This window comes from Enterobacter sp. CM29 (genome assembly GCF_013179605.1).
GTDB classification, from domain to species: Bacteria; Pseudomonadota; Gammaproteobacteria; order Enterobacterales; family Enterobacteriaceae; genus Enterobacter; species Enterobacter intestinihominis.
The window spans coordinates 1-48,043 of sequence record NZ_JABMCU010000008.1 but is presented as its reverse complement, the minus strand read 5'-3'; the positions used below and the strand labels follow the sequence as shown (position 1 = coordinate 48,043).

Here is a 48,043-nt window from a genome sequence, read left to right as displayed (position 1 = left end):
GGCCTGCGGCCCTCTCGGGTGGACAAAAGCAGCGCGTGGCCCTGGCACGCGCGCTGATTCATCGTCCCGGCCTGCTGCTGCTTGATGAACCGCTCGGCGCGCTTGATGCCCTGACGCGGATCGAGATGCAGGATCTGATTGAAACCCTCTGGCAGACGCACGGCTTTACGGTGCTGCTGGTGACGCATGACGTAAGCGAAGCTGTGGCAATGGCAGACAGGGTGCTGTTAATAGAAGAGGGTAAAATTGGTCTGGATCTGACGGTGGATATTCCACGTCCTCGCCGGGTGGGATCGGCCAGACTGGCGGAGCTGGAGGCGGAAGTGCTGGATAGAGTGATGAAACGTGGAGAAGCGGAGATTCAGCGGATAAAGGCTAATGCCTGATGCCCTCACCCCGGCCCTCTTCAACAGGGAGCACGGCGCAAGGGCAAATCGTAGGCCCGGAAAGCGAAGCGCCACCGGGCTTTTTTACATCAGGCCAGCGCCTTTGTAATCTTCTCGTACAGATCGCCAGACAAATTTTCCAGCCCTTTCAGCTGCTCAAGTGCGGCACGCATTTTCGCCTGACGCTGCGCATCGTAGCGTTTCAGGCGGATCAGCGGCTCAATCAGACGAGACGCCACCTGCGGGTTACGGCTGTTCAGCTCGCTCAGCATTTCAACCATGAACTGATAACCGCTGCCGTCTTCAGCATGGAACGCGGCCGGGTTGCTGCTGGCAAACGCGCCAATCAGGGAGCGGACGCGGTTCGGGTTGCTCATGGTGAACGAACGGTGCTTCAGCAGGCTGCGTACGTTGCTGAGCGCATCGGCTGCCGGGCTGGTGGCCTGAAGGATGAACCACTTGTCCATCACCAGACCATCCTGATGCCACTTGTCGTCGTACTCCTGCATCAGCGCATCGCGGCACGGCAGCTCGGCGGCAACGCTTGCAGCCAGTGCGGCCAGCGCATCCGTCATGTTATCGGCCTCATGGTACTGCTTGCTGACCAGCGTGTTCGCCAGCTCTGCCTCACCAAATGCCAGATAGCGCAGGCAGGTATTGCGCAGGGAACGTTTACCGATATCCGCATGTTCCACCCGATACGCGTCCAGCTTGTTGGCGTTGTAAATTGCGAGGAATTCATCTGCCAGTTCGGTCGCCAGCGTGCGGGTCAGCGCTTCACGCACGGCGACGATCGCAATGGGGTCAATGATGTCAAACAGCTCGGCGATTTCAGTCGCAGACGGCAGCGTTAAAATTTCAGCCGCCAGCGCCGGGTCAATATTCTCATCCAGCAGGATGGCACGGAAGGCGTCTGCCACATGAACCGGCAGCGTCAGCGGCTGGCCCTGCTGGTAACGGTTCACGTTCAGCTTGATGTAGGTCGCCAGCAGGCTTTGTGCCGCATCCCAGCGCGAGAAATCGTTGCGCGCGTGACGCATCAGGAACGTCAGTTGCTGATCGCTCCACTTGTATTCGAGTTTCACCGGCGCGGAGAACTCGCACAGCAGGGCAGGAACAGGCTGGAAATAGACGTTATCAAAGATAAAGGTCTGCTCTGCCTGGGTCACGTTCAGCACGTTATGTACCGGGTGACCGCCCTTCTGTAGCGGGATCACGTTGCCTTCGTTGTCGTACAGCTCAACGCTGAACGGAATGTGCAGCGGATGTTTCTCTTCCTGCTCCGCCGTTGGCGGTGTGCGCTGGCTGATGGTCAGCGTGTACTGCTCAGTTTCCGGGTTGTAGTCGTCTTTGACCGTCACAATCGGCGTACCGGCCTGGCTGTACCAGCGGCGGAAATGAGACAGATCCACGTTAGAGGCGTCTTCCATCGCCTGGACGAAATCGTCGCAGGTGGCCGCACTGCCGTCATGACGCTCGAAGTAAAGCTGCATCCCTTTCTGGAAATTCGCTTCGCCCAGCAGGGTGTGGATCATGCGGATAATTTCAGCGCCTTTTTCGTACACCGTCAGGGTGTAGAAGTTATTCATCTCAATGACTTTATCCGGGCGGATCGGATGGGCCATTGGGCTGGCATCTTCTGCAAATTGCAGACCACGCATGGTGCGCACGTTGTTGATGCGGTTTACCGCCCGCGATCCCAGATCGGAGCTGAACTCCTGATCGCGGAAGACGGTTAAGCCCTCTTTCAGGCTCAGCTGGAACCAGTCGCGGCAGGTGACGCGGTTCCCGGTCCAGTTATGGAAATATTCGTGGCCGATAACGCGTTCGATATCGAGGTAATCTTTATCCGTTGCGGTATCGGTACGCGCCAGCACGTATTTGGAGTTGAAGATGTTAAGACCTTTATTCTCCATCGCGCCCATATTGAAGAAATCGACAGCAACGATCATATAGATGTCGAGGTCATATTCGAGGCCAAAGCGCGTTTCATCCCACTTCATGGAGTTGATGAGGGAGGTCATTGCCCACGGGGCGCGGTCAAGGTTGCCACGGTCCACGAACAGCTCCAGCGCGACTTCACGGCCAGAGCGCGTTTTAAAGGTGTCGCGCAGAACATCGAAATCGCCCGCCACCAGCGCAAACAGGTAGCAGGGTTTAGGGAACGGATCCTGCCACTGTACCCAGTGACGGCCATTCTCCAGTTCCCCTTCACCAATCCGGTTGCCGTTGGAAAGCAGGTACGGGTACAGCGTTTTGTCGGCAATAATTTTGGTGGTAAAGCGCGCCAGGACGTCCGGGCGATCCAGATACCAGGTAATGTGGCGGAACCCTTCGGCTTCACATTGGGTGCACAGGGCTACGCCTGACTGGTAAAGCCCTTCCAGCGCGGTATTGGCGGCAGGGCTGATTTCATTCACGATGCGCAGGGTAAAGCGTTCCGGCAGGTTGTCGATGACCAGCTGGTTGCCTTCTTCTTTATAGTCTGACCAGGCTTCATCATTAATATGCAGGGAAACCAGCGTCAGGTCTTCACCATCCAGACGCAGCGGCACGGCTGTCGCGCTCTGGCGCGTCACCTGGCTTACCGCCGTCACGACGGTTTTTGTGGCATCCAGGTCGAAGGTCAGATCGATATCGCTTATCAGGTAATCCGGCGCACGGTAGTCGTGGCGGTATTTAGCTTGTGGCTGTTGTGTCATAGAAAACCTTATGCATCGTTTGTCGAGTAACGATTCAATATATTCCGGTTGTGTAAAACGCGCTATGCAGAATGTTCATCTTTTCAGGCACAACGCCGTTTTTGCTACATTTTTATAACACGGGGCACGAAATGCGCTCGACCATAAAGTGTGCTTATGTTGTGATCGGGGTTCAATAAATCACTAAACAGGGTATACTCCGGAGTTGTTTATTGTACTAAACGCTCCCGTGAGAGGATGCTACAGCGCACCTATGACTCAATTCGCTTCTCCGGTTCTGCATACGTTGCTGGATACCGATGCGTACAAGCTGCATATGCAGCAAGCCGTGTTTCACCACTATCATGATGTTCATGTTGCGGCGGAATTTCGCTGCCGGGGTGACGACTTGCTGGGTATCTACGCAGATTCCATTCGTGAACAGGTCGATGCCATGCAGCATCTGGCGCTCACCGATGACGAATATCAGTGGCTTTCAGGCCTGCCTTTCTTTAAAGCGGACTATCTGAACTGGCTGCGTGAGTTCCGCTATAAGCCGGAACAGGTCACCGTCACCAATGATAACGGCAAGCTGGACATTCGTCTGACCGGCCCGTGGCGCGAAGTGATCATGTGGGAAGTGCCGCTTCTGGCCGTGATCAGCGAGCTGGCCCACCGCTATCGCTCCCCTGAAACCGGTGTAACGCAGGCGGTTGCTGCTCTGGAGAATAAACTCGTTGAGTTTTCCAGACTGACAGAAGGGCTGGATATGTCCCGCTTCCGTCTGATGGACTTTGGCACGCGCCGCCGCTTCTCTCGCGAGGTTCAGGAAGCCATTGTCAGACGTCTGCAACAGGAGCCGTGGTTCGTTGGCACCAGTAACTACGATCTGGCGCGTCGCCTTGATTTAACGCCGATGGGTACCCAGGCGCACGAATGGTTCCAGGCGCACCAGCAGATCAGCCCTGACCTTGCCAACAGCCAGCGCGCCGCCCTCGCCGCGTGGCTTGAGGAATACCCGGATCGGCTGGGTATTGCCCTTACCGACTGCATTACCATGGACGCGTTCCTGCGCGACTTTGGCCCTGAGTTTGCCGAACGCTACCAGGGTTTGCGCCATGATTCCGGGGACCCGGTTGAATGGGGTGAGAAAGCCATCGCCCATTACGAAAAACTGGGTATCGATCCCATGAGTAAGGTGCTGGTCTTCTCCGATAACCTTGACCTGGCGAAAGCCGTCGACCTTTATCGCCACTTCTCATCGCGGGTGAACCTGAGTTTCGGAATTGGTACGCGCTTAACCTGTGATATCCCCCAGGTGAAACCGCTGAACATCGTCATAAAGCTAGTGGAATGTAACGGTAAGCCGGTCGCGAAGCTCTCCGACAGCCCGGGCAAAACCATCTGCCATGACAAAGCGTTTGTCCGCGCATTACGTAAAGCCTTCGATCTGCCTCAGGTTAAAAAAGCCAGTTAACGGCTTCGGGGGAGCCTTCATGGCTCCCCTTCTCTTATTAATTTCTTATTTCTTCTCTTAAGACGGTGAAATTTACTTGTCTGATAGCGGATGGCAGGTAACATAGATATCCCCCCTATAAGGGCGGACAAGTGTTTATTTTTTCCGACTATTAACAGAGAGAATATTATGAGCGTTGTGCCTGTAGCCGACGTACTCCAGGGCCGTGTCGCCGTTGACCAGGAGGTCACCGTGCGCGGATGGGTGCGTACTCGCCGAGATTCTAAAGCTGGCATCTCCTTCCTCGCCGTCTATGACGGTTCCTGCTTTGATCCTGTACAGGCCGTCATTAATAATTCTCTGCCCAATTACAATGATGACGTTCTGCACCTGACAACCGGCTGTTCCGTGATCGTCACCGGTGTTGTGGTGGCCTCTCCGGGCCAGGGTCAGAGCTACGAAATTCAGGCGACCTCGGTGGAAGTGACCGGCTGGGTTGAAGATCCGGACACCTATCCGATGGCTGCAAAGCGTCACAGCATCGAATATCTGCGTGAAGTTGCGCACCTGCGTCCGCGCACCAACCTGATTGGTGCAGTGGCGCGCGTGCGTCATACGCTGGCGCAGGCGCTGCATCGCTTCTTTGACGAGCAGGGTTACTTCTGGGTGTCTACTCCGCTGATCACGGCATCCGATACCGAAGGCGCTGGTGAAATGTTCCGCGTTTCAACGCTGGATATGGAAAACCTGCCACGTACGCCGGAAGGAAAAGTCGATTACGACAAAGACTTCTTTGGTAAAGAAGCCTTCCTGACGGTTTCCGGCCAGCTCAACGGCGAAACCTACGCCTGTGCGCTGTCTAAGATCTACACCTTCGGCCCAACCTTCCGTGCGGAAAACTCTAACACCAGCCGTCACCTGGCGGAATTCTGGATGCTGGAGCCGGAAGTCGCCTTTGCCGATCTGAATGACGTGGCTGGCCTGGCAGAAGCGATGCTGAAATACGTGTTCAAAGCCGTTCTCGAAGAACGCGCAGACGACATGAAATTCTTCGCTGAGCGTGTCGATAACGACGCCATCGCCCGTCTTGAACGCTTCGTCTCCGCAGACTTCGCGCAGGTGGATTACACCGACGCGGTCGCTATCCTGGAAAAATGCGGTGAGAAATTCGAAAACCCGGTTTACTGGGGCGTGGATCTCTCCTCCGAGCATGAACGTTATCTGGCAGAGAAGCACTTCAAAGCACCGGTTGTGGTGAAAAACTATCCGAAAGACATTAAGGCGTTCTATATGCGCCTTAACGAAGATGGTAAAACCGTTGCCGCGATGGATGTTCTGGCGCCGGGCATCGGTGAGATCATCGGTGGCTCCCAGCGTGAAGAGCGCCTGGATGTGCTGGACGCGCGTATGCAGGAGATGGGCCTGAACCCGGCGGACTACAGCTGGTATCGCGATCTCCGTCGCTACGGCACCGTTCCGCACTCTGGCTTTGGCCTGGGCTTCGAACGTCTGATTGCTTACGTAACAGGTGTTCAGAACGTACGTGATGTGATTCCGTTCCCACGTACACCGCGTAACGCAAGTTTCTAACCGACCAAATCATTAATGGCCAGCAAATGCTGGCCATTATTTTATCCTGCAATGTCAGTTTTCGTCAGTCAAAAGTAAGCGTCTATAAACCACAACCCCGCCATTCCCTCTACCTGTTACGTTTTGTTTCCACGAAATATCCTTAGACAAAAAAATAACCTTATTCTTATTGTGCTTAATACAATCCTTACGCAATAGCACAAAAAACAACCACTTTCACAGCCATCTGGATGGCTTTTGTCGAATATAAGAAAAAATGAGCCGTTTAACTTCTGTTTATACGAAAGGCCTTTAGCTAAATTAAACATAAGGAAATCATATATATAAGAATAAAGTGGAGGTTTAATTCACCAGAACGCGCTGAAGTTTGAGGTGCTTCACAAAGTTCCCAAAAATACATATTTAGTTACACATATTTTCTTTTGGTAACTGAATCTTGAAGATTGTAGCACTTTCAGTGTAGCGAAACGGTTCTATGAATGGAAAGATGCCTGTCAGACACATAAAGACACCTAACTCTCATCAATAGTTCCGGAAATATTTATTGACAGAATTTATTGACGGCAGTGGCGAGTGTCATAAAAAAACCAATGAGGGTAATAAATAATGATGAAGCGCAATATCCTGGCAGTGGTAGTCCCTGCCCTGCTGGTAGCCGGTGCAGCAAACGCTGCTGAAATCTATAACAAAGACGGCAACAAATTAGATCTTTACGGGAAAGCAGTTGGCCTGCATTACTTCTCTGATTACGCGGGCAACGATGGCGACAACACTTACGCGCGTCTGGGCTTCAAAGGTGAAACTCAGATCAACGATCAGCTGACTGGCTACGGTCAGTGGGAATACAATTTCCAGGGTAACAATTCTGAAGGCGGCGATGCGCAGAACGGCAACAAAACCCGTCTGGCATTCGCAGGTCTGAAATTTGGTGACGCAGGTTCCTTCGACTACGGTCGTAACTACGGTCTGGTCTATGACGCAATCGGCATCACCGATATGCTGCCTGAGTTCGGCGGCGACACCGGCGCGAGCGATAACTTCTTCGCAGGCCGTACGGGTGGTCTGGCGACTTACCGTAACAGCAACTTCTTCGGCCTGGTTGACGGTCTGAACTTTGGTGTTCAGTACCTGGGCAAAAATGAACGTGATGACGCGGTACGTTCCAACGGCGACGGCTGGGCGACCTCTCTGAGCTATGACTACGAAGGCTTCGGCATTGTCGGTGCTTATGGCGCCGCTGACCGTACCAACAACCAGCAGACTCTGGAATGGGGTGAAGGCGACAAAGCTGAACAGTGGGCAACCGGCCTGAAATACGACGCGAACAACATCTACCTGGCAGCCATTTATGGCGAAATGCGTAACGCAGCGCGCCTGGGCAGCCGTGGTTTCGCTAACAAGTCTCAGGACTTCTCTGTTGTCGCTCAGTACCAGTTCGATTTCGGCCTGCGTCCATCCATCGCTTACTACAAATCTAAAGCGAAAGACGTAGAAGGTATCGGTGACGAAGACTACATCAACTACGTTGATATCGGTGCGACCTACTACTTCAACAAAAACATGTCTACCTATGTTGACTATCAGATCAACCAGCTGAAAGACGACAACAAGCTGGGCATCAACAACGACGACATCGTAGCTCTGGGTCTGGTTTACCAGTTCTAATCAGCACACCTCGTTGCTATATGCTTAATGAACAGGGCTTCGGCCCTGTTTTTTTATTCCCGAGAGAAAATAATAGCGACTTTTGAAAAGCCGCACGCTTTTCGTCGCAAACGGTTGGCATTTTGTAAATCTACCGTTAACCTGATAGCGGATTTCACTTCTGTAATCACAATGGAACTTCGTCATGTTTGAGAACATTACTGCCGCTCCTGCCGACCCAATTCTGGGCCTGGCCGATCTGTTTCGTGCCGACGACCGCCCTGGCAAAATCAACCTGGGTATTGGTGTATATAAAGATGAAACCGGCAAAACTCCGGTACTGACCAGCGTCAAAAAAGCTGAGCAGTATCTGCTGGAAAACGAAACCACCAAAAACTACCTCGGTATTGATGGTATCCCTGAATTTGGTCGCTGCACCCAGGAGCTGCTGTTCGGCAAAGGCAGCACCATTGTGAGCGAAAAACGCGCCCGCACGGCGCAGACCCCAGGCGGTACCGGCGCACTGCGCGTGGCGGCAGATTTCCTGGCGAAAAACACCTCTGTGAAGCGTGTCTGGGTAAGCAATCCAAGCTGGCCGAACCACAAGAGCGTGTTTAATTCTGCGGGTCTGGAAGTCCGTGAATACGCCTACTATGACGCGGCAAACCACGCGCTGGACTTCGATGGTTTGCTGGCCAGCCTGAGCGAAGCCCAGGCGGGCGATGTGGTGCTGTTCCATGGCTGCTGCCATAACCCAACTGGTATCGATCCTACGCTTGAACAGTGGGAACAGCTGGCTAAGCTGTCCGTTGAAAAAGGCTGGCTGCCGCTGTTCGACTTCGCTTACCAGGGCTTTGCCCGTGGTCTGGAAGAAGATGCTGAAGGTCTGCGCGCATTCGCCGCCGTCCATCAGGAGCTGATTGTCGCAAGCTCCTATTCCAAGAACTTTGGTCTGTATAACGAGCGTGTCGGCGCCTGTACGCTGGTGGCCGCTGACGATCAAACTGTCGATCGCGCATTCAGCCAGATGAAGTCCGTGATCCGCGCTAACTACTCCAACCCACCGGCACACGGTGCGTCTGTAGTTGCGACGATCCTGAGCAACGATGCGCTGCGCGCAATCTGGGAACAAGAGCTGAACGATATGCGTCAGCGCATTCAACGCATGCGTCTGCTGTTTGTGAACACGCTGGCTGAGAAAGGCGCCGACCGTGACTTCAGCTTCATCATCAAGCAGAACGGCATGTTCTCCTTCAGCGGCCTGACCAAAGAGCAGGTGCTGCGCCTGCGTGAAGAGTTTGGCGTCTATGCCGTTGCCTCTGGCCGCGTGAACGTTGCAGGTATGACGCCTGACAACATGGCGCCACTGTGCGAAGCCATTGTCGCGGTGCTGTAACCTGCACCCATAAAAAAAGCCTGCATCGCGCAGGCTTTTTTATTGAAAGGGTTTACCAGACAGGCATTTCATCCTGAAGGAACGGGTTATGCAACCGCTCATCGCCCAGCGTTGACATTGGTCCGTGTCCAGGGATAAACGTCACATCATCACCTAACGGTAATAACTTCTGCTTAATCGACTGAATCAGCTGACCGTGATCGCCGCGTGGGAAATCGCTGCGTCCTACGCCCCCTTTGAAAATCACGTCACCGGAAATCAGCAGACGCGACGCGTCATCAAAGAAGACAATATGGCCAGGCGTATGCCCGGGGCAATGCAACACCTGTAAAGTTACATTCCCTACGTTAACGCGATCGCCTTCGTTCAGCCAGCGGTCCGGTGTCAGTGGCTGACAGTCATCCAGACCAAACATGCGGCTTTGGGCAGGCAGCCCCTGAAGCCAGAACTCATCTTCTTTTTCCGGGCCGATAATCGGCACACCGTAGTGTTCAGCCAGTTCAGCCGCTGCACCCACATGGTCAAGATGGCCATGGGTCAGTAAAATCTGCATCAGCGTTACACCGCTGGCAGCGACTTCCTGCTTGATTGTCTCAGCGTCGCCACCGGGATCAACAAGCGCGGCCAGTTTAGTTTGTTCACACCAGATCAATGAACAGTTCTGTGAGAACGCGGTAACCGGAATAATACGATAGTTCATACTGCTCCTGTGTTTCGTTATTACCAGTGCCGAACCGGCCCGGTATCAATATGCACAAAGTTGCTACGTGGGTAGTATCCTACACCACCTGCGCGCATAGATAACGCCGCTTTGCGAATATTGGCTAACGAAACGCCTTCAATATGGAAATCCATCGCCTGCCCTTTGGTGTGATAGCTTTTTTTCGCTACCCCACGGCTGTGGGCGCGCAGTTCATTGTTGGTATCCAGAGAGCGATAGCCAGAAATGAGTTGCACCGGCCTTTTGGTCCCCAGCAGTCCCTGCAAGCGGTAAAGCTGATCGAATAATCCAGGGTCGATGGCTTTGATTTTGTTCGCGCGGAAATCACGGAAAAAATGGTTGAGTCGTGCTAATTCATCCTGAATATAGCCTCTGCCATCGAAAAATTCCGCTTTAAGCGTCTCACCAGTATGCAGATTGTTGAGCGTTAAAATACGCGGACGAGGTGTCGAGAGGGTGGCAAATGCTGGCGTCGGAAGGATGGCTGCTGCGCCCAGCGCAACGCCACCTAACGCCAGCAATTTGCGGCGATTAGCGTCAAATTTGTCCATGATAATCAGGTCTACAGGTAAAAGAAATTGTCAATATGCTTAGCGCACGAAGGGCACCATAACTGGCAAAGCCTGCTACGTCAAGGCGCCCAATCCCAGTGAATACGCGGCTTGCAGCCAGATCGCCTCATATTCACCATAACTTACGACAATCATTTTTACCGAACTACTTCATTTACCTGATTAATTGTTCCGCTTTTGGCAAGATTTGTGCGCCGGATCGCGCTGTCAGATCATAATTGTAAATATCTGTACGATACTGGGTACGTCCGTCCGCGCCCACAAACGCCGTCAGATAGTAAAGATTGACCGGAATATTGTGGCGGATATTGACGTAACGCGTATCCCCCTGCTTCAGGGCATCTGATATCCGCGTATCGTTCCAGCCTGCATCCTGCAACAGCATATTCGCCAGTTCGGAGGCCTTATTCACGCGAACGCAGCCAGAACTGAGCGCGCGTGCGTCTTTCTGGAACAGATTATGGTTCGGGGTATCATGCAGATAGATTGCGTCCGAACTTGGCATATTGAATTTGTAACGTCCGAGCGAGTTATGCGCACCCGGTGCCTGCTGGAAACGGAACGGCAGGTTCGAAGGCGTAATCGTTGACCAGTCGACCATCCAGGGGTCAATCGCTTCTTTGCTGTTCCAGCCACGCATCACCGTATAGTTATGTCGCTCCAGATAGCCCGGGTCATTCCAGACCTTAGGCAGGATATCTTTGCGCGCCAGCGTCGGCGGCACGTTCCACGGCGGGTTAACCACCACGTTATTCAGCGCGCTGCTCATCATCGGCGTTTTGCGGTCAGGTCGACCCACAATCACGCGGGACGCCAGCACTTCGCTACCGTCCTGATAGTAGACCAGAGAGTACGCCGGAATGTTGACCATAATGCCGGTGGATAACGTGCCCGGCAGCAAGCGCAAGCGCTGGATATTCAACGCCAGCACCCCTGCCCGCTGGGCCGGAGAGACGTTCAGCCAGTCGCGAGTCGATGGACCAATCACGCCGTCGGCGCCCAGCCCCTGCGCGGCCTGGAACTGCTTCACTGCCGCGACCAGCTCGCGATCGTAAGCGGCGGGCTTATTGCTCAGCGCAACGGCGGTTTTCTCTTTTACCGGCGCCGACGGGCTGACGACTGCGTTTTGCGTCTCGTCGCCGGGCAGAGCAATTTTAGGGCCGCTGTCAAGCATGCCAGACCGTTTCATAATTTCGCGAATCGCAGGCACATCGCTGCTCCATTGTCCCGGACGCAGCGTTGCTGTTCCACGCAACTGAGGCCACGGGCGGGAATCCGCGACCAGCTCAAGAAGCGACTGATGCATCGTGGCATACTGCGGGTGGGCGGGCGCAAGGCTTGCGATAAAGCGCGGCAGTTCACCGTTGTCCAGCGACAGCTGCCACTGATTAATGACGGACAGCGCGGGCGTCGCCAGCTTGTACGGTTTACTGCTGTATAACCAGCGGTTGCCGTTCACCGAAATCCCCGCCACAAACTGCAAGTAGCCCATCATGGCATCAGACAGCACCACATCACGCGCCTGTCCGGTAACGGCAGGGTCGGTCAGGAGTTCAACCCAGGTCGTGAACTGTGGCTGAAAACCTGCAATCGCCACTTCAGCCAGCTGCTGCTGGAAGGCACGTACCGCCTCGCGATTTTCCCACATCGGTTTCATATCGCGCGCAGCGTAAAGCAGCGTGAGCTGGTTAATATAAGCGGGGGTATAGCCCGAGGGCAGCCCGGTCATAAGCTGCTGGCGTAATGATTCAGTATCGATGCCTTCCGGCAGCGGTTTAATGCCGGCCATGATGGCCGTCGCCGGAGACTGATCCAGCGGTTGTGACAGCGACGTCGGCTGCGCGCCCATCGTCGCGGAGCTGTCAGTCGGTACAATTTCAGGCTCATCGGCCTGAGCGGTAAACAGTGGAGCAAACATCACTGTCAGGCACAAACTCAGCGCAGACAGCTGACGACCACGATCTTTCTTAAGCAACATCCCTTGCCCCCTGTTTTTCACGACATGCCCAGTATTCTGGAGCTTTCCTTCAGTATAGAAAGGCATACACGCTGCTGCCTTACCTTATGTAAAGAAGTTTAAAGATAACGCAGCCCTGAACACAAGTTAAGTGAATAAAAAAAGCGACGCCTGAGCGCCGCCTTTTATCATACCCCGGGTTAAGAGGCGTCAGCCGTGCCCGGTAATGACTCCGGTGGCTGCGGGGCGAAGCCACGCAAACCTACGACGTGTACATGTTCACTGTTCTGGAACACTTTACGCACCAGCTTATAGGTTGTCCCTTTTTCCGGACTGATGTTTTCCGGCGCCGCGATGATGAGCTGCATATCGAGTCGCTCGCAAAGCTCAAACAGCGTGGCGATGGAGCGGGCGTCGAGACGCGCGGCTTCATCGAGGAACAGCAGACGGCATGGAGAGATGTCCTTGCCACGCAGACGACGCGCTTCATCTTCCCAGCTCTGCACCACCATCACCAGAATCGACATACCGGTACCGATGGCTTCACCGGTAGAGAGCGCACCGGATTCCGCGCGCAGCCAGCCGTCTGAGCCACGGTTAACCTCAACTTCCATTTCCAGATAGTTGCGGTAGTCCAGCAACTCCTCGCCGATGGTTTGCGGCGTACGCTGGCCCATGTCAATCTGCGGATTCAGACGCTGATACAGCTTCGCCAGCGCTTCGGAGAAGGTCAGGCGGTTACTGTTGAACAGATCCTGATGCTGCTCATGCTGTTCAGACAACACGTCCAGCAGCGTGGAGTGCGCCTCACGCACGTTCACGTTCAGCCGCACGCTGTTTACCTGGCCAAACGACACGCTTTGCAGGCCCTGGTTCAGCTGACGGATACGGTTCTGCTCGCGCTGAATGGTTTTACGAATAATATTCGCCACGCTGCGGGAGCTGATTGCCAGCTTCTGCTCGCGGGAGGTCAGCTCCTCCGTCAGACGGCCCAGCTCGATCTCCATCTGTTCGATCGCTTCAACCGGATCGTCGGTACGGATGATGTCCTGACGAATACGCTCGCGTAAGTGCTGATAAACCGCCACGAAGAACTGAATTTTGCGCTCAGGACGCTTCGGATCTTCGGACATGCGCAGCACGTCGCGCAGGTGTTCATTGTCCGCCACGGCCAGACGCAGCGCACCCAGCGCCTTATCCGACATAGAGCGCAGTTCATCGGCTGACAGGTACGCCAGCTCGCGACGGTGCAGACGACGCTCCACGTTGTTGTCCTTCACCATGCGCATCACCGCGCACCAGCCCGCCTTCGCGGTCACAACCTGTTCACGCATCTCAAAATAGTCGCGCTCCAGCTTGCGCAGACGACGCGTCAGGTTGTCCATCTCCGCTTCACAGAAGGTCAGCGCTTTTTCGAGCTGATTACGACGCGCACGGTTGTTGCTGAGCTGAGCATGCAGCTCATCACGGCGAATACGCGCCCGCTCTTCTGCGCCGCTGTCGGCGCGCACGCCAATGTCCTGCAACTCTTTATGCAGGTCATTTAACAGCTCTTTCTTGGTGTCGAAGGAGCTTTTCAGCGATGCCATGACCTGGCTGTACTGGCTCAGCTGTGCAGCGTGAGTACGCATCGCTTCACGGGCGCGCGTTCGTTCCGCTTCGGCCTGCTCAAGACGCTGGCGCAGCTTTTCATTCAGATCGCTGTTCCCGCTCAGCATTTCTGCTGAATCGGAGTAGCCGAAGTGTGCGCGACGTTGCACCACTTCCGTGAGGGCAAACGCCTGCTGACGCGCTTCGCGCTGCACCTGCTGTGACCAGGCGTAATCTTCTTTTAACTGCTCAAACTGTTCCGGGTCGCTCTGGAGAACGGAAACCATCGGCTCCAGTTTTGCCAGCTGATTGCCGTGTTGCTGCACAAAGCGCGCCGCTTCCTGCGCTTCGTCCAGACGTTCCTGAATCTCATCCACGCGGTCGGCGAGCGTATCGTCCGCCAGCAGGTTCAGGCGCGGCAGGATGCGGTTAAGGGCCGCAACGCCTTCTTTCGCCTGCTCAAACTGCACGCGGCTTTGCTGGTTGTCATTTTCATGGCTGGCAAGCGCACGCTCCAGCTCACCGCGGCGGGTGTTGAGCTTACGAATTTCGGCTTCCGGATCGGGCTGGAAGGCAACGCCCAGATGGCTGCCGATAAAGCGGCTGAACGCCTGATGCAGACGCTGGGTTTTCTGCACGTCAAACGACAGGGTCGCAAAACGCTCTGAAAGCGTTTCACGCTCGGCGTGCAGGCTTTCAATACGGTTTTCACGCGCGGCGCGGCCAAACAGCGGCAGTTCCGGGAAGCGCGAATAGCGCCACTGGCGATCGGCGATTTTCACCACCACCGCTTTTTCCAGCTCGTCGACGCTGAATACGCTGTCATCAAACGACTGCGGATCCCCTTCGATGAGGTAGAGATCTTCCGGGCAGTCTTCCAGCCCTGCAAGCTGGTCAGAAATCAGCGACAGATCCGGCACTACAATCGCGTTACGGGACGGACCGTACAGCGCGGAAAAGTACGGCGCATCGTCCAGGCCGACGTCGTCGTAAATTTCAGACAGCAGCACGCCGCCGAAACGCTCGGCTAACGCATTCAGGCGCGGATCTTCTGAGCCGCCAGGCTGGCTTAAACGCTCGATTTCTTCATCGACGTCACGCTTGCGCGCGCCCACTTCGTCACGCTCAACAATCGCTTCGCGTTCGCGCTCCAGCAGCTGTTGCATGTATTCGGTGACGTCCTGGCTGGAGGCAAACTCCTGACCACACTGCTCGCTGAGCTGGTTCAGGCTGCTTTGTGCGGCCAGCCAGATCGGCGCACGCTGTAAGAGCGTCTTCGAACGGGACTGAAGCTGTTCCAGCTCCTGACGCAGCGTCATGCGCTGTTCGCTGGCGTTCGATACGGTATCGGACAGGGCCGCAATACGCGCTTCCAGCTCCTGATGCAGAGCCTCAAGCTCGTCGAAATCGTAATTTTTACCCTGACGTTTGCAGAATTCCGCCAGCAGACGCTCAGCTTCCTGCTGTTCACGCAGACGCTGTTCCAGCTCGTTCAGGCGCATGCGCAGCGGCTGCACCTGCTCGGCCAGATGGCGCTGATTGACGCCGTCGCGCAGCAACTCACGGGCAACGTCCCACGCTTCGTTACGCGCCAGCGGACCGTTGATCGCCACCACCAGCTGGTACGCCTGCTCAAACTGGCTGTGTGCCGTTTGCGCCACGCTCATTTTCTGATCGAGAGAAAGCAGTTTCTCAGTGGCTTCCTGCTCTTTGGCCTGGAAGGTATCCAGCCATTCGTCAGCGCTTTCAGGGGTCAGGTCCGGCAGGTGGCACAGCTCTTTGGCACGCTGCAACGCCTGCAGCGCCTGGTTGTATTGGATCGCGCGGGTCTGCTGCACGTCCAGCGCCTGCTGGTAGTCTGCGAGCTGGCTTTTCAGCTCATCCACTTCCAGCTCGGCGGCTTCCGCGCGGGCTTCGTTCTCTTCCTGCAAATCGGCGGCTTCTGCCACCACTTCATTTTGCTCTTCAAGACGAATTTGCAGCTCATCGAGATCGGCTTCATAACGCTCGATTTTTTCCTGCTGACGCAGCGCGGTTTGCACCAGGTTCAGATGATCGCTGGCCGCCTGGTAATCGGCTTCCAGATCCCCTTCGGCACCGTTGTGCTCGCCCAGTTCGCGCGCCATTTCGACATGCTTATACTGCTCGGCCACCAGCTGTTTGCGGGAGGTAAACAGCTCGCGGCGGTATTCCAGCGCCTGATCGAGATGAATACGGCGCTCGTTGGCGTGACGCATATAGTCTGCCGCCACGTAGTTGGTGGCTTCGCTGATCAGGTGCTTAAACAGATCGCGGTCAGATTGCGTAACGCGAATCGCTTCCAGCGTCATGCGGTTTTCACGCAGCGCGGCTTCCATATCCTGGAAGGCCTTACGCACGCCGCTGTTTTCCGGCAGCAGGTAGTCGCGCAGGGAGCGGGTAATGGCGCTTGAGATACCGCCGTACAGGGAGGCTTCAATCAGACGGTAGTATTTACTACGATCTGACGCGCTGCGCAGACGACGGGCCACCACGCCGAGATCGAACATCAGAGAGTGGTAGTCGGTAATGGAGTTAAACTGCTTAAACTGCACGCCTTCGATGGCTTCCAGCTTGTCCTTCAGCTCCTGGAGCGTCAGAACGCGCGCCTGACGTTCATTCAGGGTTTCCGTCAGCAGCGCGGTCGGCTGCACGGAGGTTGGCAGCCCCTGGATCGCAAACGGTTTGATATCTACTTTACGGTCGCGGCCGGCAACCTGCTGCAGGCGCACGCCTACAACCACGCGCTGATGACGGGAGTTGATCACGTCCAGCACCGAATAACAGACGCCCGCTTTCAGCTTACCGTGCAGCCCTTTATCTCGGGAGCCGCTCGTTGCACCCGCTTCAGTGGTGTTACGGAAGTGCAGCAGGGTCAGGTCAGGGATCAGCGCCGTCACGAAGGCCGCCATGGTGGTGGATTTACCTGCCCCGTTACCGCCGGAGAGCGTTGTCACCAGCTCATCCAGATCGAAGGTTCGGGCAAAGAAGCCGTTCCAGTTAATCAGCGTTAGTGAGCGAAATTTACCGCGTTCAATCATTACTCTTCCTCCCCGCTATCCGGCTGATTCTCTTCGTGCTCGTCATTGAGCTGCAAATGGTTTTCCACCGGCATCGCTTCACCGTCACGGATCATGCGCAGCTGTGCTTCACGCGCATCGTCACCCGCACGCACGTCGGCACCAAAGCGGAAGACCGATTCGGTAATGCGGAACTTGCTGCTGTCGTGACCCATGAACCAGACCATTCCCAGACGGCGCAGACGGTTCAGGGAAGAGCGAACTTTTTCCTGTAATTTCTGACGGTCCAGATCGGACCCCGTCGAGCGGTTATTTACCAGCTTGAGCAGCTTGCTTTCATCCGCCAGCGACAGCAGCTCATCGTAAAGCTCCTGCTGGGTGAAGATCCCTTCATTCGCCAGACGTTCCGGGCTGAGGTAGAGGTAGCAGAGAATTTTGCCGACCATCATATCCAGTTCGGAAAGCACCGAGCGCGGAATAAGCGTAGTAGAGCGCGGACGCAGGTAGAAAAACCCTTCCGGCGCGCGGATCAGCTCAACGTTATAGCGAGCGTAAAACTCTTCCAGATACTCCTGAAAGTCCATCAAAAAGGCGTGATTATCCAGCTCGTCAAGGCCAATGTGACGACCGGCACGCAGCTGGCTGTCCAGCGCCGGAAACAACGGATTCGCCAGCGCCTGTGCCAGCTTAACTGGCATCACTTGTTCAATATTTGTCAATGACATGCGCCTGTACCTTGGCTCCGTAATCGTTAATCGGCTGCCACTTCGGCGGCAGTCCGGTGAAATCGGCTTGTGCGATGCCCAGGCGCACCGCCTGGTCTACAACAATGCGGGCAACATCGAAGTGGCGCGCGCGCGGATACTGCGCCAGATAGTCGCGTACCACGAGGCCAAGATCCAGCGGTGCTTGTCTGGCTTTATAGACAGCGAGCTGTTCTTCGATCATCGCCGCAAGCTGCTCGCGAATTTCGTTAAATTCTTCGTATTCCAGATCCGGCGGCAGTTCCCCGGTAACCTCTTCATCACGCAGCGCCATCTCTTCGTCGCGCATATCCAGAAGACGATCGGCGTTGGCGTATGTCAGCGCCCACGGCGCATCAAAGTAGGTCTGTACCGACTGGCGCAGACGCTGAGCAAAGACGCGGTTCTTATCCATATCGATGGCGGTACGGATAAATTTATGCACGTGGCGGTCGTAACCGATCCACAGGTCGATCGACTGCTGGCCCCAGCTGATAATGCGGTCAAGCTTACTCTGCAAATCAAACACCAGACGGTCGATAAAATGCAGATCGTCGTGTGCCATCGTCGCGTCCTGGATGCGCAGCAGGTTGGCCTGTAGCTTATCCCCAGCCGCCTCCAGCGTATCCTGCAACTCACGTAGCGTACCGGACGTTTCTGACAGCAAAAGTTCACAGCTGGAGATGGCCGCACGCCAGTCTTTATTCAGCAGTTGAGCGATATCGTCTTTGACCTGCTGCTGCTGTTCGTCCATCAGACGTTGAGTCAGATCGATACTGTCGAAAATCTCGGCGACCGAGTATTTTAGCGGCGCGTAAACGTTGCGATGCCAGTGGAATTCGTCACCGTTTTCATCAGCCGCGTCGGCGGCACGCTTCAGCTCGCCTGCAACAATGGAGAGCTGCATGGAGAGACGCAGCGTGGAAAATTCGCGCTGGCGGATGTAATAGTCGGTAATGCCAATGCCCAGTGGCGTAAGACGATAGATGGCGTTTCCTTCCGCCTGCTCGCTGGTAAAGCGGTTCAGCAGACGTTGACGCACCATATCATTGATTGCGTTGTTGGCACGCACGCTAATGGTTTCGCTGGTTTGCTCAAACGCATCACTGACGTGGCGGAACGCATCCACCAGTTCGCCTTCACTCATTTCGCCATCCAGGCGTTCGCCGTTTAGCGTCGCAACCGCCAGCAGGAATGAGAGTCTGTCTACCGGCAGCGAGATGGAGAAATCGTTTTTCCTGGCCCAGGCAACCAGTTCGGGGACTGTCTGGGAAAATTCACTCATAGATTATCCTTGCATCTGCGGCTTGCGCGCGGTGACGTGGATATAGCGGCCAAGGCTCAGATAAGGCTCCTGGCGGCAGTACCGCGTCTCTATTTCTGTTAAGGCGTCTAAACAGTCATCCTGTTTTTGTTTATCACGCAGATAATCATGAAACACCCTCACGCCGGTTTTGCCGGTAATTTCCCAACCGATCTCCTCCAGCCAGCCATAGACCTGCTGCGGTTCACGGGGGAAATCCGGTGAAAGCGTGCGTCGTTTCTTTTTATACATGCCCTGCTGTACATAGCCAAAATTGCCGACCAGCACGTTTCGCATTAGCAGGCCGTTGGCATTGTAAAACATCAGCGATAACGCACCGCCCGGGCGCAGCATCGACCACAGCGTTTTTAACATCGCTTGTGGTTCGGCGACCCATTCGAGCACAGCATGAAACAATATCAGATCAACCTGCGTTTCCAAATGCTGCGGAATGTCCTGAGCGGCGCAATGTATAAAATGCATGTTGTCGCTCACACCTTTCTCTTCTGCCGCTCGCCCGGCGCGCGCAACCATCTCGGCAGAAAGATCGCAAAGCGTGACGTGATGTCCCCGCTGCGCCATCAGAATTGCAGTCTGCCCTTCCCCACCGCCGGCATCCAGTACGCGCAACGGTCGGTCACCAAATTCAGCCAGCAGCTTATCCAGATCCTGCCAGAGGATCGTCTGACGTAGCTGACCTTTGGTGGTGCCATAAATGTTGCGCGAAAACTTTTCCGCGATGTCATCAAAATTGCGATCCCGCATTGGGAGGGTTCCACTCACTGCAAAACCGCTATTTTGTCACACCCGCGCGGAGAATGAACCACTCTGGTGTAATATCACGGTCAATCGCCTGCTGTATGGTTAAAAAAGGAACCAAAAAGGATGCTTTTTACCCTAAAAAAATATATCGGAGGCATGATGCTTCCCCTTCCCCTGCTGTTGCTTCTCATCGCGCTGGGGCTGGCATTGATATGGTTTAGCCGCTTTCAGAAAAGCGGTAAATCCCTCGTCACCGTGGGCTGGCTGGCGCTGCTGTTACTCAGCCTGCAACCGGTCGCTGACGGTTTGTTACGCCCGATTGAAAACACCTACCCTACGTGGCAGGGAAACCAGAAGGTGGACTACATCGTGGTGCTGGGCGGCGGGTATACCTGGGATCCGAACTGGGCGCCCAGCTCGAACCTGATCAACAACAGTCTGCCGCGTCTGAACGAGGGGATCCGCCTGTGGCTGGCCAATCCAGGATCGAAGATGATCTTCACGGGCGCTGCGGCAAAAACCAACCCGGTAAGTACCGCTGAAGCAGGGGCAAGAGTGGCTGAATCGCTTGGCGTACCACGTTCCGCCATCATCACGCTGGATAGCCCAAAAGATACCGAAGAAGAAGCTGCTGCGGTGAAACAAGCCATCGGTGATGTGCCGTTCCTGCTGGTGACCTCTGCTTCACACCTGCCGCGCGCAATGATTTTCTTTGAGAATCAGGGCCTGCATCCGCTTCCTGCTCCGGCAAACCAGCTGGCCATTGACGCCCCGCTCAACCCGTGGGAACGGATAATCCCGTCCCCGGTATGGCTGATGCACAGCGACCGCGTCGGTTACGAGACGCTTGGCCGCCTGTGGCAGTGGCTTAAGGGTTCGTCAGGCAAGCCAGGGCAGGAGTGATTTTGCGGCCAGATCGAAACTGGCGCGATTAAAGCGCCCGGTGTTGACCAGTTGCGCCACCTCATCCCAGAGAAGATAGAGCCAGCGTCGCCAGAGAAAGGCCTCCGCAACGGGGGCGCGCTGAAGATAGTGCCAGAGCAAATCTTCCGCCGCCCCGCCCTCGCTCAGCCTGAACAGTTCGTACTCGCGCGGCGCCCAGAGCATGATCCCCGGCCCGACCATTGCCAGAAGCTGATCGCTGCGCGAGTCTTTAAGCATACTGCGCAGCGTGAAGTTGCCGTGAACCAGCACGCAGTTGTCGTTAAAGCCCTCAAACAGCGTCGGAAGACATTCCCGGGTGCGGAACAGAATACGTTTGTCCTGCATCGTTAAACCGGTGTTGTTGAACTGGTTCAGCGTGCCCCACAGCACTTCAACACGCTGGCGATACCACAGCGGCCACAGGTTTTCCTGGGTGCTGTCTACCGCGCCAACAAGACCCCGGCTGTCCTGCCGATGCCAGGCTAGCAGGGCCTCGACAATCTGATCTTTCAGCTGTTCCCAGCGCTCCGGTGTACGCGTCGGAGCTTCAACAGAAACCCCGCGTAAACGTTCAATAAGCAGAACATCCGGGCCGGGATGCTCCTCATGGGTCATCACGCCGTAGACCGTCGGCATACGGACAGTCCCTTCCCGCGCCAGCATCGACATTTTCCAGGCCAGCTGTCTGGCGACGCCCGGCGAGGTAAAACTTCTGGCCATCAGCGGCATGGGGTTTCCCTGACTGTCGTACAACGACCAGAGTGCGGTATCGGCCTTTTCATTCACGCATTCCACCCGGCTTAGCTGTTCGCCAAGGAGATGGCTGAGTTCAGCACGCAGCTGTTCCATATGAGATTACCCCCATTAAGACTACTGCTTTTATAATGAGCGCGCGAACCCCGGATGTCACCCGGTCGAGATCAATAATGAAAAAGAAAAGGAAGAGAACATCCCCCCAGAACGAGGGGATGGCAGCGAATTAACGCAATTCGACGCGTACGCGCTCGAGATCTTCAGGCGTATCCACGCCGGTGCCAGGGACTTCCTGGGCAACCGCAACGTGAATTTTCTCGCCGTACCACAGTACGCGAAGCTGTTCGAGCATTTCGATATGCTCAAGCGGGCTTGGTGCCCAGGCGACATAGCGACGAATAAAGCCGGCGCGGTAGCCGTAAATACCGATGTGGCGCAGGAAGGTTTCGCCGATCGTCTCTTTCGATTGCGCGAAACGATCGCGATCCCACGGAATGGGGGCGCGGGAGAAATAGAGCGCGTAGCCCTCTGCGTCCATGACCACTTTCACCGCATTCGGATTGAACGCCTCTTCAGCGTGGTGAATCGGCACCGCGAGGGTCGCCATGCCAACCTTACGCTGGGCCAGGTTGTCGGCCACCTGACGGATAATAGCCGCCGGGATCATCGGCTCATCGCCCTGCACGTTCACAATCACCGTCTCGTCACTGAAACCGCATTTTTCGACGACTTCCGCCAGGCGCTCGGTGCCTGACTGGTGGTCGGCACGGGTCATGCACACTTCCCCACCCGCGGCCTCAACCGCTCGCGCGACATCCGGGTGATCGGTGGCGACGATGACGCGTCCGGCGCCCGATTCGCGTGCCCGTTCAAGGACATGCACAATCATCGGTTTACCGTTGATATCCACCAGCGGTTTACCTGGCAGGCGCGTTGAAGCATAACGCGCAGGGATAATGACAACAAAACTCATGGTTTGATCTCTTCTGCCACCAGAGAACGGGCTTCATTTTCCAGCAGGACCGGAATACCGTCACGCAGCGGGAACGCCAGGCTGTCCAGTTTGCAAATCAGCTCTTGTTTATCCTGGCTGTAATACAGTTTGCCGTTGCACACCGGGCAGGCAATAATTTCAAGTAAACGGTGATCCATAGTTCCTCCGTATGGGTAATTGCTAAAGCTTACCACATTCTTTTTTCAGGGAGTGCCTGTTTCCCAGCCACCTCGACAGGTCGTAAACAGCCCCGCAGGCACGCGACCGAGTACAATTTCATACGCCCCCTGCCAGCGCGCAAATTCACTGAGCGCAGACGTTAGCCCTTTTTCCAGGCCAGCCGTGACTTTTATGCCCTCTTCCAGCCAGAGCGCGATAATTTCAAGCGTGCCGGTTTTACGGTGCATTTTAGCGTCCATGCGCCCGACAAGCTGCCCTTTATGAAGCAACGGCAAAACAAAATAACCGTACTGACGTTTTTGCGCCGGGGTGTAGCATTCCAGACGGTAGCTGAAATCAAACAGCTGTTCGGCCCGCTTTCTGTCCCAGACAACGGGGTCGAACGGCGAGAGCACGGCACTGTGGGTCGCCTGGAGTTTGCCCTCTTGCGCCTGCGCCAGCAGAGGGAACAAATCCGCATGCAGCCACATTTCACCTAACGACTCAACCGAGACCGGCATCACGCGCTGTTCACGCTGCCACGTTTCCAGCAGCGGTTTTAGCTGCGGCTGACGCAGGCGATAATAATCCGCCAGCCACTGTGGGCGGAATATGCCCAGGCTGCGGGCGCTGTTCCCGAGCATGATGGCTTCGGCTGCGTCCTGAGACAGCAGGTCACGCGTATCGTCCCAGTGAGGCATAACGCGGTGCGTGAGGTCATAAACGCGCTGAAAGTTGCGGCGCTCGACCACCATCACTTTGCCCGACGTAAACAGCCCTTCAAGATGGCGTTTGTGCGGTTTCCACTCCCACCATCCGCTTGCGCCTTTTCGCGGGTGTTCAAAATCCGCGGAGCGTACCGGACCGTTTTCCTGAATATGGGCAATCAGTTGTTCTATTTCATCCGCGTGTTCCACCATCCACTCCTGACGGTATTTCCAGCCCATTTTGTCCGGGGCGAGCATGCGGTGACGCACCAGTGCAAAATCGCTGCGCGGGAGAAAACAGGCTTCATGCGCCCAGTATTCCATCAGTTCGCCCTGACTTAGCGCATTATCCAGCCACTGCGGAGGATAGTTTCCCAGGCGGCTAAACAGGACCAGATACGGGCTACGCGCCACGATGTTAATGGTGTCGATTTGCAGCAACGACATGCGTTGCACGGTAGAGAGGATATCCGCTGGCTGTGCGCGGCGGCGGGACTTTTTCAGAAGCCCCTGGGCGGCAAGATGCAGGTTTCGTGCGGCTGCAAGTGAGAGTTGCGGTAGAGACATGCGTTTTCCTGTCAGTCAAAGCGCCACCGGAACCGCGTAGAAGTTACTGCACTAACGCGAGCAATTCCTTGAGCAAATGTTCCGGCTGTTCGCCGCTGAGTTCAGCATCAACCGGCAGATACCACCAGTTTTCTTTCGCAAAGGCCCGGCATTTTACCGCGTCTTTTTCCGTCATGATCAGCGTCTGGCCCGGTGCGGCCAGCCTCTCAACCTCTTCGGCAACCAGCGCCTGGTGATCGGCCAGCGGTACCCGTTTCTCCAGCCGCGCGCCGCACTGCTCCAGCGTCGCGAAGAAACGCGGCGGATGACCAATCCCGGCCATCGCAATCAGATGATCCAGTAACGCGACGTCTTTACGCTCGCCGGTCAGCATATTCACTGCCTTTCCGGGACGAAGATGCATCGGGATCTCACCCGCTCTGGCTTCACCACCGTTTACAATCACGGCATCGACGCTCTTCAGGCGCGACGCACGCTCACGCATTGGACCGGCTGGCAGCCACCAGCCGTTGCCAAAACGCCGCACGCCGTCAATAACCACGATCTCTTTGTCACGCGCCAGCGCGTAATGCTGCAAACCATCATCGGTAATTATGATTTGTACGTCATGCTCTGCAAGCAGTGCCTTTACGGCATCACTGCGCACCGGCGATACCGCAACCGGCGCGCCAGTACGTTGGTAAATCAGTACCGGCTCATCACCGGCTTCAGCGGTTGTCGTAGCTGGGCTCAGCACCAATGGATACTGCGCCGCTTTACCACCGTAACCGCGTGAGACAACTGCCGGGCGGATACCGCGCTTCTGGAGCTGTTCTACCAGCCAGATCACCACCGGCGTTTTGCCGTTTCCACCCGCCGTCAGGTTGCCGACCACCACTACCGGTACCGGTGCGCGCCAGGCGCGCTTGATCCCGAGGCGATAAAGCAGACGAATAGCACCGCTCACCAGGCCATACAGCCAGGAGAGCGGGAGAAGCAGCACCCACAGAGGGGATTCACCCGACCAGATGCGTGCAATCATTGACCGAACTGCATTTTATGAAGCTGCGCGTATACACCACGTTGTTCCAGCAGGTCCGCATGGCTGCCGCGTTCAACGATAACGCCGTCTTCCACCACCACGATTTCGTCAGCCTGTTCGATGGTCGACAGACGGTGCGCGATAACCAGCGAGGTACGGTTTTTCTGTAATTCATCCAGAGCCGACTGGATAGCGCGTTCAGATTCCGTATCCAGTGCGGACGTTGCTTCATCGAGGATCAGAATCGGGCTGTTGCGCAGCAGCGCTCGGGCAATCGCGATACGTTGACGCTGACCACCGGAGAGCAGCACCCCGTTTTCGCCAATGATCGTATCCAGACCGTTATCCATTTTGTTAATGAAGTCCATCGCATAGGCCATACGCGCCGCATTCTCGATCTCTTCACGGCTGTACTCTTCGGTACGGGCATACGCAATGTTGTTCGCCACCGTATCGTTGAACAGATGCACGTTCTGCGAAACCAGCGCGACCTGGTTACGCAACGACTGTAGGGTATATTCCCGCAGGTCGTGACCATCAAGCAGGATTTCGCCCTGGTCGATATCGTAGAAACGGGTAATCAGGCTGGCAATAGTCGACTTGCCCGAACCGGAACGACCGACCAGTGCAACGGTCTTACCCGCCGGGATGGACAGGCTGATATCACGCAGCGCCGGCACTTCACGGCCTGGATAGGTAAAGGTCACGTTGCGGAATTCCAGGTCACCTTTAGCGCGCTCTATCACGCGCGTACCTTCATCTTTTTCTTGTTCGGAATCGAGGATGCTGAACAGCGTCTGACAGGCTGCCATCCCGCGCTGGAACTGGGCGTTGACGTTAGTCAGCGATTTCAGCGGACGCATCAGCGCAATCATGGATGAGAACACCACGGTAATGGTACCCGCAGTCAGGGTTTCCATGACGCTCGGGAAGCTTGCTGCATACAGGACGAAGGCCAGGGCCAAAGAGGCAATCAGCTGAATGATCGGATCGGAAATCGACGAGGCCGATACCATTTTCATCCCTTGCAGGCGCATTCTGTTGCTGACCTTGTCAAAGCGTTTGGTTTCGACTTCCTGACCGCCGAAGATCAACACTTCCTTATGGCCTTTCAGCATCTGCTCGGCGCTGGTAGTCACCTGCCCCATCGTATTCTGCATATTTTTACTGATGTTGCGAAAACGCTTTGATACCACGCGGATCGCGATAGAGACAATCGGCGCCAGCACAATAAGGATCAGCGACAGTTGCCAGCTGTAATAGAACATCATCGCAAAAAGACCGATGATGGATGCGCCTTCACGCACAACGGTAATCAGTGCGCTGGAAGAGGACGACGCCACCTGCTCTGAATCGTAGGTAATACGCGACAGCAGGGTACCGGTTGACTGTTTGTCAAAGAATGAGACTGGCATCCCCATCATATGGCTGAATAACCGACGGCGCATGGTCATCACCACTTTACCGGATACCCAGGAGATGCAGTAGCTTGAAACATAGCTGGAGATTCCGCGTAAGATCATCAGCCCAATAACCACCAGCGGCATCCATAGCAGCACTGAACGATCCGTTTTACCAAAACCGTCATCCAGTAACGGTTTGAGAAGCGATAACATAAACGTATCGCTGGCTGCGTTGAGGATTAACGCTACGCCCGCCACGATCAAGCCTGCTTTGAAAGGTGCAATCATCGGCCAGAGCCGGCGGAACGTTTGCCACGTGGAGAGATCTTTGTCGTTATGCATTCAAAAAACCAGCATTTGTTGAAATAGCCGCATATTCTACCCGTTATCTACGGGCGCGCCAAACCACTGATGATACCAACGCGGTAAATAGTGTTCACGTAAGCGGCGAATTTGCCGACTTTGGTGCGAAAACGTCACAGTTATCTGTCCGGACTGCGGGGTATCAAGCCAGAGATATCCCTCAGTTCGATAGCGCCTGACTACTTTGATGGAAGGGAAACGCCACGCGTTATAGCGGGCCATCGAGGCCAGCGAAACCTGCCCCTCCACGCGCTGTAGCAGCGGTGTTGAAGATGATGTGTTACTCCCATGATGCGGCACCTGAATCAGTGTAGCCGCAAGTTGACGCCAGCGGTGGCTCAACATTGCCAGTTCTGCCTGCGCTTCAATATCTCCGGTCAGTAAAACGCTCTGTTCGCCGTCATCGATTTTTACCACGCAGGAGCGGTTGTTACCTTTCGCCGGGGTGTTTTCGGGTGGCCAATGCACGGAGAACGTTAACCCATGCCACTGCCATCGCTGTCCACGAAAGCATGGAAGATGTCCGGCCCAGGCTAAGGGGCTTCTGATCCACATTGCAGGCCAGGCAGCTTTTAGCGATGCCAGTCCCCCCGCGTGGTCGAGATGTTCATGGCTCAGGATCACCCCTTCCGGCCTCAGATGATGCCAGCGTAGCCAGGGGATAATCAGCTGCTGCGCGCTGTCCCCACCGGGCCATGCCAGCCCGGTGTCATACAGAATGGCCTTCCCGTGACGCTCAATGACCATCGCCAGCCCTTGCCCTACATCCAGCATATGCAGGGACCAGCTGTCAGTTTTAATCCTGTGCCAGAGGGGAAATGCCATCACCACGCTGCCTGCCAGACAGACTGCGGGTACTGCGCTGAAGGCCCTGAATCGCCAGCCAATGATCAGCAGCCACGGCAGTAACGTCAGGTATTGCCAGCGTTCATCCACGTCCTGCCAGCCATTCGGTAAACGCATCAATAGCCAGAAAAGTCCTGCCAGAGATTTATCGGCAGCCAGCCAGACGATACTTTCCAGCGTCGCCACCGGATACAGATGCAGAAACATGCCGAGCAGGATCAGTGGAACTGAGATAAACGTTACCAGAGGAACAGCAAACAGATTCGCCACCAGCGAGGAGAGACTGAAACCATGGAAAATCAGTACCTGAAGCGGCAACAGAAGCAGCAGCATTCCAACCTGCAAATACAACAGCGTAACCAACGGCCGCAGGCACCGGCCACGTTGCCAGTGCGGGAGAGGCAACCACTGATACCAAAAAATAAGCGCGGCGACCGCAAACGCGGATAACGCCAGGCTTTGTGACAGTACCGCCAGCGGATCGAAAAACAGGATCGCCGCCACGCAAGTAAGCCATACCTGCCAGGGCGACCACTGGCGACCACTCATTTTTAATGCAGCCAGTACCACAAGCGCCATAACCGTACGCAGCGCGGGCGGCTGCAATCCCGTTAGCCATGCGTAAAACGCGGCAAAAAGCAGACCTGCCAGTAAGGGCACTTGCCAGATAATCCAGCGGCCCGGCAGGAAAAATTGGATGCCCCGAGCCAGTAGCCAGACAGCAGAAGCGGCCAGCGCAATATGCAATCCCGAGATTGCCATCAGATGCATCGTTCCGGTCTCACGCATCAGGTTTTTTATCTCCCGCGAGACCGACAACCGCTCCCCCATCCCCAGCCCCAGGATCACGGGCCCCCACTGATATGCTGAAAGCGTATTCTGTAGTGATGTCAGGTATTGCGAACGCAGGCTACAGCGTGCGTCGATAATCTCCGCATGGGTAAACCGTCCGCTCAGCGTCTGGTGTCGGGCAAAGGCGTTTTTCTGCGAATCATAGCCGCCATCGTTGAGTTCTCCGTGTACCGCCCTGAGCCGCAGGGTCATTGCCCAGCGTTGACCCACGCAGACATTTTGAGGCAGGTAGTTGCCGTAGAGTGACACGCCCATGGCAGCCCACACGCGTTCTCCATTGAGGCTGATAATCCTTCCCTGATGCATCGTTGCGCCGTCAGTTGCGGTAATGACCACCTCGGCCTGCTGCGGTGCTTTCGTTAAATGGTTCATCGGCCACACGCTTTCCTGAGCGGCCAGTATCCCCCAGCACATAAAAAGCAATGCGAGGCCTGAAAACCTGAGCCATTTTCTCTGCTGTACGGATAACGCAATTCCTGCGGCAATCAGCAACCAGACAATATGCAAGTCTGGCAAAACGGGTAACCAATAGAGCGGGATTATGGCCAGAATGGCGCACATACTGATAACGTGGATCCCCATCTTAACCTCCATGTTTCAGGCGATTATGCGGCGGGAGTGATGCGTCGTCAGACAGAAAAGGCGTGATTTACAGCGGGCGCTGCAACGTTTTTAAGCGTTTACAGCAAAGAGAAAATTTAAATGCGGCGCGTATTCAGAAATGCAGGGACGGGATACAAAAAAAGCACCCTAAGGTGCTTTCTTTAAACTCAGTTTAACCCTGATGATTAAACTCAGTTACCGTAAATATTGGCGCGATCGCGCAGTTCTTTACCCGGCTTAAAGTGCGGAACATACTTTCCTTCCAGCTCCACTTTATCGCCAGTCTTCGGGTTACGCCCGGTACGTGGTGCACGATAGTGCAGGGAAAAACTACCGAAACCGCGGATTTCAATGCGCTCGCCCTGGGCAAGAGTGGTAGCCATATGCTCCAGCATCTCTTTAACGGCATCTTCCACAGCCTTGGCAGGGATATGCGGTTGCTGACTGGCAAGTCTTTCAATCAATTCTGACTTGGTCATGATTCCTCCGGTTCCTTTCAAACCCATTAGCTGAACAGCTTATTAAACAAGGGCGGCCGTAGCCGCCCTTTGTTATTGATTACAGGACGAATCCTGCAATCTGTCAAGTCTGCTCTCCATCCTTCGCGCTGTAAATGCGTTACAGCTCAAATGATGGTGCGAACCTGAACTTACTCGCCTTTAGCTGCTTTGAAAGCTTCAGCCATTGCGTTGTTAGAGAAGTTTGCATCTTCCTGTTTGTTCACAGTTGCGATTGCATCTTTCTCATCAGCTTCGTCTTTAGCACGAACAGACAGGCTGATTGCACGGTTCTTACGGTCAACACCGGTGAACTTAGCTTCAACGTCGTCACCAACGCTCAGAACCAGAGTTGCATCTTCAACGCGGTCACGTGAAGCTTCGGAAGCGCGCAGGTAACCTTCAACGCCGTCAGCCAGTTCTACGGTTGCGCCTTTAGCGTCAACAGCAGTCACTTTACCGTTTACGATTGCGCCTTTCTTGTTCAGTGCAACCCAGTTGTTGAACGGATCTTCTGCGAGCTGTTTAACGCCCAGGGAGATACGTTCACGCTCTGCGTCAACCTGCAGAACAACTGCTGCGATTTCGTCGCCTTTTTTGTATTCACGAACTGCTTCTTCGCCTGCAACGTTCCAGGAGATGTCAGACAGGTGAACCAGGCCATCGATGCCGCCGTCCAGGCCGATGAAGATACCGAAGTCAGTGATAGACTTGATTTTACCTTCAACACGGTCGCCCTTGTTGTGGGTTTCCGCGAACTGCTGCCATGGGTTGTTTTTGCACTGCTTCAGGCCCAGGGAGATACGACGACGTTCTTCGTCGATATCCAGAACCATCACTTCCACTACATCACCAACGTTAACAACTTTGGATGGGTGGATGTTTTTGTTGGTCCAGTCCATTTCGGAAACGTGCACCAGGCCTTCAACGCCTTCTTCGATTTCAACGAAGCAGCCGTAGTCGGTCAGGTTGGTAACGCGACCAGTCAGTTTAGTACCTTCTGGGTAACGCTTAGCGATAGCTACCCATGGATCTTCGCCCAGCTGTTTCAGGCCGAGGGATACACGAGTACGCTCGCGGTCGAACTTCAGCACTTTAACAGTGATTTCGTCGCCCACGTTCACGATTTCGCTTGGGTGCTTAACGCGTTTCCACGCCATGTCGGTGATGTGCAGCAGGCCATCAACGCCGCCCAGGTCAACGAATGCGCCGTAGTCAGTGAGGTTCTTAACGATACCTTTGACTTCCATGCCTTCCTGCAGGTTTTCCAGCAGCTGATCGCGTTCTGCGCTGTTTTCGGATTCGATAACGGCACGACGGGAAACAACAACGTTGTTACGCTTCTGGTCCAGCTTGATTACTTTGAACTCAAGCTCTTTGCCTTCGAGGTGCAGGGTGTCACGGACTGGACGAACGTCTACCAGAGAACCTGGCAGGAACGCACGAATACCATTCAGCTCAACAGTGAAGCCACCTTTAACTTTGCCGTTGATAACACCGACCACAGTTTCAGCTTCTTCGTAAGCTTTTTCCAGCGTGATCCATGCTTCGTGACGTTTAGCTTTCTCACGAGACAGCAGGGTTTCGCCGAAGCCGTCTTCTACTGCGTCCAGAGCAACGTCAACTTCGTCACCTACCTGGATTTCCAGCTCGCCCTGGGCGTTTTTGAACTGCTCAGCCGGGATGGCGGACTCAGATTTCAGACCGGCGTCAACCAGTACTACGTCTTTGTCGATAGCAACAACAACACCGCGAACGATGGAACCCGGACGGGTTTCGATTTCTTTTAAGGATTCTTCAAACAGTTGAGCAAAAGATTCAGTCATGTTTAATCTTCAGGTTAATATTAACGTCCACCTGGCTCCGTGCCGGATGGGGTTGTTTCACATACCCGCCGTCAATCCATTGCAGCGGGGGTACTGCTAAATCGGTCGCGATTACGCGAGTGCCAGTTTTTGGCGCGCATATTGTAGCGCTTTTTCAATCACTTGCTCAATAGTTAAACTGGTTGAATCCAGCACTAATGCGTCTTGCGCGGGAACAAGTGGTGCGACGGCGCGGTTACGATCGCGGTCATCGCGCTCTTTTATCTCGGATAAAAGGCGATCAAAGTTAACACTAAACCCCTTTTCCTGCAACTGAAGCATGCGGCGTTGAGCACGTTCTTCCGAAGAGGCGTCAAGGAAAATTTTCACTGGCGCATCAGGGAATACCACGGTTCCCATGTCGCGGCCGTCGGCGATCAGCCCCGGCGCTTCGCGGAAACCGCGCTGGCGACGTAACAGCGCTTCACGAACGCGTGGGAAAGCCGCCACCTGAGAGGCCGCATTGGCCACTTCCTGCGTACGGATTTCACCGCTGACATCTTCCCCTTCCAGGATCACTTCAAGGTTGCCATCAGTAGAGACAAAGCGCACATCCAGATGTGCAGCCAGCGGTACCAGCGCTTCTTCAGACGCAACATCTACATGATGATGCAGCGCAGCCAGCGCCAGCACGCGATAGATTGCTCCCGAATCTAAAAGATGCCATTGCAATGCTTCCGCCATCGCTTTGCACAGAGTACCTTTCCCTGCGCCACTTGGCCCATCAATGGTGATTACCGGGGCAATTGCCGTCATCTTTTTCTCCTTAATTAAGGCATACCGTTTACATGAACGCCGCGCATTATACGCGCCAACGTGCGCAACTGTTACCTTTGCGTGCAAATTACGGAATGATTGAAGCAGAGTGTAGAAGAAATGAAAGAGGATGACTGTCAGAAAGCGTAAGGAAATGCCGCATCAGGAGATGCGGCATACGATCGTCAGGCCAGGGTGCTAATGCGCGCCAGCTGTTCGAAGTAGTCCGGGAAGGTTTTCGCCGTGCACTTCGGGTCAAGGATGGTGACTGGCGTATCTGACAGCGCCACCAGCGAGAAACACATCGCCATGCGGTGATCGTTGTAGGTGCCAATTTCTGCAAATTGCAGTTTTGCCGGCGGCGTGACGCGAATGTAGTCTTCGCCCTCTTCTACCACCGCCCCCACTTTACGCAGCTCGGTTGCCATTGCGAACAGGCGGTCAGTCTCTTTTACGCGCCAGTTATAGATGTTACGCAGCGTGGTGGTGCCTTTCGCAAACAGCGCAGCGGTGGCGATGGTCATTGCCGCGTCAGGAATATGGTTCATGTCCATGTCGATGGCGTTCAGCTCACCGTGCGTACAGGAGATGAAGTCATCGCCCCAGGTCACAACCGCGCCCATTTTTTCCAGCACGTCGGCAAAACGAATATCGCCCTGCACGCTGTTGCGACCAATACCCGTCACTTTTACCGTACCGCCTTTAATCGCACCCGCGGCCAGGAAGTAGGACGCGGATGACGCATCCCCTTCAACCAGGTAGTTGCCCGGAGACTGGTACTGCTGTGCCCCGCGCACCACGAAGCGCTGATAAGACTGGTTTTCCACCTCAACGCCGAAGGTTTTCATCAGGTGCAGCGTGATATCAATGTACGGTTTAGAAACCAGATCGCCTTTAATCGCGATCACCGTATCCTGCGGTGCCAGCGGTGCGGTCATCAGCAGTGCCGTCAGGAACTGGCTGGAGACGCTACCGTCAACCTCAACGTTACCGCCAGTGAAACCACCGCGCAGACGCAGTGGCGGGTAATTTTCTTGCTCAAGATAATCAATCTGCGCGCCGCCCTGACGCAGGGCATCGACCAGGTGGCCGATCGGACGCTCTTTCATGCGCGGCTCGCCGGTCAGCACAATATCGTTGCTCCCAAGACACAGCGCAGCGGCCAGAGGACGCATCGCCGTACCGGCGTTACCCAGGAAAAGCTCCAGCGCTTCAGCGGAATGTAATGCGCCGCCGTTACCGGTGACTTCACAACGGGTACGATCGTCTGACAGCGCGTACTGAACGCCCAACGCTTTCAGTGCATTGAGCATATGGCGCACGTCATCGCTGTCCAGCAGGTTGGAAAGGACGGTGGTGCCGTTTGCCAGAGCTGCCAGCAGCAGAGCGCGGTTCGAGACACTTTTTGAACCAGGCAGATTAATGGTGCCATCTACCCGCGCGATAGGTTGTAACGTCAGGGATTCCATGAAACTTAACTCTCAACTCAACATAATAAAAACCCCGCAGGAACGCTGCGGGGGTGAAAACAGCCAATTAACCGTGACGACGTTCGAAGTCGATCATGAAATCAGTCAGGGCTTTAACGCCTTCCAGCGGCATCGCGTTATAGATAGAGGCACGCATACCGCCTACCACACGGTGACCTTTCAGCGCATGCAGACCCGCCGCGAAGGACTCTTCCAGGAACACGTTATCCAGGTTGTTGTCCGCCAGCTGGAACGGCACGTTCATGCGCGAACGGTTAGTTTTGGCGACATCGTTACGGTAGAAATCGCTCTTGTCGATCACGCCGTACAGCAGTTCAGCTTTTTGCTGATTGATCTTGTCCATCTGCGCCACGCCGCCTTTTTGCTTCAGCCATTTGAAGACCAGGCCGGAGAGATACCAGGCGAACGTTGGTGGAGTGTTGAACATGGAATCGTTGTCGTTCAGGACGGTGTAATCCAGAATTGACGGGCAAGACTTATGGGCTTTCCCCAGCAGGTCTTCACGCACGATAACGATAGTCAGACCCGCAGGACCGATGTTTTTCTGGGCACCCGCGTAGATGACGCCGTAGCGGCTGACGTCCAGCGGCGTGGACAGAATGGTGGAGGAGAAGTCCGCCGTCACAATGACATTTTCGCCAAAGTCTGGCTCTTCGTGAATAGCGATACCGTCGATGGTTTCGTTCGGGCAGTAATGAAGATACGCGGCGTTGTCAGAAAGCTGCCACTCACTCATCGGCTTCACGGCGCGCATACCGTCAACGGTCACTTTGGCATCGATAACGTTCGGCGTGCAATATTTGTGCGCTTCTTTTACCGCACTGGCCGCCCAGTAGCCGGCATCAACGTAATCAGCGGTGGATTTGTCGCCCAGTAGATTGAGCGGAATACCCGCAAACTGACCGCGTCCACCGCCGTGACAGAACAATACTTTGTAGTTCGAGGGAATGTTCAGCAGATCGCGAAAATCCTTTTCTGCCTCTTCCGCCACCTGAATAAACGCTTTACCCCGGTGGCTGACTTCCATCACCGACGTACCCAGACCGTTCCAGTCACACAGCTCCTGTTGAGCCTGTTTGAGCACGTCTGCCGGTAACATTGCCGGACCTGAACTGAAATTAAAGACTTGAGCCATTTCCCCTCACCACGCTAAAAGCCATAAGTTATAACTGTGGATATCGGTTTTATCATTCAGTGACACGCGCCGCAATGTCTAAAACTTATGGCCGAAGAAATGTGCCCCTCGTCACACAAAACAATCTGCCGTACCGTTGTCGCAAAACCGACAAAATCGCTGTCAGGTAATGCGTTTAGCCCGGCTAACCTTCGTCCATTCTGGATTTGTACAGCGAGGGCATAATTGATGATCGCCCGCCTGCATGACCACCACATGGCTGCATTTTATGCAGGCATACTGGCCCGCATCAGGGACGGTTTTGTATCGCTCGATAAGCATATCCGGCAGTATGCACAGGCCGGGCTTGACCTCATCGTCAGGATAGTAATAAACGCTGATTTGACCGTTCGTTTCCATAATCGCCAGACGCACCTGCCCCAGCTGTTCAACGCTGCTTATACGTAGCTCCATAAAGAACTCAAACTCCGTCATATTGGCGCTTTGCACATTCTCCCAGGCCAGTTGACCATCTTCGACAATCACCACCGGTTTTCCTTCGAACAGATCTTCCAGTTTTTCACTTTTCGACATCAGCCACATGACCAGCCGGTACAGCAGCGCAAGCGTCACGAAGACGATAAAAACCGGCACCATCGGCACATCGTCATAAAAGGCAACGTCCCCTGCCGCCGAACCCAGCGTCAGGATAATAAGCACTTCAAACAGTGACATCTGCCGCACGCCGCGACGTCCGGTGATTTTCAGAAACAGGAAGACGAGTACAAAGGTGTACAGGCTACGCAACGCCACTTCGCCTAAAAACTCAGGTGGGACTTTATCAAACGCCATCCGCTGGAGATCAAATGCTTTCATTTTTTTATGCCTTAACAGTAGGTTACTGCTTATAAGCATAGCCCAGCCATTTATTTTCGCCGGAGATAGCACCCGTCACGCAAAACCCGTATCATTGCGCGCTTTACGTACGATAAAAGTGAACGCCATGACTCAAACGTTTATCCCCGGCAAAGACGCCGCTCTGGAAGATTCCATCGCTCGCTTCCAGCAGAAACTGACCGACCTGGGCTTTAATATCGAAGAAGCCTCCTGGCTGAATCCGGTGCCTCACGTCTGGTCCGTGCATATTCGCGACAAAGACTGTGCGCTGTGCTTTACCAACGGCAAAGGCGCGACCAAAAAAGCGGCACTGGCCTCTGCGCTGGGTGAGTATTTTGAGCGTCTGTCCACCAACTATTTCTTCGCCGACTTCTGGCTGGGTGAAACGATTGCCAACGGCCCGTTCGTTCACTACCCGAACGAAAAATGGTTCCCGCTACCCGAAGACGACGAACTGCCGGAAGGCATTCTTGATGCCCGCCTGCGCGCGTTCTACGATCCGGAAAACGAACTGACCGCCAGCATGCTGATCGACCTGCAATCCGGCAATGAGGATCGTGGTATCTGCGCCCTGCCGTTCACCCGTCAGTCTGACGAGCAGACCGTTTACATTCCAATGAACATCGTTGGCAATCTGTATGTGTCTAACGGTATGTCTGCCGGTAACACCCGTAACGAAGCGCGTGTACAGGGGTTGTCTGAAGTTTTCGAGCGTCACATCAAAAACCGTATTATTGCTGAATCCATCAGCCTGCCGGAGATCCCGGCTGACGTGCTGGCGCGCTACCCGGGCGTGGTGGAATCCATCGCCAAACTGGAAGCGGAAGGTTTCCCAATCTTTGCTTATGACGGCTCTCTGGGCGGCAAATATCCGGTTATCTGCGTGGTACTGTTTAACCCGGCAAATGGCACCTGCTTCGCCTCTTTCGGCGCGCACCCGGACTTCGGCGTGGCGCTGGAGCGTACCGTGACCGAACTGCTGCAAGGTCGTAGCCTGAAAGATCTCGACGTATTCACCCCGCCAACCTTTGATGATGAAGAAGTCGCCGAGCACACCAACCTCGAAACGCACTTCATCGACTCCAGCGGTTTGATCTCCTGGGATATGTTCAAACAGGACGCAGACTATCCGTTCGTGGACTGGAGCTTTGCCGGTACGACGGAAGAAGAGTTCGCCACCCTGATGGCGATCTTCAACGCGGAAGATCAGGAAGTCTATATTGCCGACTATGAACACCTCGGCGTTTATGCGTGCCGTATTATTGTGCCGGGTATGTCGGACATCTATCCGGCAGAAGATCTGTGGCTGGCGAACAACAGCATGGGCGCGCATCTGCGTGAAACCCTGCTGGCCCTGCCGGGCAGCGAGTGGGATAAAGAAGATTATCTGAACCTGATCGCCCAACTGGACGAAGAAGGACACGATGATTTCACCCGCGTACGCGAACTGCTGGGTCTGGCAACCGGAAAAGATAACGGCTGGTACACGCTGCGCATCGGCGAGCTAAAAGCGATGCTGGCGCTGGCGGGCGGCGATCTGGATCAGGCTTTGGCCTGGACCGAGTGGACGATGGAGTTTAACCAGTCCGTCTTCTCCGCCGAGCGCACTAACTATTACCGTTGCCTGCAAACGCTGCTCCTGCTTTCTCAGGAAGACGACCGCGAGCCATTGCAGTATCTGAACGCCTTCGTCCGCATGTACGGTGCAGATGCCGTTGAAGCTGCCAGCGCTGCGCTGAGCGGTGAAGAACCGTTCTATGGCCTGCAAGCGGTTGACAGCGATCTGAAAGCCTTCCCGGCGCATCAGTCGCTGCTGAATGCGTATGAAAAATTGCAGAAGGCTAAAGCCGCTTACTGGTCAAAATAAGCGCATATAACATTAATGGCTGTAGGCGTATTCAATCGCCTGAGCTATATTACGGGGCAATTTCATTGCCCCTTTTTTTTATTTTTCCGCAATGACGTTTAATTGTAATAATTAAGTTAACCACGGGTAAATATAAAAACGCTTACCTGGGCTTTACTGTTACTAATTCTAATAAATACTCCATTTTAATTAACTGTTCCACGGGAGGCTGAAGGAAAAAATTCAACTCTTTTCATAACTTTTAAAATTTATTTTTATACGGATAATCAAATACTTACTCCGCTTTTGCTGTAAAACCATACACACTGCGGGCCTATAAGCCAGGCGAGATATGATCTATATCAATTTCTCTTCTATAATGCTTTGTTAGTATCTCGTCGCCGACTTAATAAAGAGAGAGTTAGTGTGAAAGCTGACAACCCTTTTGATCTATTACTCCCCGCTGCGATGGCGAAAGTTGCCGAAGAAGCGGGTGTCTACAAAGCAACGAAACATCCGATGACGACGTTCTTTCTGGCCATTACGGCTGGGGTGTTCATCTCCATCGCTTTCGTCTTCTATATCACAGCCACCACCGGCACTGCCGGGATGCCTTTCGGCATAGCGAAACTGATTGGTGGTATTTGCTTCTCACTGGGTCTGATCCTCTGCGTCATCTGCGGCGCCGACCTCTTCACCTCAACGGTGCTGATTGTTGTGGCAAAAGCCAGCGGAAGAATTACCTGGGGTCAACTGGGGCGCAACTGGCTCAACGTCTACGTTGGCAACCTGATTGGCTGTCTGCTCTTTGTTCTGTTGATGTGGCTTTCTGGCGAGTACATGACCGCCAACGGCGGCTGGGGGCTTAACGTCCTGCAAACCGCCGACCACAAAATGCACCATACATTTATCGAAGCCGTTGCTCTCGGCATCCTTGCAAACCTGATGGTCTGCCTGGCGGTCTGGATGAGCTACTCTGGTCGTAGCCTGATGGATAAAGCCATGATTATGGTTCTGCCGGTTGCGATGTTTGTTGCCAGCGGCTTTGAGCACAGTATTGCGAATATGTTCATGATCCCGATGGGGATTGTAATCCGCAACTTTGCAAGCCCGGAGTTCTGGACTGCTGTAGGTTCAACCCCGGAAAGTTTTTCACACCTGACTATTATAAATTTCATTACTGATAACCTGATCCCCGTCACTATCGGGAACATTATCGGTGGGGGTCTGTTAGTTGGGTTGACATACTGGGTCATTTACCTGCGTGGCGGCGATCATCATTAATGGTTGTCTCAGGCAGTAAATAAAAAATCCACTTAAGAAGGTAGGTGTTACATGTCCGAGCTTAATGAAAAGTTAGCCACAGCCTGGGAAGGTTTTACGAAAGGTGACTGGCAGAATGAAGTCAACGTCCGTGACTTCATTCAGAAAAACTATACCCCGTATGAAGGTGACGAATCCTTCCTGGCTGGTGCAACTGACGCAACCACCAAGCTGTGGGACAGCGTAATGGAAGGCGTTAAACTGGAAAACCGCACTCACGCGCCAGTTGATTTTGACACCTCCGTTGCTTCTACCATCACTTCTCACGATGCTGGCTACATCAACAAAGCCCTTGAGAAAATCGTTGGTCTCCAGACTGAAGCACCACTGAAACGCGCAATCATCCCGTTCGGTGGCATTAAAATGGTTGAAGGTTCCTGCAAAGCGTATAACCGCGAGCTGGACCCAATGCTGAAAAAAATCTTCACCGAATACCGTAAAACCCATAACCAGGGTGTATTCGATGTTTACACCAAAGACATTCTGAACTGCCGTAAATCTGGCGTTCTGACCGGTCTGCCAGATGCCTATGGCCGTGGCCGTATCATCGGTGACTACCGTCGCGTTGCGCTGTACGGTATCGACTTCCTGATGAAAGACAAATACGCGCAGTTCGTCTCTCTCCAGTCTGACCTGGAAAACGGCGTAAACCTGGAAGCGACTATCCGTCTGCGTGAAGAGATTGCTGAACAGCACCGTGCGCTGGGTCAGATCAAAGAGATGGCGGCTAAATACGGCTGTGATATCTCTGGTCCTGCAACCAACGCTCAGGAAGCTATTCAGTGGACCTACTTCGGCTACCTGGCCGCGGTTAAGTCTCAGAACGGTGCAGCAATGTCCTTCGGCCGCGTATCCACCTTCCTGGATGCGTATATCGAACGCGATATCAAAGCAGGCAAAATCACCGAGCAAGACGCTCAGGAAATGATTGACCACCTGGTCATGAAACTGCGTATGGTTCGTTTCCTGCGTACTCCAGAATATGATGAGCTGTTCTCTGGTGACCCAATCTGGGCAACCGAATCTATCGGCGGTATGGGCGTAGATGGCCGTACGCTGGTAACCAAAAACAGCTTCCGCTTCCTGAACACCCTGTACACCATGGGTCCTTCTCCGGAGCCGAACATCACCGTTCTGTGGTCTGAAAAACTGCCACTGAACTTCAAGAAATTCGCCGCTAAAGTGTCCATCGACACCTCTTCTCTGCAATACGAGAACGATGACCTGATGCGTCCGGACTTCAACAACGACGACTACGCTATCGCGTGCTGCGTAAGCCCAATGGTTGTTGGTAAGCAAATGCAGTTCTTCGGTGCGCGTGCAAACCTGGCGAAAACCATGCTGTACGCAATCAACGGCGGCGTTGACGAAAAACTGAAAATGCAGGTTGGTCCTAAGTCTGAACCGATCAAAGGCGACCTTCTGAACTTCGACGAAGTGATGGAGCGCATGGATCACTTCATGGACTGGCTGGCTAAGCAGTATGTCACTGCGCTGAACGTCATCCACTACATGCACGACAAGTACAGCTACGAAGCCTCTCTGATGGCGCTGCACGACCGTGACGTCGTTCGCACCATGGCGTGTGGTATCGCAGGTCTGTCCGTTGCGGCTGACTCCCTGTCTGCAATCAAATATGCGAAAGTTAAACCAATTCGTGACGAAGATGGTCTGGCTATCGACTTCGAAATCGAAGGCGAATATCCGCAGTTTGGTAACAACGACGCTCGCGTTGATGACATGGCGGTTGACCTGGTAGAACGTTTCATGAAGAAAATTCAGAAACTCACTACCTATCGTAACGCTATCCCGACTCAGTCTGTTCTGACCATCACCTCTAACGTTGTGTATGGTAAGAAAACCGGTAACACCCCAGACGGTCGTCGTGCTGGCGCGCCATTCGGCCCAGGTGCTAACCCAATGCACGGTCGTGACCAGAAAGGTGCGGTTGCCTCTCTGACCTCCGTTGCTAAACTGCCGTTTGCATACGCGAAAGATGGTATCTCTTACACCTTCTCTATCGTGCCAAACGCGCTGGGTAAAGACGACGAAGTACGTAAAACTAACCTCGCGGGTCTGATGGATGGTTACTTCCACCACGAAGCGTCCATTGAAGGTGGTCAGCACCTGAACGTGAACGTGATGAACCGTGAAATGCTGCTCGACGCGATGGAACATCCTGAGAAATATCCTCAGCTGACCATCCGCGTATCTGGCTACGCAGTACGTTTTAACTCCCTGACGAAAGAACAGCAGCAGGACGTTATCACCCGTACTTTCACTCAGTCCATGTAAGTGGAATTGACTGAAATCACGCGTTAAAAAGCGTACAATAAAGGCTCCACGCAAGTGGGGCCTTTTTAACACCCTCGCTTCATCAGTCTCTTTTGTCCGCTATCTATACTTAATGGATAACAGCCAAAACAGACTCGACATAGCCTTTGAGCTGTGCATCTACATAGGCCCCCGGATGGGCCAAATTCGGAGATATCACCGCAATGTCAATTATTGGTCGCATTCACTCCTTTGAATCCTGTGGCACCGTCGATGGCCCGGGGATCCGCTTTATCACTTTCTTCCAGGGCTGCCTGATGCGCTGCCTGTACTGCCATAACCGTGACACCTGGGACACCCATGGCGGCAAAGAAGTCACCGTTGAAGATCTGATGAAAGAGGTGGTGACCTATCGCCACTTCATGAACGCGTCCGGTGGTGGCGTGACGGCATCCGGCGGTGAAGCTATTCTTCAGGCTGAATTTGTGCGCGACTGGTTCCGCGCCTGCCATAAAGAAGGTATTCATACCTGCCTCGACACCAACGGCTTTGTGCGCCGTTACGATCCGGTTATTGATGAACTGCTTGAAGTGACCGATCTGGTGATGCTCGATCTCAAGCAGATGAACGATGAGATCCACCAGAATCTGGTTGGCGTCTCAAACCACCGTACGCTGGAATTTGCCAAATACATTGCCAATAAAGGCGTCAAGACCTGGATCCGCTACGTGGTAGTACCGGGCTGGTCAGATGATGATGATTCTGCACATCGTCTGGGCGAATTTACCCGGGATATGGGTAACGTGGAGAAAATTGAACTCCTGCCCTATCACGAGCTGGGCAAACACAAATGGGTGGCAATGGGTGAAGAGTACAAGCTCGATGGCGTGAAGCCGCCGAAAAAAGAGACGATGGAGCGCGTCAAAGGTATTCTTGAGCAGTATGGCCACAAGGTCATGTATTAACGAAAAGGCCCGGTGAAAACCGGGCCTTTTTATATTCTATTTAAAGACGCCGTTAATCACGGAAGTCACAATCGCGGTACTCAGCGCAATTAAGACCAGGTCGTCACCCACCACGCGCCATTCATAGCCCGGATAAGAAGGAAGCTGACCCAGCATATCGGCTGGCACGGTTTTCTTCGCAATGCCCGGAGGCAGTGGCTTACCGCGCGCCAGGTTTTTCGCAATACCCGGAGGCAGAGAGTCGTAGCCCGTTAAGCCGTAATTCAGTGCCAGATGGCGGGCATGATCGAAGCTCACGCGGACGTCAACATCATGACCCACATCGTTGCTGTTTTTAAAGCTCTTATCCGATTTTCCTGGATTATCCTGGCCGTTATTGTGCTTATTACCATGGTTACCAGCGTTCCCGTTACCATGATTGCCGCTATTACCTTGTCCGCCACCGTTTCCGTGACCACCGCCATTCCCGTTTCCAGGATTAGCCATGGCCGGAGCCGTTGCAAACGTTAAAGCCAACACTACGGCAAGTGCGGTAGTGGAAAAACGACGAGTAGACATGATTGCTGCCTTTTAGTGGTAGAACTCATTTGAATTATCGCCAGGCAGTAAAAACTCACAATAAGTAAAAGTCTTATATGTGACAGGGACAAAAAAGCCTGTCATCGACAGGCTTTTATTTAATCAGGCATGTGCCACTGGCGTTGGGTGCTCGCCCACTTTGCGCAGCAGCATTAACAGATAAATAAACGATACGCTGGCGATCATGATAAACAGCAGATTATCAGAGTAATTTTGCATGAGCATAGCGGTAAAAGTCGGCCCCAGTAAACTGCCGATGGTGTAACTCAGCAACAATGCCTGGTTCATCGCCACCAGCTGGTGATGCTCAACTTTCTCACAGGCCCAGGCCATCGCGACCGGATAGAGCGTAAAACCCGCAGCCCCCAGAATGAACAGCGCAGGCGCCATCGCGGCGTTGCTGAGCATAGCGAGACAGCCCATGATGACCACGAAAACCTGGACGCGCAGCACCAGCAGACGACCAAAGCGGTCCGCCAGGCGGCCAATTGGCCACTGGCCGACAATCCCCGCGCTGACCATCACCGCCATCCAGAAACCGATCCCGGAATCACTGACACCCTGATGGTTAAGATAGAGCGGCATCAGGCCATAGAGCGACCCCAGCACAATCCCGGAAATAATACAGCCGTTAATCCCCAGGCGCGCATGGCGCAGTCTCAGCATCGGCCAAACGTGCGTGGCCTCCTGATGCTCACTGCTCTGGTTCACGATACGGGTAAAGAGCAGCGGCAGAATTGCGGCCAGCACCATCCCTGTTACCCATGGCAGAACGCTCATCAGGTCGGTTGGGAATTTGCTGACCATCAGTTGTCCCAGAACGGTACCGACGTAGTAAACCATCATATAAGCCGCCAGCAGACGCCCGCGATTACGGGACGTGCCGCTGCACATCAGCGCACTTTCAACCACCACCCAGATCATGGCGCAGCCAACGCCCGCAATAAAGCGCCAGACCATCCAGCTCCAGAAGCCGACCATCAGTCCTAAACCGGCGCATCCGACGGCAAAGATCAGTGACGCCAGATAATAGCTGCGGTTAAAACCAAAGCGCTTAATAAGGCTGCCCGTTAATAAGGTGCCCAGCAGATTGCCCGTAAAAAAGGACGAGCTAACCATACCCACCTGCCAGGTTGGTAAGTTTTCATGGGCGAGCCATAGCGGGACGAGTGTGTTCAACACCGCGATCGCCAGGGTCAGCAAAAGCAGGCCACAGAGCAACAAAAGCACCGGGCGGGTATAGGTGGTCATGGATTAAAAACCGTGAGGAAGTTCAGATTTCGTGCGCATCATGCCACTGGCAAAAACAAAGTCAATCCACCGATTCAGGCGTCACGCACGATATGCGCCTTGTCGATTTAAAAAACTCATCCTGCTAATGCAAAACCTGCTACCAATATTAATTATCTATTTGTTTTTATTTATTTCCGGGAATTTTTACAACGAAACATCAGTCGAAAAATTTCATGAATGAAAAAAGAAAAGCCGGGCACTATGTCCCGGCTTTTTATAACAAAATCTAAAATTAGCTGGCGACAGCCATACCGACCGTCATATGCAGACCGTAAAATACGCCGCGACCAATTAACTCCCCTGCCAGCGCCAGCACAAAGGCCAGTGACAGCAACGGTAGCGCAGGCGCGTAACCTTTAAGCTGAGGGGCAATCCAGCACACCAGCGCCGCCGTCAGCAGCACCACACGCCAGGCCATCAGAGAACCGTAATCCGGTACCAGCGCCGAAGCCTGTTGGATAGAGCTGTGAATGGTCGCCAGCTCCGCTCCCTGCATAAGCGCTACAACGGTACTGATGACCAGTGCCAGCAGCGAGACCGCGGGCAGCAGGCGCATCGCCCAACCATTAATGCCAGCTACACGCAGAAGCAGATAACCCAGCAGCGGCCCGCCAATAAACATGGTCAGGAAGAAGCTCATCGGCGTCCAGACGCTGTACCAGGTCGGAACGGTATCGATGGTGTTGTACACCCGGACCATCATCCAGACAAAGACAACGCCCAGTACCATGGTGACGATGAGCCACAACGCACGTAACCCTGACGGCAGCTTTTTCAGCGCTGCCAGTAACCACCCCAGCCCGCCAACTGCAAAGAAGATTGCGCCGCTGGCAATCTCGTTACTCAGCGAAGAGGCACCTACGCGGTTCAGGGAGTTAAACGCGCGCATCGGTGAGCCCAGGTGCAACGTAGAGGCGATAAACCCAATCCCCATCAACACCCACAGGCCAAACATGCTCAACACTAAACGCTGCTGCTGTTCAGCATTGAGGTTCCCTTTTAACAGCGCCAGCGCAAGGACGATAAACCCGCCTGCCACGCACTGCCCAAAGACCGTGAAGATCATAAGCGGCCATTCATGCCATCCACTTCCCATCTCACACCTCCTTCGGGTTTGCCAGGTAGCCGGTGGTGTCACCCGTCGGACGGCTGTTGGCGTTAGGTTTAATCACAATACTCGGCTTCGTGAAGTGCGCAGACGGCAGCGGCGCGACCGCAGCAAGCTGACCGTGTTTTTTACGCAGCTCTTCAATCGGGCCAAAGTCCAGCGCGCGCAGCGGGCAGGACTCGACGCAGATGGGCTTTTTGCCGTCCGCCACGCGGCTGTGGCAGCCGTCGCACTTGGTCATGTGGCCTTTAGCCGCGTTATACTGCGGCGCACCGTACGGGCAGGCCATGTGGCAGTAGCGACAGCCAATGCAGACATCCTCGTCCACCACCACAAAACCGTCGTCGCGCTTGTGCATTGCCCCGCTCGGGCAGACCTTGGTGCAGGCCGGATCTTCGCAGTGGTTGCAGGCAATCGACAGGTAATAGGCGAAGACGTTCTGATGCCAGACGCCGTTATCCTCCTGCCAGTCGCCGCCTGCGTATTCATAAATACGACGGAAGCTGACGTCCGGGGTCAGGTCTTTATAATCCTTGCAGGCCAGCTCGCAGGTTTTGCACCCGGTGCAGCGGCTGGAATCAATAAAAAATCCATACTGGGTTGTCATCGGTTACTCCTTACGCCTTTTCAACCTGAACGAGGTTTGTGTGGGATGGGTTGCCCTTCGCCAGCGGCGATGGACGCTGCGTAGTGAGAACGTTGATGCAGCCCGCCTGATCGATACGGTTCGCATCCGGGTTATACCAGGCCCCTTCCCCCAGCGCGACAACGCCAGGCATCATGCGCGGAGTCACTTTAGCTTCGATATGCACTTCGCCACGTCCGTTGAAGATACGTACGCGATCGCCATTACTGATGCCGCGCGCTTTCGCATCCATCGGGTTGATCCACATCTCCTGTCGGCAGGCCGCTTTCAGAACGTCAACGTTGCCGTAGGTGGAGTGAACACGCGCTTTGTAGTGGAAACCGGTTAACTGAAGTGGGAATTTCTCCGTCAGTGGATCGTTGTAGTTTTCGAAGCCAGGCGTATAGATCGGCAGCGGATCGATAACGTCCCCTTCCGGCAATTCCCACGTTGCGGCAATTTTTGCCAGCTCTTCGGAGTAGATCTCGATTTTGCCCGACGGCGTGGTCAGCGGATTGGCCTGCGGATCGTCGCGGAAGGCTTTATACGCCACGTGATGCCCTTCCGGATCGCGCTGCTTGTACATGCCCTGCTTGCGGAAGGTATCGAAGTCCGGCAGGTCTGGAATGGCTTTGCGTGAGAGCTCGTGCAGATGGCGCATCCACTCTTCCTGAGTACGCCCCTCTGTGAACTGCTGCTCAACGCCAAGACGTTTCGCCAGCTCGGACGTCATCTCATAGATGGTTTTGCACTCGAAGCGCGGTTTGATGGCCTGGTCTGTGAAGATCACATAGGACATGTTGCCGCAGGAGGCGTCCAGCGCGAAATCCATCTGCTCAGAGGCGGTGCAGTCTGGGAGCAGAATATCGGCATACTTCGCCGATGAGGTCATGTGGCAGTCGATCACCACAATCATTTCGCACTTCTTGTCGTCCTGCAAAATTTCATGGGTGCGGTTGATCTCTGAGTGCTGGTTGATCAGGCAGTTACCGGCATAGTTCCAGATCATTTTGATTGGCACATCCAGCTTATCTTTGCCCCGAACACCGTCGCGTAGCGCGGTCATTTCCGGGCCGCGCTCGATCGCGTCCGTCCACATAAACATGGAGATGCTGGTCTGAACCGGGTTATCCAGCGTTGGCATACGTTCAAACGGTACTTCATACGAGCCTTCACGCGCCCCGCTATTACCGCCGTGAATGCCGACGTTGCCAGTCAGAATCGAGAGCATAGAAATAGCGCGGGTGGCAATTTCGCCGTTCGCGTGACGCTGCGGTCCCCAGCCCTGGCTGATATAAGCCGGTTTTGCTGAACCAATTTCACGGGCCAGCTGAACAATACGTTCGACTGGAATGCCGGTGATGGTGGATGCCCACTCAGGGGTTTTCGCTACCCCGTCGCTGCCCTGACCAAGAATATACGCTTTGTAATGCCCGTTAGCCGGTGCGCTGGCTGGCAGCGTCTTCTCGTCATAGCCGACGCAGTATTTATCAAGGAACGGCTGATCGACGAGGTTTTCAGTGATCATCACATACGCCAGCGCATTGACCAGCGCCGCATCGGTACCAGGGCGGATAGGGATCCACTCGTCTTCTCGCCCCGCGCCGGTATCGGTGTAGCGCGGATCGACGATGATCATACGTGCGTTGGATTTGGCGCGCGCCTGCTCAAGATAATAGGTTACCCCACCGCCGCTCATACGCGTTTCGCCCGGGTTGTTGCCGAACAATACCACCAGCTTGCTGTTTTCTATATCCGACGGGCTGTTACCGTCTGCCCAGCCGCCATAGGTGTAGTTCAGGCCCGCGGCAATCTGTGCGGAAGAGTAGTCGCCATAATGGTTGAGATAGCCGCCGCAGCAGTTCATCAGGCGCGCTACCAGCGTTTTACCCGGCGGCCAGGAGCGGGTCATGGTGCCGCCCAGCGTCCCGGTGCCATAGTTCAGGTAGATGGATTCGTTGCCGTACTCTTTGATCAGGCGCTGCATGTTGGTCGCGATAATATCGTAGGCTTCGTCCCAGCTAATGCGCTCGAACTTCCCTTCCCCACGCTTACCGACACGCTTCATCGGATATTTCAGACGATCCGGGTTATAAACGCGACGGCGCATTGAGCGGCCACGCAGACAGGCACGAACCTGGTGTAACCCTTCGTAGTTATCATCGCCGGTATTGTCGGTTTCAACGTATTTGATTTCACCGTCCACAACATGCATACGCAGCGGACAACGGCTACCACAGTTAACGGTACAGGCACTCCACACCACTTTTTCCGGGGCTGAAGCGGGAGACAGAGCCTCCGCCGCCGACGCCAGACGGGTAAAAGGAAGCGTAAAGGCGCTGCTGGCAACCGCCAGACCACCTATTGCCGTGGTTTTCAT

Annotated in this window: 36 protein-coding genes; 10 read left to right on the top strand and 26 right to left on the bottom strand. The window is 54.5% G+C overall.

The annotated features are described in order from the left end of the window. Positions 1-386, top strand: a 386-nt coding sequence (locus HP459_RS02325) for an ATP-binding cassette domain-containing protein (RefSeq protein WP_171935893.1), incomplete at its 5' end; no start/stop codon positions are given. 89 nt (positions 387-475) lie between these two features. On the opposite strand, the gene pepN is transcribed toward HP459_RS02325, so the two are convergent. Further along, on the bottom strand, positions 476-3,088 hold the full coding sequence (gene pepN, locus HP459_RS02320; RefSeq protein WP_046618431.1) for an aminopeptidase N: 2,613 nt from the start codon (positions 3,086-3,088) through the stop codon (positions 476-478). A 253-nt stretch (positions 3,089-3,341) separates the two neighbouring features. Here pepN and pncB point away from each other — a divergent pair, with 253 nt between their 5' ends. The 4 genes from pncB (at position 3,342) to HP459_RS02300 (ending at position 9,153) form a co-directional block, all read left to right on the top strand. Next, the gene (gene pncB, locus HP459_RS02315; protein ID WP_023299736.1) at positions 3,342-4,544 is read left to right on the top strand and encodes a nicotinate phosphoribosyltransferase; all 1,203 of its coding nucleotides are present in this window, start codon (positions 3,342-3,344) and stop codon (positions 4,542-4,544) included. Positions 4,545-4,712: 168 nt separating this feature from the next. After that, positions 4,713-6,113 carry an asparagine--tRNA ligase gene (gene asnS / locus HP459_RS02310; protein WP_003858191.1) on the top strand — a complete coding sequence of 467 codons (1,401 nt, stop codon included), beginning with the start codon at positions 4,713-4,715 and terminating at the stop codon, positions 6,111-6,113. Between the two features lie 606 nt (positions 6,114-6,719). Further along, entirely contained in the window at positions 6,720-7,778 is a 1,059-nt protein-coding gene (ompF, locus tag HP459_RS02305) for a porin OmpF (protein ID WP_022647640.1), read from the top strand. 184 nt (positions 7,779-7,962) lie between these two features. Continuing rightward, on the top strand, positions 7,963-9,153 hold the full coding sequence (locus HP459_RS02300) for an amino acid aminotransferase (protein ID WP_023299734.1): 1,191 nt from the start codon (positions 7,963-7,965) through the stop codon (positions 9,151-9,153). A 52-nt stretch (positions 9,154-9,205) separates the two neighbouring features. On the opposite strand, the gene HP459_RS02295 is transcribed toward HP459_RS02300, so the two are convergent. The 7 genes from HP459_RS02295 to cmoM all read right to left on the bottom strand — a co-directional run bounded on the left by HP459_RS02295 (position 9,206) and on the right by cmoM (position 19,842). Continuing rightward, positions 9,206-9,853: an MBL fold metallo-hydrolase gene (locus tag HP459_RS02295; RefSeq protein WP_022647638.1), complete on the bottom strand. Its 648-nt coding sequence runs from the start codon at positions 9,851-9,853 to the stop codon at positions 9,206-9,208. 20 nt (positions 9,854-9,873) lie between these two features. Beyond that, on the bottom strand, positions 9,874-10,425 hold the full coding sequence (locus HP459_RS02290; RefSeq protein ID WP_003858202.1) for a YcbK family protein: 552 nt from the start codon (positions 10,423-10,425) through the stop codon (positions 9,874-9,876). A 175-nt stretch (positions 10,426-10,600) separates the two neighbouring features. Further along, the gene (gene ldtD / locus HP459_RS02285) at positions 10,601-12,424 is read right to left on the bottom strand and encodes a L,D-transpeptidase (RefSeq protein ID WP_063137584.1); all 1,824 of its coding nucleotides are present in this window, start codon (positions 12,422-12,424) and stop codon (positions 10,601-10,603) included. A 179-nt stretch (positions 12,425-12,603) separates the two neighbouring features. Continuing rightward, complete coding sequence (mukB, locus tag HP459_RS02280; protein ID WP_023299731.1) at positions 12,604-17,052, bottom strand: chromosome partition protein MukB; 4,449 nt, start codon at positions 17,050-17,052, stop codon at positions 12,604-12,606. After that, the gene (gene mukE / locus HP459_RS02275) at positions 17,052-17,756 is read right to left on the bottom strand and encodes a chromosome partition protein MukE (protein WP_003858208.1); all 705 of its coding nucleotides are present in this window, start codon (positions 17,754-17,756) and stop codon (positions 17,052-17,054) included. The genes mukB and mukE overlap by 1 nt, the downstream gene beginning before the upstream one ends. Further along, positions 17,737-19,059 (bottom strand): chromosome partition protein MukF, encoded by a 1,323-nt coding sequence (gene mukF / locus HP459_RS02270; RefSeq protein ID WP_022647635.1) that lies wholly within the window; start codon positions 19,057-19,059, stop codon positions 17,737-17,739. The genes mukE and mukF overlap by 20 nt, the downstream gene beginning before the upstream one ends. Positions 19,060-19,062: 3 nt before the next feature. Continuing rightward, positions 19,063-19,842: a tRNA uridine 5-oxyacetic acid(34) methyltransferase CmoM gene (cmoM, locus tag HP459_RS02265; RefSeq protein ID WP_006809373.1), complete on the bottom strand. Its 780-nt coding sequence runs from the start codon at positions 19,840-19,842 to the stop codon at positions 19,063-19,065. 120 nt (positions 19,843-19,962) lie between these two features. Here cmoM and elyC point away from each other — a divergent pair, with 120 nt between their 5' ends. Next, complete coding sequence (gene elyC, locus HP459_RS02260) at positions 19,963-20,742, top strand: envelope biogenesis factor ElyC (RefSeq protein WP_063137586.1); 780 nt, start codon at positions 19,963-19,965, stop codon at positions 20,740-20,742. Here the strand turns inward: elyC and HP459_RS02255 are convergent. From HP459_RS02255 to HP459_RS02195, 13 genes are all read right to left on the bottom strand, one after another. Next, positions 20,719-21,612 carry a YcbJ family phosphotransferase gene (locus tag HP459_RS02255; protein ID WP_023299729.1) on the bottom strand — a complete coding sequence of 298 codons (894 nt, stop codon included), beginning with the start codon at positions 21,610-21,612 and terminating at the stop codon, positions 20,719-20,721. The two genes, elyC and HP459_RS02255, sit on opposite strands and share 24 nt — an antisense overlap. A gap of 130 nt (positions 21,613-21,742) precedes the next feature. Continuing rightward, on the bottom strand, positions 21,743-22,489 hold the full coding sequence (gene kdsB / locus HP459_RS02250) for a 3-deoxy-manno-octulosonate cytidylyltransferase (RefSeq protein ID WP_063150010.1): 747 nt from the start codon (positions 22,487-22,489) through the stop codon (positions 21,743-21,745). After that, positions 22,486-22,668: a protein YcaR gene (ycaR, locus tag HP459_RS02245; protein ID WP_003858220.1), complete on the bottom strand. Its 183-nt coding sequence runs from the start codon at positions 22,666-22,668 to the stop codon at positions 22,486-22,488. The genes kdsB and ycaR overlap by 4 nt, the downstream gene beginning before the upstream one ends. Positions 22,669-22,713: 45 nt before the next feature. Then, positions 22,714-23,943, bottom strand: coding sequence for a winged helix-turn-helix domain-containing protein (locus HP459_RS02240; RefSeq protein ID WP_058676861.1), 1,230 nt, complete (start codon positions 23,941-23,943; stop codon positions 22,714-22,716). 43 nt (positions 23,944-23,986) lie between these two features. Further along, positions 23,987-24,964 (bottom strand): tetraacyldisaccharide 4'-kinase, encoded by a 978-nt coding sequence (gene lpxK, locus HP459_RS02235; RefSeq protein ID WP_126502958.1) that lies wholly within the window; start codon positions 24,962-24,964, stop codon positions 23,987-23,989. After that, the gene (msbA, locus tag HP459_RS02230) at positions 24,961-26,709 is read right to left on the bottom strand and encodes a lipid A ABC transporter ATP-binding protein/permease MsbA (RefSeq protein ID WP_003858227.1); all 1,749 of its coding nucleotides are present in this window, start codon (positions 26,707-26,709) and stop codon (positions 24,961-24,963) included. The genes lpxK and msbA overlap by 4 nt, the downstream gene beginning before the upstream one ends. Before the next feature lie 36 nt (positions 26,710-26,745). Further along, positions 26,746-29,010, bottom strand: a complete 2,265-nt coding sequence (locus HP459_RS02225; RefSeq protein WP_171935892.1) for a ComEC family protein — start codon at positions 29,008-29,010, stop codon at positions 26,746-26,748. 212 nt (positions 29,011-29,222) lie between these two features. Further along, on the bottom strand, positions 29,223-29,510 hold the full coding sequence (gene ihfB, locus HP459_RS02220) for an integration host factor subunit beta (RefSeq protein WP_003858233.1): 288 nt from the start codon (positions 29,508-29,510) through the stop codon (positions 29,223-29,225). A 170-nt stretch (positions 29,511-29,680) separates the two neighbouring features. Continuing rightward, complete coding sequence (rpsA, locus tag HP459_RS02215; protein ID WP_003858235.1) at positions 29,681-31,354, bottom strand: 30S ribosomal protein S1; 1,674 nt, start codon at positions 31,352-31,354, stop codon at positions 29,681-29,683. A 111-nt stretch (positions 31,355-31,465) separates the two neighbouring features. Then, entirely contained in the window at positions 31,466-32,149 is a 684-nt protein-coding gene (gene cmk / locus HP459_RS02210; protein ID WP_015570968.1) for a (d)CMP kinase, read from the bottom strand. A 185-nt stretch (positions 32,150-32,334) separates the two neighbouring features. Further along, a complete protein-coding gene (gene aroA, locus HP459_RS02205) occupies positions 32,335-33,618 on the bottom strand; it encodes a 3-phosphoshikimate 1-carboxyvinyltransferase (RefSeq protein ID WP_063841439.1) in 1,284 nt (427 codons plus the stop codon). 67 nt (positions 33,619-33,685) lie between these two features. Beyond that, a complete protein-coding gene (serC, locus tag HP459_RS02200; protein WP_022647627.1) occupies positions 33,686-34,774 on the bottom strand; it encodes a 3-phosphoserine/phosphohydroxythreonine transaminase in 1,089 nt (362 codons plus the stop codon). 162 nt (positions 34,775-34,936) lie between these two features. Next, complete coding sequence (locus HP459_RS02195; RefSeq protein ID WP_023299721.1) at positions 34,937-35,629, bottom strand: DUF421 domain-containing protein; 693 nt, start codon at positions 35,627-35,629, stop codon at positions 34,937-34,939. Positions 35,630-35,756: 127 nt separating this feature from the next. Between HP459_RS02195 and ycaO the strand changes: the two genes are divergently transcribed. From ycaO to pflA, 4 genes are all read left to right on the top strand, one after another. Then, a complete protein-coding gene (ycaO, locus tag HP459_RS02190; RefSeq protein WP_022647625.1) occupies positions 35,757-37,517 on the top strand; it encodes a 30S ribosomal protein S12 methylthiotransferase accessory factor YcaO in 1,761 nt (586 codons plus the stop codon). A 405-nt stretch (positions 37,518-37,922) separates the two neighbouring features. Beyond that, the gene (gene focA, locus HP459_RS02185; protein WP_171935891.1) at positions 37,923-38,780 is read left to right on the top strand and encodes a formate transporter FocA; all 858 of its coding nucleotides are present in this window, start codon (positions 37,923-37,925) and stop codon (positions 38,778-38,780) included. A gap of 51 nt (positions 38,781-38,831) precedes the next feature. Then, positions 38,832-41,114, top strand: a complete 2,283-nt coding sequence (gene pflB, locus HP459_RS02180; protein WP_022647624.1) for a formate C-acetyltransferase — start codon at positions 38,832-38,834, stop codon at positions 41,112-41,114. 203 nt (positions 41,115-41,317) lie between these two features. Next, entirely contained in the window at positions 41,318-42,058 is a 741-nt protein-coding gene (pflA, locus tag HP459_RS02175; protein WP_003858250.1) for a pyruvate formate lyase 1-activating protein, read from the top strand. A 36-nt stretch (positions 42,059-42,094) separates the two neighbouring features. On the opposite strand, the gene HP459_RS02170 is transcribed toward pflA, so the two are convergent. The 5 genes from HP459_RS02170 to dmsA all read right to left on the bottom strand — a co-directional run. Continuing rightward, entirely contained in the window at positions 42,095-42,616 is a 522-nt protein-coding gene (locus HP459_RS02170) for an anti-virulence regulator CigR family protein (RefSeq protein ID WP_032624534.1), read from the bottom strand. A gap of 123 nt (positions 42,617-42,739) precedes the next feature. After that, positions 42,740-43,888 (bottom strand): MFS transporter, encoded by a 1,149-nt coding sequence (locus tag HP459_RS02165; protein ID WP_023305804.1) that lies wholly within the window; start codon positions 43,886-43,888, stop codon positions 42,740-42,742. A gap of 274 nt (positions 43,889-44,162) precedes the next feature. Beyond that, on the bottom strand, positions 44,163-45,026 hold the full coding sequence (locus HP459_RS02160) for a dimethyl sulfoxide reductase anchor subunit family protein (RefSeq protein ID WP_171935890.1): 864 nt from the start codon (positions 45,024-45,026) through the stop codon (positions 44,163-44,165). Position 45,027: 1 nt separating this feature from the next. Continuing rightward, complete coding sequence (locus HP459_RS02155; protein ID WP_017384545.1) at positions 45,028-45,645, bottom strand: DMSO/selenate family reductase complex B subunit; 618 nt, start codon at positions 45,643-45,645, stop codon at positions 45,028-45,030. A 10-nt stretch (positions 45,646-45,655) separates the two neighbouring features. Continuing rightward, on the bottom strand, positions 45,656-48,043 hold a 2,388-nt coding region (gene dmsA / locus HP459_RS02150; protein ID WP_171935889.1), incomplete at its 5' end, for a dimethylsulfoxide reductase subunit A.

Excerpts from the sequence above, each read along its gene's own strand:
- HP459_RS02300 (WP_023299734.1), top strand. The coding sequence starts at position 7,963 with ATGTTTGAGAACATTACTGCCGCTCCTGCCGACCCAATTCTGGGCCTG.
- ihfB (WP_003858233.1), bottom strand. The coding sequence starts at position 29,510 with ATGACCAAGTCAGAATTGATTGAAAGACTTGCCAGTCAGCAACCGCAT.
- pflB (WP_022647624.1), top strand. The coding sequence starts at position 38,832 with ATGTCCGAGCTTAATGAAAAGTTAGCCACAGCCTGGGAAGGTTTTACG.
- HP459_RS02295 (WP_022647638.1), bottom strand. The coding sequence starts at position 9,853 with ATGAACTATCGTATTATTCCGGTTACCGCGTTCTCACAGAACTGTTCA.
- cmoM (WP_006809373.1), bottom strand. The coding sequence starts at position 19,842 with ATGCGGGATCGCAATTTTGATGACATCGCGGAAAAGTTTTCGCGCAAC.
- cmk (WP_015570968.1), bottom strand. The coding sequence starts at position 32,149 with ATGACGGCAATTGCCCCGGTAATCACCATTGATGGGCCAAGTGGCGCA.
- pepN (WP_046618431.1), bottom strand. The coding sequence starts at position 3,088 with ATGACACAACAGCCACAAGCTAAATACCGCCACGACTACCGTGCGCCG.
- HP459_RS02160 (WP_171935890.1), bottom strand. The coding sequence starts at position 45,026 with ATGGGAAGTGGATGGCATGAATGGCCGCTTATGATCTTCACGGTCTTT.
- asnS (WP_003858191.1), top strand. The coding sequence starts at position 4,713 with ATGAGCGTTGTGCCTGTAGCCGACGTACTCCAGGGCCGTGTCGCCGTT.
- HP459_RS02225 (WP_171935892.1), bottom strand. The coding sequence starts at position 29,010 with ATGGGGATCCACGTTATCAGTATGTGCGCCATTCTGGCCATAATCCCG.
- ldtD (WP_063137584.1), bottom strand. The coding sequence starts at position 12,424 with ATGTTGCTTAAGAAAGATCGTGGTCGTCAGCTGTCTGCGCTGAGTTTG.
- HP459_RS02290 (WP_003858202.1), bottom strand. The coding sequence starts at position 10,425 with ATGGACAAATTTGACGCTAATCGCCGCAAATTGCTGGCGTTAGGTGGC.
- HP459_RS02170 (WP_032624534.1), bottom strand. The coding sequence starts at position 42,616 with ATGTCTACTCGTCGTTTTTCCACTACCGCACTTGCCGTAGTGTTGGCT.
- pflA (WP_003858250.1), top strand. The coding sequence starts at position 41,318 with ATGTCAATTATTGGTCGCATTCACTCCTTTGAATCCTGTGGCACCGTC.
- HP459_RS02240 (WP_058676861.1), bottom strand. The coding sequence starts at position 23,943 with ATGTCTCTACCGCAACTCTCACTTGCAGCCGCACGAAACCTGCATCTT.
- mukE (WP_003858208.1), bottom strand. The coding sequence starts at position 17,756 with ATGTCATTGACAAATATTGAACAAGTGATGCCAGTTAAGCTGGCACAG.
- HP459_RS02255 (WP_023299729.1), bottom strand. The coding sequence starts at position 21,612 with ATGGAACAGCTGCGTGCTGAACTCAGCCATCTCCTTGGCGAACAGCTA.
- elyC (WP_063137586.1), top strand. The coding sequence starts at position 19,963 with ATGCTTTTTACCCTAAAAAAATATATCGGAGGCATGATGCTTCCCCTT.
- kdsB (WP_063150010.1), bottom strand. The coding sequence starts at position 22,489 with ATGAGTTTTGTTGTCATTATCCCTGCGCGTTATGCTTCAACGCGCCTG.
- aroA (WP_063841439.1), bottom strand. The coding sequence starts at position 33,618 with ATGGAATCCCTGACGTTACAACCTATCGCGCGGGTAGATGGCACCATT.
- ompF (WP_022647640.1), top strand. The coding sequence starts at position 6,720 with ATGATGAAGCGCAATATCCTGGCAGTGGTAGTCCCTGCCCTGCTGGTA.
- HP459_RS02155 (WP_017384545.1), bottom strand. The coding sequence starts at position 45,645 with ATGACAACCCAGTATGGATTTTTTATTGATTCCAGCCGCTGCACCGGG.
- serC (WP_022647627.1), bottom strand. The coding sequence starts at position 34,774 with ATGGCTCAAGTCTTTAATTTCAGTTCAGGTCCGGCAATGTTACCGGCA.
- mukB (WP_023299731.1), bottom strand. The coding sequence starts at position 17,052 with ATGATTGAACGCGGTAAATTTCGCTCACTAACGCTGATTAACTGGAAC.
- pncB (WP_023299736.1), top strand. The coding sequence starts at position 3,342 with ATGACTCAATTCGCTTCTCCGGTTCTGCATACGTTGCTGGATACCGAT.
- HP459_RS02165 (WP_023305804.1), bottom strand. The coding sequence starts at position 43,888 with ATGACCACCTATACCCGCCCGGTGCTTTTGTTGCTCTGTGGCCTGCTT.
- rpsA (WP_003858235.1), bottom strand. The coding sequence starts at position 31,354 with ATGACTGAATCTTTTGCTCAACTGTTTGAAGAATCCTTAAAAGAAATC.
- HP459_RS02195 (WP_023299721.1), bottom strand. The coding sequence starts at position 35,629 with ATGAAAGCATTTGATCTCCAGCGGATGGCGTTTGATAAAGTCCCACCT.
- ycaR (WP_003858220.1), bottom strand. The coding sequence starts at position 22,668 with ATGGATCACCGTTTACTTGAAATTATTGCCTGCCCGGTGTGCAACGGC.
- ycaO (WP_022647625.1), top strand. The coding sequence starts at position 35,757 with ATGACTCAAACGTTTATCCCCGGCAAAGACGCCGCTCTGGAAGATTCC.
- mukF (WP_022647635.1), bottom strand. The coding sequence starts at position 19,059 with ATGAGTGAATTTTCCCAGACAGTCCCCGAACTGGTTGCCTGGGCCAGG.
- lpxK (WP_126502958.1), bottom strand. The coding sequence starts at position 24,964 with ATGATTGCACGCATCTGGTCGGGTGAATCCCCTCTGTGGGTGCTGCTT.
- msbA (WP_003858227.1), bottom strand. The coding sequence starts at position 26,709 with ATGCATAACGACAAAGATCTCTCCACGTGGCAAACGTTCCGCCGGCTC.